Source organism: Erythrobacter aurantius, from assembly GCF_023823125.1.
In the GTDB taxonomy this organism is placed as follows: domain Bacteria; phylum Pseudomonadota; class Alphaproteobacteria; order Sphingomonadales; family Sphingomonadaceae; genus Erythrobacter; species Erythrobacter aurantius.
Genome location: NZ_CP090949.1, coordinates 675,690 through 732,268, shown reverse-complemented (window position 1 = coordinate 732,268; position 56,579 = coordinate 675,690). Strand labels below are relative to the sequence as shown.

Below are 56,579 nucleotides of genomic sequence, written 5' to 3'. Positions count from 1 at the left end.
GTCGGCCCTTGGTTTCCTTCTTAAGGAGACCCTCATGCTGAAGTTTTTGGGCCTCCCATCGCATCGCGTACTGCCAAGTGTAGAACAGGTCTCCAGATTGTCGGAGTTCCTGTTCATGGTGGTCCCAAATATACTTTGCTACATCTGGGACTTGTGCAGCTCCCAAAGATTGAAGTGCCTCAACCACCCACGCTTTGAGATCAGCACGCGTGGCCACTCCCCCCTACTCCGCAGCCTCAACCGACCCAAACATATCCGGGCCACCGTCGGCTTCGCAGTCTTCGTTGACGGCTTTGGCCTTCTGGCGCTTGTCGAAGCTGGACCATACGTCGTTCCAGTTGCCGCGGGTTGCGCCCTTGGAATATTCGGTGGCGCGGGTTTCGAAGAAGTTGGCGTGCTCCACCCCGTTGAGCAGCGGCGCAAGCCACGGCAGCGGGTGTTCTTCCACCATGTAGATCGGCTGCAGGCCAAGCTGGGCAAGGCGCCAGTCGGCGATGTAGCGGATGTACTTCTTGATCTCCTTGGGGCTCATCCCGTTGACCGGGCCCATTTCGAAGGCGAGATCGATGAAGGCGTCTTCGAGCCGGACGGTCTTCTGGCAGATGTCGATGATGTCTTCCTTCACCGATTTCGTCAGGCAGCCGCGTTCCTCGCAGAAGGTGTGGAACAGCTTGATGATGCCTTCGCAGTGGAGCGATTCGTCGCGCACCGACCAGCTGACGATCTGGCCCATGCCCTTCATCTTGTTGAAGCGCGGGAAGTTCATCAGCATGGCAAAGGAGGCGAACAGCTGCAGCCCTTCGGTGAAGCCGCCGAACATGGCGAGCGTGCGGGCGATGTCTTCGTCGGTGTCGACGCCGAACTGGTGCAGGTAATCGTGCTTGTCCTTCATTTCCTCATATTCGAGGAAAGCGGCGTATTCGCTTTCGGGCATGCCGATGGTGTCGAGCAGGTGCGAGTAAGCCGCGATGTGCACCGTCTCCATGTTGGAGAAAGCGGTAAGCATCATTTTCACTTCGGTCGGCTTGAACACGCGGCCGTAGTTTTCGTGGTAGCAATCCTGCACCTCGACATCGGCCTGCGTGAAGAAACGGAAGATCTGTGTGAGCAGGTTGCGCTCGTGATCGGTGATTTTCTGCGCCCAGTCGCGGCAATCCTCGCCCAGAGGCACTTCCTCGGGCATCCAGTGGATCTGCTGCTGACGCTTCCAGAAGTCGTAGGCCCACGGGTATTCAAACGGCTTGTAGGTCTTGCGGGCTTCGAGCAACGACATCTTGTGGTTCCTTCGGTTCGTGTTGGCTTACCTATGTAGGGAAACAAACTACGGAATCGAAGGCAAGCGGGTATGATTCGGCGGGGATAAACCGTGCAAAATCCGAGTCGAACGGAAAGGTTCGAAAACGCATCCGCACCAGCACCCGCACTAACCCCAAATTAAAGGACTGCAGTTAACCGGGTGCGCATGGGCGTGATGCAATCCCTTGTCCCCGATGGCGCGTTCGAAAGCCTGCCTCTGCCCGAGGAAGAAATGGACGTGCCTGCCGGGATCGATTCGGACATGGTCGAGTCGATCGACCAGGAACGCCTGCCCTTGCGCCGCTGGCCCGCCGCGGTTGCCGAACTCTATCGCCAGGAAGTGATCGACCGGCTGTATCGCGAGGAGCATTTCCTGTTCCTGCTCGGCCTGCTGCTGTGCATGGCGACGATTGCGGTCGACCTCATCGTCAATCCCGACATGCTGGAGCAAGGCGCGATCCTGCGCGTGGTGGCGGTGGCGCCGCTGACGCTGGCTGGCCTGATCGCCGGAGCGCGTGGCTGGACACAGGCGCTCGCCTTTTGCGTGGGCGCCGCACCGATCGCCTTCATCGCGGTGATCGTGCACCTCGCCCTGCAATTGCCGCCCGATCTCGCGCCGCGATATCTGCTCGCAACGATCCTTGTGGTGGGCATCGCCAACATGATGCTGCCCTATTCCCTGCGCGGCCTCGTGATTTTCGACGCGTCCGCGATCATCGTCGCAACCGGGGTGATCGCGCTGCACGGAAGCGAATTCCTGATGCTTTATGCCGATACCGTCGTCGTCTTCGCGCTCGCCGCTGCTGGCACATTGCCGGTGGCGGGACGGTTCGAACGGTTGCGGCAGCACAACTTCCTGCTGAACCTGCGCGCCCGCATCTTCAGCCGCGAGTTGCTCAAAGCCAATCACTCGCTCCAGCTGCTGTCGGAAACCGACCCGCTCACCGGAATCGCCAACCGCCGCTGTTTCGAGCGTCAGTTCGAAACCGAGATAGTGGCTCCGGGCGAGCATGGCCGCGCCGACGATCTGATCGCGCTGATGATGATCGACCTCGATCACTTCAAGGCCTTCAACGACACCCACGGCCACCAGTCAGGCGACTATTGCCTGAAACTGGTCGCGAGCGCGCTGCAGGACATTTTCGATGAGGCGGGCGGCATCGTCGCGCGTTACGGTGGCGAGGAATTCGTCGGTGCGGTGCGCAAGCGCGAAGCCGCGAAGATCCGTGCCATCGCCGAAGATGTGCGCCAGACCGTCGCCGCGACCCTGACCCCGGTGTGCGAAAGCGACCGTTCGCTGGTCACCGCATCAGTCGGCGTCGGCGTGGCCCCAGCGGCAATCATGCTGCCGCGCGAAGAGTTGCTCGAAATGGCCGACGCGGCGCTCTACAGCGGCAAGAACGAAGGCCGCAACAAGGTCGTTATCGTCGAAGCCGAAGGGGCATTCATCCCGCCGCGCCCGGCGGATTAATCACCCCTCCCGCCGCACTCGGCGGGTTAATTGTTACGCTTCTTCGATCCGAAGAAGCTGCCCCCGCCCAGCACGGTAATGCCGAGGAAGAACCCGAAATCGTACCAGCCGCCGGTGTTCGGCACCGCATAAACCGCGATGTCATCGGAAAACAGCGAGCCGATCCAGCTCCACGGGAAGATGAAGCCGTGCCACAGCCCCCACCAGAAACCCGGCACATCCGGGCCGGACGAAAGCCCGGCATCAATCTGGCTCGCACAGGCGGACAGCAGCAGCGCAAGCGCCGCCGCTCCCAATATTCTTACTGTTGTCGTCACAGCGACCCCATCATGATCACCATCCACATGATCGGCAGGAAAGTGCCCGCCATCACGATGTGCAGGCGTCCGGCATTGGCGGCATGGCCTTCGGGCCCTTTTGACAGGCGCATCCCGTTGAGAATGAAGAAGAGCGCGAACACCGTGCCCGCTATGCCGATCCAGAGTTGCGGCGTCATATCGTGTACTCCCGTCGATGACGCAGCGATCCACGCCTGCGCCCGTCTCTGATCCCGATCGGGAGACTGGCACAATTTTCAGCGAAGTGCGAGGGGGTTGCGCCCGGCGCGGCGCAGGTCATGCGTGTCAGCAGAAACGCTGCGGCTTGATCTGGCCGATATCATCAAGGCCGACGCCGATATTGCGATCGACAGGGTCGGGGATGTGGCTCGATTGAAATCGGCCGAACTGGCTTTCCGGCAGCGGTACGAGGAAGCCCAGCCCTGCCTCGCCGCCGGCAACCCATTTGACGATCCCCCGGTGCGGCCCGGTGCCCGCAACATATATCTGCAGTGGCGACCCTTGCGTCAGTCGGCGCAAGCCGAGATCGAAACGGCAGCCGCTGGGCGAAAGATCGCGCAGCACGACATCCTGCAATTCGCCCGAACCGGAAATATACCGGCCCGGCAAGTTGATTTTCTTGCGTGAAGACTGGCGTGTTTTCATAGACCTGACGGTTAGGTAGAGCCCCTTAATGCACTTTAAAATCGGGACTAGGGGTCGCTGAAAAAAGATCCCTTCGGGCTATGACTGCCAGGGATCATGCATGATCCCCGCGCGCACGAGACCATAGACCGACAGCTTGGCCGCACCCAGCAGAGCGATCCAACCGCAGGCTATCGACATCAGGCCGAGCGTCGCCCGCCAAGCGATCTTCCATCAGCCATGATGGGACCAACCCGAGTGCACCCACTGCGCAAGCTGGATCAGGTATGACAGCATGAACGGAAGGATCAAAAGCCCTCCGATCAAAAGAAAAGCCCCCACGAACACCTGTTCGCGGGGGCTTTCCTCTATCAGCAGTGACAGCAATCGGGCGATCACTGGCAGCTCAAACATTCCTCGTAATCGGTCTGTTCGCCGGCCTGCGCCATCAGTTCGATCTTGGCCGCGTCCGATGTGTTGTCGGCTTCGACCCCGCCGGCAAAGCCTGCGCGCTGGACCGATTTCGAACGCAGGTAATAGAGCGACTTGATGCCCTTCTCCCATGCCTGGAAGTGCAGCATCATCAGGTCCCACTTGTCCACGTCAGCCGGAATGAACAGGTTCAGCGACTGCGCCTGATCGATATAGGGCGCACGGTCGGCAGCGAATTCGAGCAGCCAGCGCTGGTCGATTTCGAAGCTGGTCTTGAACACGCTCTTTTCCTCGGGCGTGAGGAAATCGAGATGCTGCACCGATCCACCCTTTTCGAGGATCGAGTTCCAGACATTGGTCGAATTCTTCGACTTCTTGTCGAGCAGCTTTTCGAGATACGGGTTCTTGACGATGAACGATCCCGACAGCGTCTTGTGGGTGTAGATATTTGCCGGGATCGGCTCGATGCAGGCGCTGGTCCCGCCGCAAATGATGCTGATCGACGCGGTCGGCGCGATCGCCATCTTGCAGCTGAAACGCTCCATCGCGCCCATTTCGGCAGCATCCGGACACGGCCCGCGCTCCTGTGCGAGCAGCATCGACGCTTCGGATGCCTTGGCCTGGATGTGCTTGAACATCTTGAGGTTCAGCGCCTTGGCCATCGCGCTTTCGAAACCCAGCCCCTTCATCTGGAGGAAGGAGTGGAAGCCCATCACGCCGAGACCGACCGAACGTTCACGCTCGGCGGAATATTTGGCGCGGGCCATCTCGTCCGGCGCGCGGTCGATGTAATCCTGCAGCACGTTGTCGAGGAAGCGCATGACGTCTTCGATGAAGCGCTTGTCGCCGTTCCACTCGTCCCACTTTTCAAGGTTGAGCGAGGACAGGCAGCACACCGCCGTGCGATCATTGCCGAGATGGTCGATCCCGGTCGGCAGGGTGATTTCGCTGCACAGGTTCGACGTTGAAACCTTCAGGCCCAGATCGCGGTGATGCTTGGGCATCATGCGGTTCACCGTGTCGGAGAACACGATGTAGGGTTCACCCGTGGCCAGCCGGGTTTCGACCAGCTTCTGGAACAGCGAACGCGCATCGACCTTGCCACGAGCTTCACCGGTCTTGGGCGACTTCAGCTCGAATTCGGCCCCGTCGCGCACAGCCTGCATGAACTCGTCGGTCAGCAGCACGCCGTGGTGCAGGTTCAACGCCTTGCGGTTGAAATCGCCTGACGGTTTGCGGATCTCGAGGAACTCTTCGATCTCGGGGTGCGAAACGTCGAGATAGCACGCTGCCGAGCCGCGCCGCAGCGAGCCTTGCGAAATCGCCAGCGTCAGGCTGTCCATCACCCGCACGAAGGGGATGATGCCGCTGGTCTTGCCGTTGAGGCCCACCGGTTCGCCAATGCCGCGCACATTGCCCCAATAGGTGCCGATGCCGCCGCCCTTGGATGCGAGCCAGACGTTTTCGTTCCAGGTGCCGACGATGCCGTTGAGGCTGTCCTCTACCGAATTGAGGTAGCAGCTGATCGGCAGGCCGCGGCTGGTGCCGCCGTTGGAAAGAACCGGAGTGGCGGGCATGAACCACAGGTTCGAGATGTAATCATACAGGCGCTGCGCGTGATCCTGATCGTCGGCATAGGCATCGGCGACGCGCGCGAACAGATCCTGATACTTCTCGCCGGGAAGCAGGTAACGATCAGTCAGCGTTTCCTTGCCGAATTCGGTGAGGTTGGCATCGCGCGATTCGTCGGTCTGGATGTCGAACCGGCGATCGTTGATCTTCTTGCTGTCGGGCTGGGCGGCCTCCTTGGCGGCTGCGGCCATCGCGTTGCCGAGCGCTTCCGCACTCTTTGCCGCGATCAGGGCGTCGCTTCCGGTGTCGGGCTTTTCCATCGTAACGGCCTTTGCATTCTTTTCTTCTGTGGCGATTGGCGCGCCTGTCTCTGCGTCGCTCAGCACTTCGTCACTTGCCTTGAATTCCATTTTAGCCCCGTTCGCGTCTTTCGAATCGGTCTGGCGATCCCTTTTAGCGGATAGCGCGCCATGTTCCGATTCTGTTCTGCACCTATTCATCGACAGACTGGCCCCAGATTGCCCCCGGACTTGTCCATCGACCTATCCCCGATCCACAGCGCATCCCCAGACTTGTCAGCGACTCCTCCCCCGGTCGCGCCTTCGCATCAGAAGCTTGGGCGTGAGAGAAATCACTATCTTTGGGGGGTCCATTGCGAACCGAACCACCAGATGATGAATCAGCGCGGGAGTCCGGTCAACGGCAGATTAACCACGATTCGACATGCGAAGGCGGTGTATTATCATGCTGCAACGCCGCGACGCGTGGAGAAAGCCTGAGTCGCGGGTCGCGCAAGCCCCAAATTGAATCTGTGAAGAAAAATTTGGTGATTGAATCTTTCGAATCAACCGTTGAATCTTTCGCCCTGCATGCAGCAACTTTGTTGCGTTGCGCGCGGCCGGGCAAACGGCGGTAGACCGGGCTTTCCCCAGCCTTCCGCCGCTACGGCTTCGACAGTGGAACCCCGGTTCAGTCCAGCGGAGTGGTCGCCCGTGCCGCCTTGGCGTGCAGCGCGATCTCGTTCGCCAGCCGGTCAACCAGCTCGATCGGCAGATCGTGGCCCCAGCCGGGGATCGTCACCAGCCTGGCACCCGGAATGTGCTTTGCCGTGTCCTGCCCCGCTTCCAGCTTGACCAGCGGATCATCCTCGCCATGCAGCACCAGCGTTGGCGTGGTGATGCGCGACAGGCGGGCGCGGCGATCGCCATCGGCGATGATCGCGGCGAGCTGGCGCGGCAGACCCGGCGGGTAGACGCTGCGACGCACCCTGGCGAGCACGCGCTCGCGCTGGCGCTCTGGATCGGGCGGGAAGCCGGGGCTGCCGATGTTCCGGCCGATGTTTATGCCGTGTTCGACAACCACATCCTCGTCCAGCGATTTGAGCGGCGCTGTCAGCGCCTCGATCGCGTGCTTTTCCGCCTGCGGCAGCTTGGGATTGCCGGTGGTCGACATGATCGAGGTGAGCGACAGCAGCTTGTCCGAATGATGAACCGCCATCAGCTGCGCGATCATTCCGCCCATCGAAGCGCCGACGACATGCGCGCGGGCAATGTCGAGCGCATCGAGCAGCCCGGCGGCATCGTCGGCCATGTCGGTCAGCGTATAGGGCACCTTGGCCGGCCAGCCGAGCTTCTGGCGGATCACCTGCCATGGCACCGAAGGAGCGCGCGCGCCTTCCATCTTGTCGGACAGGCCGATGTCGCGATTGTCGAACCGGATCACGCGATAGCTTTTCGCTACCAGCGCCTCGACGAATTCATCCGGCCACAGCGTCAGCTGCGCGCCAAGGCCCATGACCAGCAGGATGGGTTCATGTTCGGGATTTCCGTGATCCTCGTAAAACAAGGAAAGCCCGTTCGCACCGATGTGCGGCATAGTGTTGTTGCTCCTCGATCCGCCCTCTTGCGGGGCGTGGTAATTGCGTAGGAGCTTTCAAAGCGGCTTTGCCGCCGGATGGCAAGCTTTTGCGAACGCCTCGCACGAAAATACCGTCAATACCGAGGGCGGCCGCACTCAGCGCCAGACGGGGCCGCCGATCACGAAACCTTCTTGCTCCAGCAGATCGAGCACGCCGCCCTCCTCCGCCAGCACCCGCAGCGGCACCACGGCAAGCGTCACCCCCGGTTCGCGCGAGGCATCGGTGATCATGCCGACCCACTGGCCGCGGATCTCCTCTCCCAGCTCATCGTCCGCCCACGGCCAGCATCGGCCCAGCGCGACCTCCAGCGGATTGTCCATCACCGCCGGAATGTCGAACTTGCGCCAGTCATCGCCGCGAGCGCGGATGATCTCCTGCCCCGCCTCTGTCGCACCCATCGCCGCTTCGAGGCAGGGGATATGGCTCGCCGGGTCCGCCTCGGCGAGGCTGTCGAGCAGGTCTTCGCCCCGGAACCGTTCGGGCCGCGTGATCGGCACATCGGCGCGGTCCGCCGCCTTGCGCACCACATCGGTGGCGTCATCGGTTGTCTCGTCATCGAAATCGAGCCGGCGGGCGAGCAGATCGAAGCTGGTCATCAGCAGCGAACGGCGATCGTAATCGACATCATATTCCGCCTCCAGCGCCGCCAGCCGCGCGCGCTGATCGGGCGAGAGATAATCCGCCGCCACCGCGCCATCGGGCAATTTGGTAAAGCGCCCGCCGCGAAAGATCAGGCGCAGCACGTCCCCGGGAGAGAATTTCGGCGCCGCCCGCAGGATCACCCGCTGCGATTCCGCCGTCGCTTCCTTGAGCCGATCCGGCAACCACGGGGTCGATTTGGAAACAGCGCGGATTTCACCGACGAGGATGATCGTGCCGCTATCGGTGTCGATCGTCCACATCGGCGCACCGGAACGCTGCGCGGTGACAACGATGGAATTTTGGGATGCGGCTACGTCAGGGGCGGAGTTTTGGGCGAAAGCAGGCGGCGCAAATGCAAGACAGCACAGCATGATCGAGCGAAATGGTGTGAGCATGGCAGAGTGATTATTGCCGCAAGACTGCATGGTTGGTGAACACAGGCCCTTGCCCTGCGCCACCATGACAAGTCGGCCTAGCCAACCACGGTTCCGAACAGTGCCCCGACACCGAAGGTGACCGCCATTGCCAGCGCCCCCCAGAACACGACCCGCGCCACCGGGCGTAATACCGGCGCGCCCCCCGCTCTTGCAGCCAGGACACCCAGAACCGCCAGCGCAAGTAAGGACGAAATCACTACAGCCAAAGTCAGCTGCGCGGTCGGCACCAGCAGTCCAACCAGCAGCGGCAAGCCGGCACCGATCGCAAAGGTAGCCGCTGAGGCAAGCGCCGCCTGCAATGGCCGCGCGCGGGTAAGATCGTTGATTGCCAGTTCGTCGCGGGCGTGCGCCGCAAGCGCGTCATGCGCGGTCAGTTCCTCCGCCACCTGCCGTGCCAGATCGGGCGACAGTCCGCGTGCTTCGTAAATGCCGGCCAGTTCAGCGAGTTCGGCCTCTGGCTGGGTCGCAAGTTCGGTGCGCTCCCGCGCCAGGTCCGCTGCCTCTGTATCGGATTGCGAGCTGACAGAGACATACTCGCCAGCCGCCATCGACAGCGCGCCAGCGGCAAGACCGGCGACTCCAGCCAGCAGCACTTCGGGCTTGCCAGCAGAAGCTCCGGCGACGCCCACCATCAGGCTTGCCGTGGAAACGATCCCGTCATTGGCACCAAGTACAGCGGCTCTCAGCCAGCCAATGCGCTCGATCGCGTGCGTTTCGGTGTGCAGCCGGCTCACGGCACCAGCACCGTATCTCTCGCCTCGTCGGCCATCTCGGGATAATCCATCGTGTAATGCAGCCCCCGGCTTTCGTGCCGGGCGAGCGCGCTTTTCACGATCAGGTCGGCGGCTTCGATCAGGTTGCGCAGCTCGATCAGGTCGGTGGTGACGCGGAACGCGCCGTAATAATCCTCGACCTCGCGCTTCAACAATTCGATCCGGTGCTTGGCCCGCTCAAGCCGCTTGGTGGTACGCACGATGCCGACATAGTTCCACATGAAGCGGCGGATCTCGGTCCAGTTCTGCTTGATCACGACTTCTTCGTCGGAATCGGTCACGCGGCTTTCGTCCCACGGCAGGATCGCGGGCGGAGCCTCCAGCGCATCCCACCGGGCAAGGATATCGTCCGCCGCCGCTTCGCCGAACACGAAACACTCGAGCAAGGAATTGGACGCGAGGCGATTGGCGCCGTGCAGCCCGCTTTCGGTGCATTCGCCCGCCGCCCACAGGCCGGGCAAATCGGTGCGTGCATCCAGCCCGACGACAACCCCGCCGCAGGTGTAATGCTGCGCCGGGACGACCGGGATCGGCCCCTTGGTCATGTCGATGCCTAGGCCCAGCAGCTTTTCGTAGATCGTCGGGAAATGGCCCTTCACGAAGTCTTCGGGCTGGTGGCTGATGTCGAGATGGACGTAATCGAGGCCAAACCGCTTGATCTGATCGTCGATCGCGCGCGCCACCACGTCGCGCGGGGCCAGCTCCATGCGTTCCGGATCGTAATCGGCCATGAAACGGTGGCCGGTTTCCGGGTGATACAGCCGTCCGCCCTCGCCGCGCACGGCTTCGGTGATCAGGAAGTTCTTGACCTCGAGATTGTAGAGGCAGGTGGGGTGGAACTGCATCATCTCCATATTGGAGACACGCGCGCCTGCCCGCCATGCCATCGCGATACCATCGCCCGTCGCGCCGCGCGGGGCGGTGGAGAATTGATAGACGCGCCCGGCACCCCCGGCGGCCAGCACGGTGGCGCGGGCGATGTGGCGTTCGACCCGCCCGGTTTCCTCGTTCAGGGCATAGACGCCCCAGACATGGCCCGCGCCCGAATATTGTTCGCGGTGGCGATCGGTGATGAAGTCGATGCAGGTGCGTCCGCCCAGCATGGTGATATTGGGGTTCGCCTCCGCCGCTTTCAGCAGCGCGGACTGCACCGCCCATCCGGTCGCGTCATCGACATGGACGATGCGGCGATGCGAATGCCCGCCTTCGCGGGTGAGGTGGAGATCACCGCTTTCGCGGTTGAAGGGCACACCCAGTTCGCACAGCCGGTCAATCGAGCGGGGCGCGCGCTCAATCACGAATTCGACCGCGGCCCTGTCATTCAGACCCGCACCCGCGATCATCGTGTCGCGCACATGGTTTTCGAAAGTGTCGCCCGCGTCGAGCACGGCGGCAATCCCGCCTTGCGCCCAGGCGGTCGAACCGCCGGTGAGCGAACCCTTGGCCAGCACCAGCACCTTGAGCCGGGTCGCCAGTTCGAGCGCCGCCGTTAGTCCGGCAGCCCCCGAACCGATGACGAGGACGTCGAAATTTTCGCGCGCTTCGCCGCGCATGTCGCTCTCACTTCCCATGATTGTCGCAATGACGCGGCATGATCGCCTTAGCAAGAGCAAGGCCGCTGCGGCCCTGCGCCGACAAACCGTGCAAGCGATGCCGTGAAACGATTTATAGTTGAAGAACCCTTAGTCATTTCCCTTAGATGACTGGAAGGATCAATGTTAATATCCTCTCAAGGCGAAATGAAGAGCGCGGACATCCGCGAATTTGAACAATTCAATTGTTGTAACCTTTTCATTTAGTCTTGTAATACAACTTTTAGTAAAGGGCGCGCCTTTCATGTCTGTGATTTCCCCTATTGCCTGCCTTATGGGACGACACGAACCGCTGCGCCGCAACGTCGAATGGGACAGGCTGCATTATGTCGGCAATTGCCGCCATTGCGGAAAGGAAATCGTCCGCCTTTCGCACCGCAACTGGCGTGAGAAACTGTCCGAAGCTGGGTGAGGCCTAGCCCGATTTTCAACCCGCGCCCGTCAGCTGGACGAACACGTCTTCCAGATCGGCTTCGCGGGTGGTCACGTCCTCGATGGTCAGGCCCTGTTCCTGAAGGATGGCGAGGACCTGCCCGGCACTCATCTCGTCCTTGTCATAGGTAATCTCGACCCCGCGTTCGCCCTTCACCTCGACCTTGTGGAACGCCGCGTGGGTCGGTGCATAGGACAGGTCATCCGCTACAGTCACCGCCACGATCTTTTCGCGCGCCATGTCCACCAGTTCGCGCGTCGGCTTGTGCGCGATCAGTTCGCCGTGATTGATGATGGCGATTTCGTCGCACAGCTGCTCCGCCTCTTCGAGGTAATGCGTCGTCAGCACCACCGTCACGCCTTCGCGGTTCAGTTCGGTCACAAGCTCCCAAAGCTGGCGACGCAGTTCGACATCGACCCCGGCGGTCGGTTCGTCCAGCACGAGGATGGGCGGGGAATGCACCATCGCCTTTGCCACCAGCAGCCGGCGCTTCATCCCGCCTGACAGCGTGCGGGCATAGGCGTTGCGTTTATCGGCAAGGCGCACCGCCGCGAGCAATTCCTCGCTCCGCCGCAACGCCTTGGGAATTCCGTAAAAGCCGCCCTGGTTCTCCAGCACCTCGAACGGGGTGAAGAACGGGTCGAACACGATTTCCTGCGGGACGATCCCGATGGCGCGGCTGGCGTTGCGGCGCTGCTGATCGATGTCGAAACCCCAGATCTCCGCTGTGCCGCCCGTCTTGTTAACAAGGCCGGCAAGGATGTTGATCAGGGTCGACTTGCCCGCGCCATTGGGGCCGAGCAGGCCGAAGATCGATCCTTCCGGCACGTCGAAGCTCACCCCCTTGAGGGCCAGTTTTCCTTCGGCATCAGCGCCCTTCGCTCCCTTGGGCGCGGCATAGCGCTTGACGAGGTTGTCGATCCGGATCGCGGGTGCAGTCATGCCTGAGGCTCTAATCACGCTGGCCCGCAGCGCAAGGTGTGAATCGCCAATTAACCCTGTCTGGTGGGCATAGCGTCACCTCTCGCGAGTATTGGCGATGGCGTGAAGTCAGGATTCATCTCGAATCGCAGCGCAGGATTGGGTGCGCGCCTGCTGGGAGCCTTGGGGCTCTTCGGCGCGGCGATGTGCGTCCCGTTCGCAGCGCAGGCGCAGTCCGAAAGCTTCAATGTCGATGCGCAGGTCGGGCTGATCGAACCGCTGACCATCACCAAGCTGAGCGATCTTGATTTCGGCGGCTTGGTCGTCACCACCGGCGGCACCGTGGTGCTCACGCCCGCAGCCACCGCCACCTGTGTCTCCACCGGCGGCGTGATCCATAGCGGGGAATGCCAGGCGGCGACCTTTGCCGGCAGCGGCGTCAACGGACAGCGCGTGCGCGTGCGCAGGCCGATCGGCAACGCAATCACGCTCACCGGGCCGGGCACCGACATGACGGTGACCAACATCACCATCCTGACTGACGCGACGCTCAGTCCGACGCAGTCGAACCCGAACTGGGAACGATTCCTGATCGCATCGCTCGACGGCACCTTCTTCTTCCGCGTCGGCGGGACTTTGAACGTCAACCCGAACCAGGCGCCCGGCGTTTACACCGGCACCTTCGATATCCGCCTCGACTATCAGTAAGGCGGCTTCGCGCATTCACGGTGTTGAATTTGCGCGGGCGGGCGATTAACGGCAAAGCCCATGAACATCGCTCCGCCTGAAACCATCCTTGTCGAAACCCGCCGCGTCAGCTGCGACGGCGCCAGCGCCATCCGTGGCGGCGAAGGCTATCGCCCGGCAGCACTTGGCCATCCGCGTATCTTCCTCGAGATTGACGAGCACGGCTATGTCGATTGCGGTTATTGCGATCGCCGGTTTGTCTTGCGCGGTGGCCCGGCTGATGGCGTGGATCAGGCCAGCCTGCCCGACATCTCCGAAGGAGCCGATCCCGGCCATCGGTGATTTCTTGGCGGGAGGCACCGCCGGAAGGCAAAAAACGCCTTTAAAATCAATGTTAACGCCTGCCTGCTAGAACGCTCGTTCCAAAAGGTAATGCGGGGTCGCACCCATGTTTGATTTGTTGCATCGGGCAAGGCTGTGCCTTGCGCTGCTTTTGCTGGCCGCGTGGCCGGGGATGGCGAGCGCGCAGGATTCCGCCGATGATGGCGAAGCGCGGGCATTTCTTGTCACCCCGCTCAGTTTCGTGAAGCAGTTCGATCTCGATTTCGGGCAGATCATCACCACCGGAACCGCGGGTACGGTGATCATGGATTCGACCGGCGCGGTAACGACCACAGGCGGCGTCACCCAGATCAACGGCACGCAGCAGCCCGCCCGGTTCTGGGGCTATGGCACGTTTAACCAGACGGTGCTGATCAATTCGGATTCGAACACCTACATCCTGACGCGCGACGGCGGGACGGAGACGATGCTGCTTGATCGATTGCTGATCGGCAGCCAGCCGCCGATCGTCATAAACCAGAACCCACGCCGGTTCCGGATCGCCAATCCCGACGGCTATTTCTCCTTCACCATCGCCGGCCGTTTGCAGGTCGGCGCAAATCAGGCTCCGGGCGTCTACAAGGGCGAATTCACGATTCAGCTTGAATACGAATAGGGACAGCCCTTGCGGTGAAATTGCTCATCGCAGGTTCAGCGAAACAGTGTATCATGCGGAACACTGGGAGGCCTATCAGCAGGAGCTGCGACATGAAGACAAGCCTTTTGAAAAGCATCACCCCCCTCGCAACCGCTGCGGCGATCGCGCTGGCAGGCGGGTACCCGGCGCTGGCGTCAGATCAGGGCACTGGCGATACGGCAGAGCCCGCGCAAACCGAAATGACCGATGGCGAGAAACGCCTTGCGCGCATGCTCGAAGGGCGGGTCGCGGGCGAGCCCCAGAACTGCATCCGGCAATTGCTCAACGATCGGCTGACGGTGATCGACAAGACCGCCTATGTCTATGGCAGCGGGCGCACGATCTATGTCCAGCGCACCCGCAATCCCGAAGACATCGACCGTGACGACGCGCTGGTTTCGCGCCGGTTCAACGCGAGCGAACTGTGCAAGCAGGATGTCGTGACCACGATTGACCCGGTGCTCGGCTTCTTCACCGGCGCGGTCTTCTTCGACGATTTCATCCCTTATACGCGGGTGGAAAAGGACGAAGGCTGAACCGCAAATGCAATGAGGCCGCCCCGATCAAGGGCGGCCCCATGAAATCCGGAACGCAGTTTAGCCCTTGACCGCGGCCATTGCGTTCATGCGGGCGAGGATTTCTTCGGCCTGCGCCATGATCCCGTCGATCAGTTCCTTGCAGGTCGGAATGTCGTGGATCAGGCCTGCAACCATGCCGCAGCTCCATGCACCTTCGTCCATCGCGCCTTCCATCATGATCTTGGGATAGACCCCGGCGACTTCGGGCAGGATGTCCTGGATGGTGATCGCATCGCCCAGTTCCTTCTCCTTCTGGATCAGGCGTTCGACCGCGGCGTTGTTCATCACCCGCTCGGTGTTGCGCAAGGGGCGCATGACGAGGCGGGTATCAAGCTCCGATGCCTCAACGATGGCGCGCTTCACGTTTTCGTGCACCGGCGCTTCCTTGGTGGCGATGAAGCGGGTGCCCATATTCATACCCTGCGCGCCCATGGCGAGGCTGGCGACAAGGCTGCGCCCGTCGGCCATGCCGCCCGATGACACAAACGGGATTTCCAGCTCGTCCGCGGCGCGCGGCAGCAGGATGAAGTTGGGAATGTCATCCTCGCCCGGATGCCCGCCGCATTCGAAACCGTCGACGCTCACCGCGTCACAGCCGATTTCCTGCGCTTTCAGCGAATGGCGCACGCTGGTGCATTTGTGGATCACCTTGATCCCCGCATCCTTGAGCGGCGGCAACAGTTCGACAGGATTGCGCCCTGCGGTTTCCACCACCTTCACGCCGCCGTCGATCACGGCTTTGACAAGGCCGGGGTAATCGGGCGGGGTGAGCGTGGGCAGAATCGTCAGGTTCACGCCGAACGGCTTGTCGGTCATGTCCTTGCAGCGCGCGATTTCATTGGCGAGCTTTTCGGGCGTGCCCTGCGTAAGGCCGGTGATGATGCCCAGCCCGCCCGCATTGGAAACCGCCGCCGCCATTTCGGCAAAACCGACATAATGCATGCCGCCCTGAATGATGGGGTGCTGGATGCCGAACATTTCGGTGATGGCGGTTTTCATGGTTGTTTCTCCCGTCAGATTGCGATTTGCGCCGGAGACAAGCCGAATATAGGATCGGTTTCAAGCGCGCTTTTGAGGAGATCGGGCGCAAGGCACCTCGGCAGGCCGTGCGCCGTAGCGTCATGGTGGCGCAGGAAAAATGAGCAAGGGAGAGCACACAGTGCAAATCCGTCAGCAAGAAGCCGCACAGACCCAGCCGGGCGTGTCCGAATTGTTCTTCGCCAGCCTTGTCGCAAGCGCATTGGTCTATATCGCCGGTGCATTGGTGTTCAGCGGGATCAGCTTCCTCGGCACCAGGACGGGCGGATTTTTCGCTGTGCTGCAATCGCTCGCGATGTTCGCCAGCGTGGGTCTGATTGCGGCCACCATGCTGGTGTTTCTGGTGGTGGCACCGTTGGGAACGGCCTTGGGCCTTGCCATGCTAAAGGTATCGCCGCCGGGTTGGTGGCAGGGGCCGATTACGGGCGCGCTGGTGGCCTTGACACTCGAAGCGCTGGTCTTGGCCCTGTTCGCGACTGAGCCATTGCAGCCAGAATGGGGCAATGTCGCGACACTGGCGATTCCCGTAGCTCTGGCGATGGTTGCCGGCGCTATCGTGCAGCAAAGGGTGCTGTGCTGGCCTGACGGGAGTTAAGCCTTGTCGCGGTCTGCACCCGTCTTGCAATCCGCGCGCACCGGACAGGCTGCGCATTCGGCGCGGCGCGGACGGCAGAACGTCTGCCCCAGCTTCTTCAGCAGCAGGTGATGTTCGTCTATATCGGCGGCACTCCATTCCTCCGGCAAGATCGGCATAAGCGCGTCATAGGTTTTGGCGGTATCAGCCTTGGACGGGACGATCCCTATGCGCTGCATGATCCGCCGGTGATGGCCGTCGATCACCATCGCTTTGCGTTCGAATGTGCTGGCGTTCATCACCCCTGCGGAATTCTTGCGCGCGACGCCCGGCAATTGCTCCAGCCATGCCATCGCCTCTGCCGTTTCCATATCGGTGAGGTGCAGCAGGTCGACAGCGCCCCGCGCCGCAATGATCGCGTTCAGGCTATCTTTGAGCCGCTGCGCCGCCACTGTGGGGAAGGTCTGCCGTTGCAGCCGCGCTTCGAGATCGGCAACAGGCGCCGCCGCCACCGCTTCCCACGATCCGTATTCGGCGATCAGCCCGTCGGTGGACGCATTGGACGCCGCTGTCTTGGTTTGTGCGCCGATTACGCCGTGAACCAGCACCCAGACCGGATCTCGGCGCTTTTCAGGCGGACGGATGATCCGCCCGAACGCCGCGATCAGCTCCGCCTGCGTGCGCCGCAGCACGTCGCTGCGCGGGTCCGAGCCGAGATCGAGCTGCATCGCGCTTCGATGCGGCGCGATTACCGGGTGAAGACGAGCGAGAAGGTGACCGGCACGACCGGAGTGATCGAGGGAAGCCCGGCGAGTTCCTGCAACTGGGCAAGCCCATCGGTGAGGTTGTAAGTCCCCGCTTCGACGATCACTGGCGCGTCGGACACCGCCAGCACCCGGTCAGGCCCGGCGCGGGTCACGGTGACGGCGGCCTGGAACGGAGCCTCCACGCCCTTCAGCGACAGCGTGCCGTCGAGCGTCGTCTCGACACTTTGGCCAACGCCCAGCGTCTCGAACGCCGCCGGGTCGATCTGCGCGGTGACAGTGGCGCTGGGATTGTCGGCGACCACGAAGAAGATGTCGCGCATCCGTTCGTTGCGGATGTCCACCCCGGTGGAAACGCTGGCAAGGTCGATGGTCACCGCTGCCGCACCATCGGCGGAGACGGTGCCGGTAAGCGTTTCAAAGGTGTTGGTTTCGGCGATCTCGCCCGCCTTGATCGTGACATAGGACAGGTCCGAAGCCGCCCCATCCAAAGTCCATTCCGCGCCGGTAACCGGCGGCGCGTCAGCGGGCGTTTCAGAACAGGCAGCAGCAGCCAGAAGCGGCGCGGCAATGGCGAAGCGAAGAATGGTGTTCACGGGGCAAGCCTCTCTTGCTGGATGGATTGTGTGATCGGGTACCAGAACGATCAACGGGCGCAAAGGTTGCGACGGCGCGCCCGTGTCACTCCCACTCGATCGTGCCCGGCGGCTTTGACGTGAAGTCATAGACCACGCGGTTGATGCCTTTCACTTCGTTGACGATGCGGGTGGCCACTTGCGTCAGGAAATGCGGGTCGAACGGGTAGACATCGGCGGTCATCCCGTCGGTCGAGGTAACGGCGCGCAACCCGCAGACGCTGTCATAGGTGCGCCCGTCGCCCATCACGCCCACTGTCTTCACCGGCAGCAGCACGGCAAACGCCTGCCAGATCGCGTCATAGAGGCCGGCCTTGCGGATCTCCTCGAGATAGATCGCGTCCGCCTTGCGCAGGATATCGCAGCGTTCCTTGGTTACTTCGCCCGGAATGCGGATCGCAAGGCCGGGGCCGGGGAAGGGATGGCGGCCGACGAAGGCTTCGGGCAGGCCCAGTTCGCGGCCCAGTTCGCGCACTTCGTCCTTGAACAATTCGCGCAAGGGCTCGACCAGTTCCATGTTCATGCGTTCGGGCAGGCCGCCGACATTGTGGTGGCTCTTGATCGTTACCGAAGGCCCGCCGGTGAAGCTGACGCTTTCGATCACATCTGGATACAGCGTGCCCTGCGCGAGGAAATCCGCGCCGCCGATCTTCTTCGCTTCGGCTTCGAACAGGTCAATGAAGGCCGCTCCGATGAACTTGCGCTTCTTTTCCGGGTCGGTGACTCCGGCGAGGCCGGCGAGGAAAGTCTCCTCCGCATCCACGGCGATCAGCGGGATGTTGTAATGGTCGCGGAACAGGGTGACGACCTGCTCGGTTTCGTTGAGCCGCATCAAGCCGTGATCGACATAAACGCAGGTCAGCTGGTCGCCGATCGCTTCGTGGATGAGCACCGCGGCAACCGCAGAATCGACCCCGCCTGAAAGTCCGCAGATGACCCGGCCCGAACCGACCTGAGCGCGGATTTCCTCGATCTTGGTCTTGCGGAATTCGGCCATGGTCCAGTCGCCCGCAAGGCCGCAGACGTGACGCACAAAATTGGCAATCAGCTTGCCGCCGTCAGGCGTGTGGACGACTTCGGGATGGAACTGCGTGCCATAAAACTTGCGCTTTTCATCAGCGATTACGGCGAAGGGCGCGCCGTCGGATGTCGCGACGATTTCAAAGCCGGGGGCGAATTGGGTGACCTTGTCCCCGTGGCTCATCCACACCTGATGGCGCTCGCCTTCTTTCCAGAGGCCGTCGAACAACGCGCAATCCTTGGTCACGGTGAGATAGGCGCGGCCAAATTCGCCCCCTTCACCGGTCTCGTGGCCGGGCCGGACTTCGCCGCCGAGTTGGTGGCTCATCACCTGCTGGCCATAACAGATGCCAAGGATCGGGATGCCCGCTTCGAAGAAAGCCTGCGGCGCGCGGGGAGATCCTTCGTCCGGGACGCTGGCGGGCGATCCTGACAGGATGATGCCCTTGGGCTTCATTCGCTCGAACGCGGCCTCGGCCATGCTGAAGGGCGCGATTTCGGAATAGACGCCCGCTTCGCGCACACGGCGTGCGATCAGCTGCGTCACCTGGCTGCCGAAATCGACAATCAGGATCGAGTCGGGGAGATGATTGGCTTCCATCCGGGCGCGTTAAGCCACGGGGAGGCGCACTGTCCAGCATGCCGTAACGTCAGCGCAGCAGCTTTCGACAGCTGCTGCACCGCAACGTCACCGGTTCCCGAAAAAATCGCGATTTTGCGTGAAATTTCGGGAACCCGTGTGGCGTATTTCGCATTTGCACAATCACTGTGTGCGTTGCACCGTTTCAAAAAGCAACTGAAGGCCGGTCAACGGCCCATCCCAATTCGAACACCCTCTCTTGAATACATGGAGTAGAAAATGCGTCTCATCCTCTCTGCCGTGGCTCTTGCTGCTGCTGTCGCAACCCCCGCAATCGCTGCTGGTGACGAAACCGTGACCGTTCGCGTCACCTATGCCGACATCGATCTTGCCAGCGCTGAAGGCCGTGCCGCCATCGAAGCACGCGTCAACGCCAAGCTGCGCGAAGCCTGCACCGTCGCGACCAACTCGCGCTACAGCTATGGCCGTGACATCGTCGATGAAAAGTGCGTCGCCGAAGCCCGCACCGCCGCGCTGGCCGAAGTCGAGCGTCTGGCCGCAGCCGAGCGCCGCGCCGGCGGACAGGTCGCCGCCAACTGATCGCAATTCCCGCGCAACAGCGGATTTTGCAAACGGCCGTCGGAGTGATCCGGCGGTCGTTTTGCATTGAAAACAGAGGTCTGCATCTGACCGCGACACCTTTGTTGCGTTTTGCGCCAGTTAATTGCGCATTTTATCATTTGAGTTTCACGCAATCGAACATCATTTGGCGCTTGCAACGCGATCAGGCTCCTCTCTCTCCACCTGACGCGATGTATTGGCAGCGGCGACATCCGAAAACGGAAAGCTCTGCCCGCCTGCTTGCCGACAGCAGGCAGCCCAAGCGAGCCGGGAATGGCATGGTGACTTCCAGCACCGCAGCCATCCGCAAATCGGCCGCTGATCCGGCGCACTCCCCCCCCCGCGCCGGGGCTGTCCTGAAAACGGTTGCCGGCGAAGTTCGATGCGCCTCCCCCTAGGCGTTGGGATCGGGACTTTGCCCATGCGACCAATTGCCTGTCACCGGCACGGCAGCGAGCGAGACGCGGCCACCCACTTCCTCCCCCCCCGAATGGTGGCCGCGTCTCCACACTCCTTCATTCTCGACACTTTGCGCGATCGCGCGCTGACAGCCCGGTTATCCCGAAAATCGATCAGATTGTGCGAAAATTTCATTACGCGGCGTAGTAACATTATTGCCCCGTCGTTCGTATATATTAGCCGCAGCCGGGATATCCCTCTCCCAACTCCCGAACCCCCGGCTCAGGAGCAATCGCCATGAACACCATCATGGAAAAGGCGGTTTCGCTGTTCATCGCCGTCGCCATCAGCGGCACGGCATTCAACACGCTGATCGCCTGACAAACCGGGCCGGGCCGCCTGTCCCCTGGGCGGCCCGGAGCCGGAAGTTTTCAGGCCAGTTGCCCCGCCAGATCGCGCAGTTCGGTCTTGAGCAGCTTGCCGATGTGGCTGCGTGGCATTTCATCGATGGCATGAAGCGCAGACAGGCGCTGAGTCTTGCCCAGCCGCGCGTTGACTGCGGCCATGATTGCCTCGCAATCGCGCGCACCATCAGCCACCACGACAAAGCCGACAGGCGTCTCCCCCCATTGGCGCGATTCGACGCCGACAACGGCGGCCTCGATCACATCGTCCTCGCGCATCAATTCGGCTTCGAGATCGCTCGGGTAGATGTTGAAGCCGCCCGAGATGATCATGTCCTTGGCGCGCCCCACCAGTTCGACAAAGCCGTCTGCATCGACACGGCCGATATCGCCCATTCGCATCCACACACCGCCGTCCGGATCGGTCCATTGCGCTTCGGCGGTCTTGTCCGGGCGGTTCTTGTAACCCGACATCATCGTCTGTGATCGTCCGACAAGATTACCCGGCGTGCCCGGCGGCACTTCCTTGTCTTCATCGTCGAGCACTTTCATCTCGCTGCCCGGCGCGGGGCGACCGACCGTGTGCAGCTTGTCCGGGAATTCATGCGCGGCGAGCAGACAGACGACACCGCCTTCGGTCATCGAATAGATCTCGACCAGCCCGCCGGGCATCCGTGCCAGCACTTGTCGCTTCAACTCGGCAGAAAAGGGCGCGGAGGTGCAGTACTTCATCGCCAGCGATGACAGGTCGAAATCGTCAAAACCCTCGAAATCCATCAGCCGCTGATATTGCACCGGCACCAGCATGGTCACCGTGGCCCGATCGGCCTGAGCGTGCGCCAGCCAGCGGGCGCAATCGAACTTGCCCATGATGCGGATCGTGCCCCCCGCCAGCAGCGGCGCGAGAAAAGCGACCATGGTGGTGTTCGAATACAGCGGTGTCGACGCGAGCGAGCGCACCTCCAGCCCGGCACCGAGATAGGACAGCGCGGTCGCCGCGAATTGCCGCCAGCGCATCTGGTGCGAATGGACGATGCCCTTGGGGATGCCGGTGGTGCCCGACGAATAGATGATGTTGAACGGATCGCCCGGCGCCGGATCGAATTCGGGCGCGTGTGCACCGGGAGGAGCCATCCACTGCGCAATTTCCTCCAGCGGTACGCGGATCATTTCCGCCATGAAGTCCGGCCCCAGTTCGGCGGCCTTGCCCGCGTCGATGAACAGGTGGATCGCGCCCGAATCCTTCGCCATTCCGGCTAGCTGTTCAGGGCTGGCACTGGTGGTGAGCGGCGCGGCCACCCCGCCTGCGCGAACCGTGGCCAGAAACACCAGTGCATATTCGACGCAGGACGTGCCGAGGATCGCGACCGATTGCCCGCGCTGCAGCCCTGTCTCCACCAGCCGCGCAGCGAGCCTTTCGATCAGGCCGACCAGTTCAGCCCAGTAAACCTCGCTCTGTTCATCCACCAGCACCAGCGCGTCGGGTTGCGCCTTTGCCCAGTCTACAAGGATCGCGGGGAAGGAGCCGAATGGCTGCGCCAGCCGGTCGGACATGATAGCGGTGATGTCATTCTCTTTCATGGCGCGCGACCTTAACGCCGGGCCAGCGGCAATCAATCGCTCAAATGCATGGCGGGGCAGGGGCGATTTCTTTACGCTTGGCACCGATGATACGGGCAAAGACAAAGCCACAGACGGGGTATTGAAGGCATGAGAAATGGGCTTGGAGCGCGCTCAGCTGTATCGAAGTTGGCGATGGTGGCGCTGGCAGCAGCGACTGCGGCAGCGACCGGGGCAAGCGCGCAGCCGACACCGCCGCCCCTGCCGGATCAACCTCTGCCAGATGCGGACGTGCAGCTTGCCCGGCCTGCACAGCCGCTGCCATCGATCCTTGCGATCCTTGCCCATCCCGATGACGAGATCACCATTGCCCCCGTCCTGGCCCGAGCCGCGCGCGAAGGTAGCGAGGTAACGCTGGTGTTCGCGACCAGTGGCGATGCCGGTCCGGGCGTGAGCGGGATGGAACCGGGTGAGGAGCTCGCCGCGCTGCGCGAGGACGAGGCGCGCTGCTCCGCTTTCGCGCTGGGCGTGGTCGAGCCGATTTTCTGGCAATTGGGCGATGGCCAATTGTCGACAATGGCACGCGCGCCTGACAGCCCTGCACGCGATCTGGCGGAACGCATCGCTTCGATCATCGCGATCCAGCAACCCGGAGTGATCATGACCTGGGGCCCGGACGGCGGCTATGGTCATGCCGATCACCGCATGGTGAGCAATGCGGTAACGCAAGTGGTTCAGGCCATGGGTCACGATCGGCCCGACCTGCTCTATGCCGCGCTGCCTTCGGGCGAGGAAACCACCATCCCTGGCTTCGAGAACTGGGCAACGGTCGATCCCTCGCTTGTCACTGACCGGCTGCAGTACGAAATGGCCGATCTCGACGCCGCTCGCGCCGCGATTGATTGCCATGCCAGCCAGTTTCCCGAAACCGCCCGCACGATGCTGCCCGACCTGCTGCACCGGAATATCTGGCGCGGATCAGTGTTTTTCAGGCTCGCGCTGCCCCGATTTGAGCTGGCACATTAGACAGGCCTGATTGGGGTCGTGGAAAAGCGCCGTCATATCTGCCCCAAGAGTTGGGATTCGCCCCCCGCGCGCCTATATAATGCGCATGGAAACCAACAACTCTGACAATCAGGAAAACCCACCCGCCAAGGCCAAGACGGGCGGGGAATATGGCGCGGATTCGATCAAGGTTCTCAAAGGCCTGGATGCCGTGCGCAAGCGCCCCGGCATGTATATCGGCGACACCGATGACGGATCGGGCCTGCACCACATGGTGTTCGAGGTTTCCGACAACGCCATTGACGAGGCGCTGGCCGGGCATTGTGATCTTGTCCTGATCGAATTGAACTCCGACGGGTCGGTTTCCGTGGAGGATAACGGCCGCGGCATTCCGGTGGGCATGCACAAGGAAGAAGGCGTATCCGCCGCCGAAGTGATCATGACCCAGCTGCACGCAGGCGGAAAGTTCGAGAACACATCGGACGACAACGCCTACAAGGTTTCTGGCGGTCTGCACGGCGTGGGCGTTTCGGTGGTCAACGCGCTGTCTGAATGGCTCGAGCTGACGATCTGGCGCGAAGGCAAGGAACACTGGATGCGGTTCGAGCATGGCGATGCCGTCGCCCCGCTCGAAGTGAAAGGCGATGCACCCAAGGTCGATCAGAACCCTGACGACAACGGCTTCAAGAAGGGAACTCGGGTCACCTTCAAGGCCTCGCACGACACTTTCAAGAACGTTACCGAATTCGATTTCGACAAACTTGAGCACCGCTATCGCGAGCTCGCCTTCCTCAATTCCGGCGTGCGCATCCTCCTGCGCGACAAGCGGCACGAGGAAGTGCTGGAGCACGACCTGTATTACGAGGGCGGGATCGCGGCCTTCGTGAAATGGCTTGATCGCAACAAGGATGCCCTGATCGGCGATCCGATTTCGGTGTCGGCGGAAAAGGACGGCATCGGAATCGACGTCGCGCTGGAATGGAACGACAGCTATTACGAAAACGTCCTGTGCTTCACCAACAACATCCCGCAGCGTGACGGCGGCACACATCTGGCCGCATTCCGCGCTGCGCTGACCCGTACGCTCAACAATTACGCCGATCGTTCGGGCATGCTCGGCAAGGCCAAGGTCTCGCTTTCGGGCGAGGACATGCGCGAAGGGCTGACCGCGATCGTCAGCGTCAAGCTGCCCGATCCGAAATTCTCCTCGCAGACCAAGGACAAGCTGGTTTCGTCCGAGGTTCGCCAGCCGCTCGAAAGCCTGATGGGCGAAAAGATGAACGAATGGCTGGAGGAAAATCCCAATGAAGCCAAGGCGATCATCCAGAAGATCATAGACGCCGCCGCCGCGCGTGAAGCCGCCCGGCGCGCGCGCGAAATGAGCCGCAAGGGCGCGATGAGCGTTGCCTCGCTGCCCGGCAAGCTGGCCGATTGCCGCGAACGCGATGCGACCAAGGCCGAAATCTTCCTGGTCGAGGGTGATTCCGCAGGCGGATCGGCCAAGGGCGGGCGTGACAGCCAGTACCAGGCGATCCTGCCGCTGAAGGGCAAGATCCTGAATGTCGAACGCGCCCGGTTTGACCGGATCATTTCGTCCAAGGAAGTCGGCACGCTGATCCAGGCGATGGGCACCGGCATCCGCGACGAATTCGACCTCGAAAAGCTGCGCTATCACAAGATCGTGATCATGACCGACGCAGACGTCGACGGGGCGCATATCCGCACGCTGCTGCTCACCTTCTTCCACCGCCAGATGCCCGAAATCGTCAAGGCGGGGCACCTCTTCATCGCCCAGCCGCCACTGTTCAAGGTCGCCAAGGGCCGGAGCGAGGTTTATCTCAAGGATCAGGGCGCGCTGGATCGCTATCTGGTCGATGCCGGATTGCAAGGTCGGGTGCTGGAAACCGCGGGCGGCGCGCGCTCGGATGCTGACCTGCGCGAAATCGTCGATCAGGCGCTGCGGCTGAAGAACATGATGGGCTTTGTCCCGCGCCGCTATGACACGGGAATCATCGAACAGATGGCGCTTTGCGGTGCGCTCGATCCCAAGCTTGGCGATGGCGAAAGGCTCGCTGTGCTCGAAGCAGCCGCTGCAAAGCTGCAGGCGGGCGATGCCGATGCGACATGGAGCGTGCGCGTGCTTGAAAGCGGCACGGTGCAATTCTCGCGGCTATGGCGCGGCGTCACTGACGTCCACGAAATCGAAGGCCGCTTCCTCACCAGCACCGAAGCGCACAAGCTGCATTCGATCGCCGGGCCGCAAGCCGAGACCTATGAAAGCGCGGTGCGTCTGGTGAAGGCCGGCGATGTGCAGGATGACGAGCCCGAAGCCGACGAGGCGGAAGGCGAGACCGAAGACACCGGCACCGCTATCTCCGAGGACGCGATCACCCGCCCGAGCCAGTTGCTCGACGCGGTGCTCGCCGCCGGGCGCAAGGGTCTATCGATCAGCCGCTACAAAGGGCTGGGGGAAATGAACCCCGAACAGCTGTGGGAGACCACGCTCGATCCGGAAAACCGGGTGCTGTTGCAGGTCAAGGTCGAGGATGCCGACGTCACCGATGAAATCTTCACCCGCCTGATGGGCGACGTTGTCGAACCCCGGCGCGAATTCATCCAGAACAACGCTCTCAACGTCGCGAACCTCGACGTGTGAACGCGCTGGCCGCCCTCGCGGTGGTCTTGCTTGGCGCAGCATGGCTGGTCTTCGTCGCGGCGGTGTGTGCCATGCGGCCGGATGCGGCGCGCGACGGGCTTGCGCAGATGGGCGCGAACTGGCGGATGCAATTGGGTGAGCATGTGCCTCGCGCCGTGGTGGGAGCCGCGCTGATCCTGCGTGCCGCACACTCGAAGGCGCCAATGCTGTTCGAAGTCGGCGGCTGGTTCATTCTGGCCAGCTCGATCCTGATCCTTCTGTTGCCGATGCGCTGGCACCACGCCTATGCCGTGTGGTGGGCCGATCGGATTCCCTTGTCCGTCTACCGGCTGTTCGCGCTGCCGACTGCGGCGGCTGGCGCGATGCTGGCTTATGCCGCCCTCTAGGGACTTGATGTTTCGCTGCTAAAGCCCGACATCATCGGAAATGTCAGAAGCCGAACCCAACGACACATCCGCGCTCGAACACTGGAGCTTCCTGCTGCTGCTGGCGGCGGTGTCTTTCCTTTTAATGTGGGTAGCGTGGCCGTTTGCAGCACCGATCATGTGGTCGGCGCTCGCCGCGATCATGTTCCAGCCGTTGTACCGATGGTCGCTCAGGAAAACGCGGGGCAAACGCAACCTCGCGGCTTCACTCGCCCTGACGATCATCTTTATCGCGGTGCTTCTGCCTGCCTTGTTGATCGGATCACTGGTGATCAACGAAGCCTTGGCACTGGTGAACAACTTCCGAGAAAACCCGATCGATATCGTCGCATGGTACGAAAGCATTTATGCCTTGCTGCCGGCCACGCTTCAGCAATTGATCGAGGATAACGGCTGGACCGACGTCTCTTTCCTGCAGGAGCGGTTGCAGGGCATTCTCGGTGACAGCGCCGGTATGCTGGCCAGTCAGGCGGTGTCCATCGGCAGCGGCGCATTCGGCTTTTTCCTCAGCTTCGGCCTCGGCCTTTACGTCCTGTTTTTCCTGCTGCGCGATGGCGGGCGGATTGGCGAGACGATCCTGCATTCCGCGCCGATCGAGCGGGAGATTGCCGATCTTCTGGCCGAACGTTTCCTCGGCATCGTGCGCGCCGTGATCAAGGGGTCGGGCGTAGTCGGTCTTATCCAGGGCGCGCTGGGCGGCATCATGCTGGCGATTGCGGGCGTGCCCTCGCCGCTGTTGCTGGGCGTGCTGATGGCGATCCTCGCCTTGATCCCGGCAGTCGGCACGGCGTTGGTCTGGGCTCCCGCGGGCATATGGCTGATCGTGGTCGGTGAAGTGTGGCAGGGCGTTTTCGTGCTGGGAGCGGGTTTCCTCATCATCAGCAGCGTCGACAATGTCCTGCGCCCGATTCTGGTCGGGCGGGACACCGGGATTCCCGACTGGATCATCCTGATCACGACGCTGGGAGGAATTTCGCTCGCAGGGTTTTCAGGGATAGTGCTCGGGCCGCTGGTGGCAGGGCTGTTCCTTGCCAGCTGGGGCATTTTGCAGGAACAGCGCGCCGAAGACGAAGAGGCGAGGGCAAAATATCGCGCCCGCGTCGATGTCGACGGCAGGGCGCTCCCCCCGGAGGACGACAACGCCGCCGACAATCAACCCCAAGCCGCGATGCGGGAAGGCTGAACCGGTGCAGTCGATGGTGGAGCCGGGCAGTCAGGCGGAGCAGGTCGGCCGCCTGATCCTTGCCGGTTTCATCGTGATCGCGCTGCCCTCGCTGCCGCTCGGCACCTATCTGATCTATCCCTTCGCGATCCTGACAACGTGGTTTCACGAGATGGGCCACGGGCTCAGCGCGCTGATCATGGGCCAGCGGTTTGATCAGCTGATGATTTTCGCCGACGGTTCGGGGGTTGCGCAAAGCGCGGTGGCGCATGACGCATCGCCATTCGTCCATGCCGCGATTGCCGCGGGCGGACCGCTCGCGCCGAGCCTGTTCGGCGCCGCTCTGATCCTCGCGAGCGCGCATCAGCGGCTGTGGCGGCCAACCTTGTGGGTGAGCGCGATCCTGATCTTCGCCTCGGTCATCATCTATGTCCGCTCGGCCGTGGGCTATGCCGTGCTGCCGCTGATCGCGGCGGGGCTGGCGGTGATCGCGTGGAAGGCTCCGGACGGGGTGGCGCGCTTCACGCTGCAATTCCTCGGTATCCTTGGCGCGATGAGCATGCTGCGCGACTGGAACTACCTGTTTTCGGAAAGCGCCATGATCGACGGGCGCGAGATGCTGTCCGACACCGGCCAGATCGAAGCCTCGCTTTTTCTGCCGCACTGGTTGTGGGCGATCCTGCTGATCGCCGTGTCTGCCGTGCTGGTGGGGGCCAGCCTCAAATACGCGCTGGCGGAAAAACGGCGGATCAGGCTTCAGCCAAAGCCGCCTGCCAATGTCCTGCAATTCCGGCGCACACCACGCGACAAATAGCGCGGCGGCCCCGGCGGTTCAGGACGCGACCCGGATCGTGTTGAGCCCGCGCGCCTGTGTTCCGGTTTCGCCGGAAAGCCCGATGAAGATCGTGTCGATGATCCGCGCCAGCTTCTCTTCGGACAGTTTGGGCGCGATGTAGATCAGCGAATCCGGCAGCGTGTAGGGCGACACCATCTGGTTGATCAGCGACAGCGCCTCGTCGATTTCCAGCCCGGCGAAATACCCGTCCGCCTGCGCCTGCACGATGATTTCGCACAGATAATGATCGGCCAGATCGACATAGCTGCGCACCCGTTCGAAATTAGCCGCGCCCATTTCGCACAGCATCCGGAAATTCTCGGGGTCTTCGCGAAAACGATCGCGCGAGATGACGAAGCGCCTGCGGAAGAATTCGTACATCTTGCGATTGGGCGGAAGATCGGTGTCGAGCACCTCTTCCATCACCTTCATGTGCGGGGCGAGCCAGATCGCGGCGACCGCATCGAACAGGTCGTCATAATCCCCGAACACCCATTCGAACCGGCTGCGCGACAGCCCGCTTTCGCTCTGGGCGACCGAATAGGAAATCTCCGTCCCCCGCGCCTTGACGAGATCGAGCACCATGCTCGCAATGCGCTTGCGCTCCTGCTTGCGGGTCTCTTCGCTCAAGGGCATGGGGCGGGGATCCTCCTGATTTCGGCCCTAGATAGGGGAAGGGGCCGTCATCTTAAAGGCATAGCACAGAATTTTGTGCGACGCAGCATCCCGCCGCGCAGCTTGGCGATTTCAGATGTCGTTGCGCCCCGCAATGATATCGCGCGCCTGTTGTTCCAGCACCATGAACCGCTCGTAATCGGGCAGTTTGGAGCGGAACCATTCGGCCAGCTTGAGCAGGTCTTCGCCGTAATTGCCCGTCGGGATCATGGGTTCGCCGAAACTGATGATCATCTTTTCATTGTCGGCGCATGCCGGGACGATCGGCACACCCGCCGCGCGGGCGATGTTGTAGAACCCCGATTTCCACTTCCCGTCCGAAGACCGCGTTCCTTCGGTGGCGATCACCAGCGCCAATTCGTTGCGGCGCTCGAATTCGGCCTGCATCTGCTCGACGACATTGGCGCGCTTCGTCCGGTCCACCGCGATGCCGCCCATGTCGAGCATGAAGTTCTTCATGATCCCCTGAAACAGCGTGTGCTTGCCCATGAAATTGGGCTGCACCTGTTCATGCTTGGTCGCGCCCGCAAAGAACACGAAATCCCAGTTGGACGTATGCGGCGCGCCGGCGATGACGTATTTCTTGAGGTTCTTGGGCAGGTGCCCTTCGATCTTCCAGCCCTTCCACTTGTACAGGAACAGGATGATCCGGTTCACGATCCGCGAAAGCAGCGTGACGTTACGGGTTTCGTTGTGTTTCAAGCGTGGTCCCTCTCTCGCTTTTACGTCTGACCTTATTCGGGGGAGTTACGCAAGGGAAAGCGTGGGGGGATTTAGGGTCGCACCGATTCGTTTAGCCAATCTGGTCCGGATTTCGCTCGCATTCGCGCCTCAGCGTATGAAAGAACCAATCCGCGATCATTCTCAACAGCAAGCGACGGAAGATCGGGAAGCGCCAAAAGCGCGGCGTTGCCAATCGCAGGCGGCCCGTAGGTTACGGAAAGCATCCAGCGCGGCTCGCCGATTATCGCCCGAATTCGTGTTCTCACCTCTTCCTCGAAGAAGGCCCAAGTGTGCCCTTTCCGAACTTCCTCGATGTTGAGGATTATCCGGTCTCCGAAGAATCGAATGTAATGACATTCCTGATCGCCCTCTGCCGCTCCACCCTGAGCCAGGAAGGCATTGAGGATATCATCGCGCGGAAGTTCAAGCGGGCTGAACAGAAAAAAGTCCGAGGACATCCATTACATCCGGAACACACCAAACGCAGGTCGTTCCGCAATCGGCGCCTCAAGACACGCCGCGAACGCCAGACCCAGCACGTCGCGGGTCTGTACCGGGTCGATCACCCCGTCGTCCCACAGCCGCGCGGTGGCGTAGTAGGGGTTGCCTTCGTCTTCGTATTTCTGGCGGATCGGGGCCTTGAACGCCTCGGCCTCTTCGGGTGTCCATTTGTCCGCGTCGCGGTGGACGGTAGCGAGGACGCTGGCCGCCTGCTCCCCACCCATCACCGAAATGCGCGCATTGGGCCAAGTGAACAGGAAACGGGGCGAGTAGGCGCGCCCGCACATGCCGTAATTGCCCGCGCCGAAGCTGCCGCCGATCACCACGGTGACTTTCGGCACGGTCGCGGTGGCGACGGCGGTGACGAGCTTCGCGCCATGCTTGGCGATGCCTTCCGCCTCATACTTCCCGCCGACCATGAAGCCGCTGATGTTCTGGAGAAAGAGGAGCGGAATGCGCCGCTGGCAGGCGAGTTCGATAAAATGCGCGCCCTTTTGCGCGCTCTCGCTGAACAGCACGCCGTTATTGGCGAGGATCGCCACCGGCATTCCCCAGATATGGGCAAAGCCGCAGACCAGCGTCGATCCGTAATGCGCCTTGAACTCGTGGAATTCGCTGCCGTCCACCAGCCGCGCGATCACTTCCTTTACGTCATAGGGTGCGCGCACATCCTCGGGGATGAGGGCGTAGAGGTCTTCCGCGTCGAATTTCGGCGGGCGCGGGTCTTTCAGCGCCACATCTTTCGCCGCAGCCGTGTTCGCGCCCAGCTGGCTGACGATATCGCGCACGATGGTGAGCGCATGCTCGTCATTCTCGGCAAGGTGATCGACCACGCCCGATTTCTTCGCGTGCAAATCACCGCCGCCCAAGTCTTCGGCGCTGATCTCCTCGCCCGTCGCGGCCTTCACCAACGGCGGGCCTGCGAGGAAGATCGTCCCCTGATTGCGCACGATCACTGTCTCGTCGGACATGGCGGGCACATAGGCGCCCCCGGCGGTGCAGCTGCCCATCACGCAGGCGATCTGCGGGATGCCGAGTGCGGACATGTTCGCCTGATTGAAGAAAATGCGCCCGAAATGCTCGCGATCGGGGAAGACCTCCGCCTGATAGGGCAGGTTCGCGCCGCCGCTGTCGACAAGATAGATGCACGGCAGGCGGTTTTCCTGCGCGATCTCCTGCGCGCGCAGGTGCTTCTTGACCGTCATCGGGTAATACGATCCGCCTTTGACGGTCGGATCGTTGCAGACGATCATCACCTGACGGCCCGAAACGCGCCCGATCCCGCAGATCATCGACGCGCCGGAAACATCGCCTTCATACATGCCGTTTGCGGCAAGCTGTCCCACTTCGAGGAAGGGCGAGCCCGGATCGAGCAGCCGCTCGACCCGCTCACGGGGGAGCAGTTTCCCGCGTGAGACATGCCGCTCGCGATGCTTTTCCGGCCCGCCCAGCGCGGCTTCGGCAACAGCGGCGCGAAGATCGCTCGCAAGCGCGTGGTTGTGCGCAAACCGCGCCTTGGCTGCCGGGTCTTCGCGGTCGAGCTTGGTGGTGAGAACGGGTGCGGTCATGGAGGATCGACTAGCCGCACTTCGTTTGATTGCCAACTCGTTGTGTTGAGGGGGGCGTTAAGCATTGTGCTTGCGACAAAGCTAACCAATTCGCGGCATGCGATCGCAAGGCCCACAGAAAGGAACCATCATGAAAAAACGTTTCCTTACTATGCTTGCCCTGCTTTCAGTCCCAAGCGTCGCCCAGGCGGATGTACGCGCAACATATTCCGACGGTTCGGTGATCGAGATCAACGACGAGGGAGCGATGCGCGGAAACCTCGTCAGCGAAGGGAAATGGCTGCTCCATGTCGAGGGCGCTGATTATCTGCTCGTTAATGACGGCGGGGCAATCCGGGTACTGGACCCTGTCATCGTCGAACAGGTTGCCAACACCTACACCCCGGAACTGTTTACGATGATCCTTGGTGAAGTACCGCCGCTTGCCGCCCATCCCGTCGGCGATGTCATGATCGATGGCCGCCCGGCAACCGGGTATCGCATCGACGATGAACGCAATGTCTCATTCGCGATCAGCAACGACCCCTCCCTCAGCGGGATCGGTGAGGCCATCACTCACCAGTTCCGCATATGGACTTTCATGCAAGGACCGCTCGGAAGTCTGGCGGCTCCACTTGCCGACATGCTTGCCAGTGGCACCGCCGTGCGCGTCGGAAATGTTGATCTGGTGAGTGTAGAGGAAGTCGAAATCGATGAGACCAATTTCGCTGTTCCGGGAGAGCCGCTTGACTGGTTTGCGACCGAAGAAGTGATGCTGCGGTTAGGACTGATAAAGGTCGGCTAGCGTTTCTTTACGAATTCGGCACGCAGGACGAGGCCTTTGATGCCGGGATATTTGCAATCGATCTCCTGGCTGTGACCTGTCAGCCGGATCGACTTGATCAGCGTGCCCTGCTTGAGCGTTTGTCCCGCGCCCTTCACCTCAAGATCCTTGATGAGCGTCACGGCATCGCCGTCAGCCAGCAGATTGCCCACCGCGTCGCGCACTTCGACGATGTCTTCTGCTGCCTGACGCGTGGCGAATTCGCTGGCTGGCATCCATTCGCCCGATGCTTCGTCATAGACGTAATCTTCGTCGCTCATCGCGCAGCTCCGGTCAGCCTGGCATTGGGCTCTTTCAAAAGAACGGGTGCGGTCATTGTTTCTCTTGCCTCTCCTTGCCCCGCCAATGCTCCCATGCGGCGAAAAACACAAACGCGGCAAAGACGCTTTGCAGGGCAAGGCTGAAATAGAATTCCTCATAGCCTGCGATGAAGGCGGTAAAGCCGTTCACCAGCACATTGGACGCCATGATGGCGACACCCAGCCACACGCCAATCCCCTCGACCTTCGGCACCCGCACCCAGATCAGCACGGCGGCGAGCGGATCGAGGAACGTCAGGCTGGTCCAGTAGAGGTTCCACGGCAGCGGGCGGAAATCATAGGGCAGCCAGCCGCCGTGATAGAGATCGAGCGAATGGGTGATCGTCCCGATCAGAAACCCGACAGTCCAGATGATCCGGGCGATGGTGGGCATCTCAGAAAACTTCCGGCCATTCGAGATTGTTGCTGTCAGTCCAAGCGAGACTGGCGGGCGCGGCCACGGGGCAATTCAGGAATTCGGCTATTGCCCGCACGGCCTCTTCACCGCTGACGAGGCTGCTGGCCGGGACGGTCGCTTCTGCATCGCTTTCCAGCCAGCCCTCCGCATGCTCCTTGCCTTGCGAGTACCACATGGAATTCGCCATTGGCTGCTGCTGGCTGTAAATATCATAGGCCAGCGAAAAGCCGTGCCCGCCGATGGCCTCAATCATCAGCGTGCGGCGCTCACCACCATCTTCTGCAAATTGGAGCGTGCCATAGTCGCCCGGCTGCAATTCTTGGCACGACCCGGTGTCAATCGCCTCACGAAGTGCGACTGCATCGATCGGCCTGCCGCCGAGCAGCAAGGTCGAGTGGAAACCGCTCAACCCGCAGCCCCGATCAGCTCACGTCCGATCAGCATCCGGCGGATTTCGTTCGTGCCTGCACCGATGTCGAGCAGCTTCGCGTCGCGCATGTAGCGTTCCACCGGCCAGTCGGTGGTATAGCCCGCCCCGCCCAGCGCTGCTTCGGCAACAGCGGCGCGAAGATCGCTCGCATGCGCCTTGTTATGCGCAAACCGCGCCTTGGCTGCCGGGTCTTCGCGGTCAAGCTTGGTGGTCAGATCGGGTGCGGTCAAAACACCTCTCCAGCGAGAATCAAAAGTCCGATTAGAGACAGCAGAAAGCCGCCTGGATGCTTGGCCTTCATCATGGCCAGATTTGTAAGTCCAAGCACAAGCCACAAGCCACCTGTTGCCCATACTAGCAATTCTGGCGTTTCCGGCAGAACGAGGATGAGTGCGGTCAGCAAAAAGAACCCGCTGGAGGAGTGCCAGCCAAACCGAGTGATCCCTTGGGTCATCGGGTCCCTGATAAACGGATCATCAACCGCAAGGGTTGGCTCGATCAGCTTCTTCTCGCCCAACAAAGAATGGAAGATTGTCGCAACGACGATCAAGCCGGCTGCGATTATGTGAAGCCAGCTCACCCCGCAGCCCCGATCAATTCGCGCCCGATCAGCATACGCCTGATCTCGTTCGTCCCAGCGCCAATGTCGAGCAGCTTCGCGTCGCGCATGTAGCGTTCGACCGGCCAATCGGTGGTATAGCCCGCACCGCCCAGCGCCTGAACGCTCTCGGCGGCGACGCGGAAGGCGTTCTCGCTCGCGAGCAGGATTACCCCTGCCGCATCAAATCGCGTCGTCTGCCCGGCGTCGCAGGCCTTCGCCACCGCATAGGTGTAGGCGCGGGCCGATTGCAGGGCGACGTACATGTCGGCGACCTTGGCCTGCATGAGCTGGAAGCTGCCAATCGGCTTCCCGAACTGCTTCCTCTCGCGCAGGTAGGGGATCACCGTGTCGAGGCACGCTTGCATGATGCCAAGCTGCAATCCGGCGAGCACCACGCGTTCATAATCCAGCCCGCTCATCAGCACGCCGACGCCGCCGTTCAGCGGGCCCATGATGCGTTCCTCAGGGATGAAGCAGTCGTTGAACACCAGCTCGGCTGTGGGCGAGCCCTTCATGCCGACCTTGGAAATCTTCTGGCCGATGGAAAAACCCTCGTCGCCTTTCTCGATCAGGAAGGCGGTAATGCCGCGCGATCCGGCGTGGCCGTCGGTCTTGGCATAGACCACCAGCGTATCGGCTTCGGGTGCGTTGGTGATCCAGAACTTGGTGCCGTTGAGAACGTATCCGCCCTGCACTTCGTCGGCCTTCAACTTCATCGAGACCACGTCGCTACCCGCTCCGGCTTCGGACATGGCGAGGCTGCCGACATGTTCGCCGCTGATCAGCTTGGGCAGATACTTGGCCTTCTGCTCGTCATTCCCCCAGCGGCGGATCTGGTTGAGGCACAGGTTCGAATGCGCGCCATAGGACAGGCCGAGCGAAGCCGAGGCGCGGCTGACTTCCTCCACCGCGATCACGTGTTCGAGATAGCCGAGGCCGAGCCCGCCGTCTTCTTCCTCGACGGTGATGCCGTGCAGGCCCAACTCGCCCATCGCCTGCCAAAGCTCCGCGCGGGGAAAGTAATCGTCACGGTCGATCCGTTCCGCCAGCGGCGCGATCTGTTCATCGGCGAACCGCGCGGTGGTGTCGCGGATCATCTCGGCCGCTTCGCCAAGCTGGAAGTCGAAATCGGGGGTGGCGCGCATGATATGTTCTCTGACAGGCAATGATTGTTCGGTATCTAGCGCGCATAGCAACACCCCGATCAAACGCCAATGCCCGCGCAACACCGTTTGACGGCAATCGCGCGTGCTGTATGTCCACATGCGGGATACCTCTGGAGCGCCATGCAAGGAGCGAACCGCTGAACTTTTCCGAACCACGGCCATGGCCCACGGGCACCCCTCCGGCAAAAGATTTCTGCAAGGAGGACGAACGGCTCGTCATCCTCTCCGGCTTTCATGCCGATGATCTGTCCGGCGATGAGGAACTGGCCCGCATCACCCGCTTTGCCGCGCGCCTGTGCAACGCGCCCAGTGCGGCTGTCAGCCTGGTCGAGGCGCACCGCCAGCGTTTCGTCACGGGTGAAGGGATAGGCGTATCGGAAACACCGCGCTCCACCAGCTTCTGCGCGCATACCATGCTGGGCCATGATCTGCTCGAAGTGCTGGACGCGACGCAGGACCCGCGCTTCGCCGAATTCGCGATGGTGCGCGGCGATGCACATCTGCGCTACTATGCCGGGGCGCCGCTGATTTCGGCGGAGGGGGCGCCGCTTGGCGCGCTGTGCGTGACCGACACTGTCCCTCGCAGCGAACCTCTGTCCGACTTCCAGCGCGAAGGGCTGGCGGTGTTGGCCGAGGCGGTGATGCGACGCCTGCATGCACACCGTCAGGCCAACATGGCCGATAGCGAGCTGAAGGAGAGCGCCGACCGGCTGCAATTCATGCTCGACAGCGTGCCCGATATCGCATGGTCAGCAGCGCCCGGCCCGCATTTCGATTACTTCAACGCGCGCTTCAGCGAAGTCACCGGGCGGGCCCCGCTGCAAGACGTGGAGGACTGGCGCACGATCATCCATCCCGACGATTTCGAAGCCACCGCGATCAAGTTCCAGCACGCTCTGGATACGGCCACCTTCTTCGAGGACGAATGGCGGCTGCGCCTTGCCGACGGCAGCTTTCGCTGGGTCATCTCGCGCGCCGTCCCGTCAACCGCCGATCCGGCCACCGCGCGCTGGTTCGGCACGCTCACCGATATCCATGATCGCTTCAGCATCTCGCAGGAGCGCGAATTGCTGGCGGGAGAGCTGGCGCACCGGATCAAGAACATCTTTTCGGTGATCACCGGTCTGATCTCGCTCAACGCACGCGGCGACAAGGCGCTGTCCGAATTCGCCGCCAGCATCACCGACAATATCCGCGCGCTTTCGCGGGCGCAGGACTTCGCTCTCAACATCGATCCCGAACCCGAAGACAACCTCAAGGAACTGCTCGGCGTCTTGATGTCGCCTTATGGGGTGGGGGATTCCAGCGCGGTGATCATTACCGGCGACAATGTCATCACCGGCGCACGTGCGACGACACCGCTGGCGCTCGTGTTCCACGAACTGGCAACCAATTCCGCCAAGTATGGCGCGCTGAGCGTTGCCGAGGGTGCGGTTTCGATCACCATCGAACAAGCCGATGCCGACGTGCGGATCGAATGGCGCGAAACCGGCGGGCCGCCAACGCAGCCGCCGCAGGACAAGGGCTTCGGATCGCGGCTCGTCACGATGGCGATCGAGCATCAATTGGGAGGCAAGATCGCACAGGATTGGCAACCGGACGGCCTGATCACGCACATCTCGATACCGGCTGCACGGCTGCGCCAATGAGACCTGCGCTGCCGGCGCGAACGCGGAACTTGGCGGATTGCCATTTCGCTTATAGGCTTGTGCGGCAATGCGCCTGAACTCACCGACGATCCTGCCGCTGCTGGCCACCGTCTTTGCCGTATCCGCCTGCGCGGCCGGGGACGAAGACAACTCCGCCCCTGCCGAAACACAAGCCCCTGCGCCAGACGACAAAGCCGAACGGCGAGGCCGCGACATTTCCTTTTCCGAAACCGCCTGGCTGACGGTGGGTGTGGACGGCGCGGTGCAGACAACCTTCTTTGATGCCGACGGACGCTATCGCGATCTGCGCAACGGCACTCTGGCAGCCCAGGGCGGCTGGGAACGCCGCGGCGATGGGATGCTGTGCTTTGAGCCGGACACCGGGAGCGGGGCGTGCTGGGATACCGGGCCGGTTGACGACAAGGGCGAGGCAATCGCCACCGACACCGCCGGAAAGCGCATCGCCATCAAACGCGTTTCCTATATCGCTCCTGCCGCCTCCGATGCTGCGGAAGCAGGCGACTGAAGGGGCATCCCATCAGCGACACCGTCCAATCCGGCAGCGTCCCTGACGCGATCCTGACTTTCGATCAGGTTGAACGCCACTATGGCGACGTGGTGGCGGTGGGCGGCGTCAGTTGCTCTGTGACGAAGGGCAGCTTTGTTGCTCTGGTCGGATCGTCGGGCTCGGGCAAATCGACCTTGCTCAAGATGGTCAACACGCTGGTGACACCCACCGGTGGTCGGGTGCGGTTCGGCGGTGAGGACGTGACCGCGATGAAGCAATCGCAATTGCGCCGCCGGGTCGGTTACGTCTTTCAGGGCATCGGCCTGTTCCCGCATTTCAGTGTTGGCGAGAATATCGCTATCGGCCCGCGGCTCGCCGGTGAGAAACTTGCCGCTGACCGTATCGCGGAACTGCTGACGCTGGTCGAACTGGAACCGGAGATGGCAAGCCGGATGCCGGATGAACTCTCTGGCGGGCAGCGCCAGCGGGTTGGCGTCGCGCGGGCGCTGGCGGGCGATCCGGAACTGCTGATCATGGACGAACCCTTCGGCGCGCTTGACCCGATCACGCGTGCCGCGCTGGGCCAGAAGGTGCGCGAGCTGCACGACACGCTCGGCCTGACGACGATCATGGTCACGCATGACATGGCCGAAGCCCTGCTGCTGGCGGACCGGGTGATGGTGATGAGCCAGGGTGAACTGGTCGCTGACGAAACCCCGCGCGCCCTGCTCGGCGGTGCCGGAGGCGAGATCGCGCAAGGGCTGGTCGCCGTCCCGCGCGAACAGGCGGAACGGCTCGCGGCGATGGAGCGGCGCGCACCGTGATCGAGATTTTCGAAACCCTGCTCGGCCTTGGCGACAAGCTGGCGGCCCATGTCGTGCTCGCCGCGAGCGCTATCGGGCTCGGCATTCTGGTGGCACTGCCGCTCGCGGTCTGGGCCAGCCGTTCGCCTGCCGTCTCGCGCATCGCGCTGGGCTTTGCCAGCCTTGTCCAGACCATTCCGGCGCTGGCGCTGCTGGCGCTGTTCTTCCCGATCCTGCTCAGTCTGCGCGCAGTCTTCGGCGAAGACCTGCCCACGCTCGGCTTCCTGCCTGCCCTGCTCGCGCTGGCGCTCTATGCGCTGCTGCCGATCCTGCGCAACGCGGTGACGGCGCAGGCCAATCTCGATCCCGGCGTGCTTGAAGCGGCGGACGGCGTCGGCATGACAGGCTGGCAGAAGCTCACCCTAGTCGAAGCGCCGCTGTCCGCGCCCTTCATCATGGCCGGCATCCGCACCGCGAGCGTGTGGACCATCGGCGCGGCCACGCTTTCGACCACGATCGGCCAGCCGAGCCTTGGCGATCCGATCTTTGCCGGGCTCCAGACCCAGAACTGGGCGCTTGTCGTGGCAGGTTGCCTTGCGAGCGCTGGCCTTGCGCTGGTTGCCGACTGGCTGCTGTGGTGGATCGAACGCGGCATTGACGAACGCAAGCGGTGGAAGTGGCTGGGCGCGCTGATCGCCGTGGTGGCCGGAGTGACAGCGGCGCTGGCCTACCAGTCGGGCGGTGATGACGAAGACACCATCGTGATCGCGTCCAAGCAATTTTCCGAGCAATACATCCTCGCCAAGCTGATCGGTTCGCAGCTTGAGGCGGCGGGCTACACCGTCGAATATCGCGACGGACTGGGATCGGCGGTGGTGCACAGCGCTGTCGCTTCCTCCAGCATCGACATCTCGGTCGATTACACCGGCACGATCTGGACCAACGAGCTGCGCCGCAACGACAATCCCGGGCGTGAGGCGATGTATGCAACCATCGTCGAATGGGAACGCGCGAACACCGGCATCCGGGTGCTGGGGCGGCTCGGGTTTGAAAACGCCTATGCCTTCGCCATGCGCGAGGATCGCGCCGCCGAACTGGGCGTGACCTCGCTTGAGGAACTTGTGCCCTATGCGCCGCAGCTGACCGTCGGCGGCGATCCCGAATTCTTCGAGCGGCCCGAATGGATTTCGGTGCGCGATGCCTATGGGATGCGCTTTGGCGAAACCCGCAATTTCTCGCCCACCTTCATGTACAACGCGCTGAAATCGGGCGAGGCCGACGTGATCAGCGCCTACACCTCCGACGGGCGGATCGCGGCGGACCGGCTGGTGGTGCTGAGCGACCCGCGCGAGGCGCTGCCCAGCTATGACGCGATGCTGATGCTGTCACCGCGTATCGCCGAAGACGAAGGCATCGCCCGCGCGCTTGAGCCGCTGGTGGGCGCGATTTCGGTGGAGGCCATGCGCGAGGCCAATTTCGCCGTGGACCGCGAAGGTGAAGGCAAATTGAACCCGACCGAGGCCGCCCGCGAACTGGCGCGCAAGATCGGGCTGTAACCCCCCGCAGCCTTCATTGCTGCACCTGCGAGGGAAATTGACAAAGCCGACACAGTGTCAGCCGCCTATGTCCGGATCAAACTGTTGGTTTGAAAGGGCAAATGGGGCTTCAATCGAAATTGACACATATCCTATTTTAAAAAAATTCCCCGGCCCTCAAAGCCCGCCGAGAACCAACAAATTGAAAGAGCCGGTATGACCGTAACCGAACCGGCGAGAGTAGGAAAATGATCTAGGGTCAGGACCCTAACGCGCCCGGCGCCAGGTCTGCGCCTGACAGAACGGCCCGATGCAGCCGCGCACCTCGATCGTGTCAGGGCCGGTGCGGCGGATCACGGAACGATAGCTGCGCCCCGACTTGGGATCGTAGATGCGCCCGCGCCACAAATCCGATTCCTGGCGAAACTCGGTCAGGATCGGCAGCCCGAGCAGCTTTCGGCTGCGCAGCCGGGTTTCGGGATTGTTGATGTCGCGCTGATCCGCGCCATCGGGCGGTGGAACCAGAAACCGCGAAATCGTGCCGCAGGTGGTGTTGCCGCAGGGCTTGATCTCGACAATCGCGTCGCGCTCTGCAGTCACCCAGCGGCCCGAAATCGGCTCTGCCGCGACGGCATTGGTGACGGTGATCATCATCGCGGCAATCGCCGTCAGCAACCCCATCAACATGCGTGCCATCATTGCCGGATCTCCTGAGCGTGCGGACAGAATACGCCGGGAAACGGGCGCAGGTTACATTCTAATCGAAACCGACCCCGATGGGCCAGCGCCTTCCGCAAATGCCCAGCACTTTGAACAGCGCACCCATCTGGCCGTCATCCACCAGCCGACCGAACTGGCGTTTCAGCTTGGCCTCTTCTTCCGGGTTCTTGCGCACCAGCGCCTCGTGCCGGATTTCGATCCCCATGTTGCGCAGCCAGTCGCCCTGCATCGTCAGGCCCATGACATCCGCGCCATTGGCTTCGGCGACATGTTTGAGGAGTTCGAAATCGACATGGGTGGTCAGGTCGGCTTCGCCCGGATGCTTGAGCGGATCGACCTTTACATGCGCGCGCAGCGCCTGCAGCGTCGATCCCGCGCGCAGTTCGAACGGGCCATAGTCGATGATCAGCGCGGCCCCGCCCTGCTCCTTCAGCCGCTGGGCGATTTCGGCCATCACCGCGCTGGCGGCGGCGCTGGTTTCGATCATCGTCCCTTGCGGCGCGCTTTTCCAGCTGGGCGGCACGATCGCGTCCATCGGCTTGTCCCCGGCGACGAACACCAGATCATCGCCGTCCAGCCCGATCATGCGTTCGTGCCAGCCCTGTGCCGAGCGCACCAGCTGGTGCACCGGCAGCGCGTCGAAGAATTCGTTTGCGATGATCAGCAGCGGCGCATCGTCGGGCAGGGTCGACAGATCATGGTGGTGGGTCGCGTTCGGGAAGGCTTCAAGCTGGAGCTTGCGCAATTCGGGTGAGGTTTCGACGAAGTGGATCTGTGGGTCGAATTCATAGCGCGCGGCGGTGCGCAGCGCGTCCTTGGTCAGCGTGCCGCGTCCCGGGCCCAGTTCGACATAATGGATCCGCTTGCGCGATCCCATGCGCACCCACAGATCGGCAAACCACAGGCCGATCAGCTCGCCGAACATCTGGCTGACTTCTGGCGCGGTGATGAAGTCGCCTTCTTCGCCCAGCGGATCGCGGGTGGTGTAATAGTGCGCGTTGCTCTCCGCCATGAAGTGCGCGAGGCTGATCGGGCCGGTTTCGCGGATCAGGCGGCGGAAGGTCTGACCAAGATCTTTCGGCTTGGCGGGCGCATCCTGCTTCGGCTCTGACGGCCTGGCCTTCTTGGCGGATTGGGTCTTCTTGGCGGATGGAGCCTTCTTCTCCGCCTGGGCTTTCTTCGCAGCCTCGGCTTCGGCCTCCTCCATCGCCTTGGCTTCGGCTTCAGCCTTGGCTGCCGCCGCTGCTTCGGCTTTCTTCTTCTTTTCAGCTTCTGCCTCTGCCTTGGCCTTGGCTTCTGCTTCTTTTCGGGCTTTCTCTTCCGCAGCCTGTTTTGCCTTGGCTTCGGCTTTCGCTTTTTCTTCCGCCTCTTTCCGGGCCTTGGCCTCTTCGGCGGCTTTGGCATTTGCCTCGGCTTCCTTCTTCGCCTTTTCTTCGGCTTCGCGGCGAGCCTTCTCTTCCGCTTCCCGCTTGGCCTTCTCTTCCGCTTCCCGCTTGGCCTTCTCTTCCGCTTCCCGCTTGGCCTTTTCCTCGGCCTCCTTCTTCGCCTTGGCGGCGGCTTCGGCTTTCGCCTTCTCTTCTGCTTCGCGCTTGGCTTTCGCTTCTGCCTCCGCTTTCGCCTTGGCTTCAGCTTCCGCCTTGGCTTTTGCCTCCGCCTCGCGCTTGGCTTTCGCTTCAGCTTCCGCCTTGGCCTTTGCCTCAGCCGCAGCCTTTGCCTCGGCTTCCTTGCGCGCCTTTTCTTCGGCCTCTTTCTTCGCCTTCGCTTCGGCGGCGGCCTTGGCCTGCCGCTCGAGTTCGAGCCGGGTCTTCTCGCGCAGCTCGGCCTCGATCCGTTCCATTTCCTCCGCTTCGGCCTTGGCGCGGGCTTCGGCTTCCGCCTTTGCCTTGGCCCGGGCTTCTGCCTCCGCCTTGCGACGGGCCTCTTCCTCGGCGGCTTTGGCGGCCTTTTCGGCTTCTTCCCTGGCCTTCTTCTCGGCGGCTATGCGCGCTTGCTCCCTGGCAAGCTCTTCGGCTTCTGCCTTTGCGCGTTCCTCGGCCTCGCGCCGTTCGCGCTCTTCCGCCTCGCGGCGCGCCTGTTCCTCGGCCGCCTTTCGCGCTTCCTCGGCTGCGGCCTGCGCGCGCGCTTCGGCTTCCGGATCATAGTCCGGTTCGATGGGAACAAGCGTTTCAGTGCCGTCGGGTTCGATCAGGCGCAGACTGCTGCGCCACGATCCGAAAAGGGCGATGCTGCCTAGGCCGCGGCCGGCGCCGAGCTCCCCGTTCCAACGGGTTTCCTGGTCACGGCGAAGATCGTGACAATCAATCCAATCAGTATCAGCGGTATTGTCAGCCATTGGCCCATCGATAGTCCGGTTCGCACCGCGAAGTCAGCCAGTTGTGCATCCGGCTCGCGGAAAAATTCGTTAACAAAGCGGGCAATCCCCATGCCCAGCGTGAACACACCCACCAGCAGACCGGGGCGATAGCGCGCGTTCGTCTTCCAGAACAGCAGCAGCAGGATCACCAGCAGAGCCAGCCCTTCGAGGCCGGCCTGATACAGCTGGCTGGGGTGACGCACGATTTCCCCCGCGCGCGGATCGGGGAACACCATGCCCCACGACACATCGGTGGCACGGCCCCACAATTCGCCATTGTTGAAATTGGCAAGGCGTCCCAGCAGCATCCCCATCGGGACGCCGGGGGCGACGTAATCGCAGATCCGCAGGAAGTTCAATTTGTTGCGGTAGGTGACAAACAGGATCGCCAGCACCACGCCGATCAGGCCGCCGTGGAAGCTCATTCCGCCATCCCACAGCCGCAGCAGCTTCCAGCTGATGAACCCGTCACCCGAAAAATCGGTGAATGCGCTGGGAATGCCGGTGTCGCCACCGGTGTAGAATGCCGCGTATCCCAGCCTGCCGCCCAGAATCACGCCCAGCGTGCAATAAAAGAACAGATCGTCCGCATGGCGCTGCGCCATCGGCGCGCCGGGTGTCTTCAGCGCCTTCGACGTGTGCCAGTAGGCAAAGATCACCCCGATCAGATAGGCCAGCGAATAATAGCGCAGCTGGAACGATCCGAGTTCGAACAGATAGGGCCGCATGCCGAGGTCCGACCAGTAAATCGGGTCTGCAGCGCCGCCGCTTGCAGCAAGTAGTGACAGCACGGATGGAACCTCTTAATGGTAATGATACGCCGTATCGCGTAACCGCGTTGATACGGCGTTTTGGCACAGCATGGGGCCGGGGGAAAGACCCCTGGCAAATCCCGACAGGCGCGCCGCATCAGTTTTGCCTGCCGTACCCCACACGGCAGTTCGAGAGGACAACCCCGCCCGGTTCGTGGCGAGACGAAGGAGAGAGACCCGCATGCCCACCCAGCTGGACAATGCACTTGAAAAGATCATCACCGCGCTGACCCAGGAGGGGCAGCCGTTTCACACAAGCCCGTTCGAACGCGACGGCGTGACGATGCCCGCTTTCACCGTCGCCCCGCCGACGCTGGCGCATTACTTCGCGCATTTCTGCAACGAGCATAAGGACGTGCCGTTTCTGGTCGATGGCAATCTGCGCCTGACCTTTGGCGAAACCTATGCCGCGGCGATGTGCGTCGCCGAAGGTCTGGTGAAGCATCATGGCGTCGAAAAGGGCGACCGGATCGGTATCGCGGCGCGCAATTCGGCCAACTGGATGATCGCGTACATGGGCATCGCGATGGCTGGCGGCTGCGCGACGCTGCTCAACGGGTTCTGGGGCGGGGAAGAGCTCGCCTATGGCATCCGCCTGGCCCAGTGCAAGCTGGTGCTGGCCGATGCAGGACGTGCCGCGCGGCTCGAAGGTACCGAGCATGACGCGGAACTGGTGATGATCGATCACACCGCTCCGTCAGAAGGCCTTGCCAATGTCTGGGCCGCGCCTGCCGACATGGCCGGATCGGTGGCGATGCAGATGCTGGGCCAGCTGGGGCCGGACGATCTGGCGACCATCCTCTACACCTCGGGATCGACCGGACAGTCGAAGGGTGCATACTCCGATCATCGTGGCGTTGTTTCCGGGGTTATGAACTATGTCGCCCAGAGCGCGATGGCCAAGTTCCATCTCGAAAGCCAGGGCGAAGACGTAAGCGCACAACCCTGCGCGCTGGTGGCCGTGCCGTTGTTCCACGTCACCGGCGAAGTGCCGCTGTTCCTGCAAAGCTACGCGATCGCGCGCAAGCTGGTGCTGATGCCGAAATGGGACGCCGAAGAGGCGCTGCGCCTGATGGATGCGGAAAAGGTCACCTATTTCGTCGGCGTGCCGCTGATGAGCTATGAGATCGCCACCCATCCCAACCGCGCGCAACATGACCTGTCGGCGTGCAAGAGCTTTGCTGCCGGCGGTGCGCCGCGCCCGGTTGAACACGTCACCCGGATCAAAGACGCCTTCCCCGGCGGTTTCCCGATCCTCGGCTATGGCCTCACCGAAACCAATGCGGTGGGCTGCGGCAACTTCAACGAAAACTACCTCGCCAAACCCGGATCGACCGGCAAGGCATCGCGCCCGTTGGTGGAACTGGCGATTCTCGATGATGACGGCAATCATCTCGAAAAGGGCAAGGTCGGCGAAGTCTGCATCCGCAGCGTCGCCAATTTCCGCGGCTATTGGGACAATGAGGAAGCGACCGCCAAGGCCTTCACCAAGGACCAGTTCTTCCGCACCGGCGATCTCGGCTACCTTGATGAAGACGACTACCTCTTCATCGTCGATCGCAAGAAGGACATCATCATCCGCGGCGGTGAAAACATCACCTGCATCGAAGTGGAAGATGCGATCTACGCTCACAGCGACATCGCCGAATGTTCGGTGTTCGGCCTGCCGGATGATCGCATGGGCGAAGTGCCCGCCGCGATCTTCCGCGTGAAGGAAGGCCGCACCCCGATGACGGCGGCTCAACTGCGCGAATTCCTGCTGGCCCGCATTGCGCCCTTCAAGGTTCCGCTGGAAGAGCATATCTGGGTAACCGATGAAGCTCTCCCTCGCCTTGGCACGCAGAAGATCGACAAGAAGTCGCTGCGCGAAACCTACACCAAGCAGCTGGCGGCGGCCTGATCCGCTGCCCGTTTTGCCGGTGATACAACTGGGGGGAACGCGATGACCGACTGGAGCCTGCCCAGTCGGCGTGTTCCCCGCCAGCGCGCGATCATCAATCGCCGCGAATTGACGGGCAAGATCGCCAGCCTCGTCGAACAGCACGGCAAGAACGCGCGCAAATCCGTTCTGGCCGCCTTGCAGAGCGCGCTTGATGACGGGCGGCGGGAGCTTGAATCCCGCCTCGCTGAAAAGCCTTCGGCTGGACACGAAATCACGCTCGGCTACGCGTTCCTGACCGATCAGATCGTGCGCGTGATCCACGATTACGTGACCGAAATGGTCTATCCGCCGGGCAATCGCACCACCGCCGAACGGCTCGCCGTATTGGCGGTGGGCGGATATGGCCGCGCGGAAATGGCGCCACAGTCGGATGTCGATATCGCCTTTGTCACACCGATGAAGCGATCACCCTGGTGCGAACAGGTGATCGAGGCGATGCTGTACATGCTGTGGGATCTCGGTCTGAAAGTCGGCCATTCCAGCCGCACCATCTCCGACACCATGCGCATGGCAAAGGACGACCTGACGATCCGCACCGCCCTTCTCGAAGGGCGGCTGATCTGGGGCGACCAGGGTGTCTACGAGGAACTGCGCCAGCGTTTCTGGAACGAAGTGGCCAAGGGCGGCGAGCAGCAGTTCCTTTCGCAAAAGCTCGAGGAGCGCAACCAGCGGCACAAGCGCATGGGCGACAGCCGCTATGTCGTCGAACCCAATGTGAAGGAAGGCAAGGGCGGCCTGCGCGATCTGCAAACGCTGTACTGGATCGGCAAGTACAAGCACCGCGTCGAAAGCGCCGCGGACCTTGTCAGTGTCGGGCTGTTCACGGAAAGCGAGTATCGTGGGTTCCGCCGCGCCGAAGGGTTCCTGCTGGCAGTGCGGTGCCACATGCACGTCATCACCGGGCGGGCAGAGGACCGGCTGACCTTCGATCTGCAACGGCAGGTGGCAGAACGGATGAACTTTGCCGATCGACCGGGCAAAAGCGCGGTCGAACGCTTCATGCAGTATTACTTCCTGCAGGCAAAACGGGTCGGCAATCTGACGGGCGTGTTCCTCGCCCACCTTGACGAACAATACGCCAAGAAACGCGCACGCAGCGGCTTCTTCGCCGGATGGTCGGCCAAGCCGCGCGTGCACCGGGGTTATGTGATCGACAGCGGGCGGATCAAGGCGCAAAGCGACGACTGGTTCGCAAAGGACCCGGTGCGGCTGATCGAAGTGTTCCAGATTGCCGAAGCCGAAGGGCTCGAAGTCCACCCCCAGACGATGCGGCAGGCGGACCGCGACAGCAGGCTGATCGACGCCTCGGTGCGCAAGGACCCGCGCGCCAATGCGCTGTTCCTCGATCTGCTGGGCGGGCGCAAAGACCCGGAAACCGCGCTGCGCTGGATGAACGAGGCAGGGGTGTTCGGCCGCTTCGTGCCCGATTTCGGGCGGGTCAATGCGCAGATGCAGTTCGACATGTACCACCACTACACCGTCGACGAACACACGATCCGCGCGATCGGCCTGCTGTCTCAGATCGAGCGCGGCCTGCTCGAAGCCGATCATCCGCGCGCGACCCGGCAGATCCACAAGGTCGCCTCGCGCCGGGCGCTGTTCGTCGCGGTGCTGCTGCACGATATCGCCAAGGGACGCGGCGGCGATCATTCGGTGCTGGGCGCAGAGGTGGCGCACGAGTTGTGCCCGCGTTTCGGGCTCGACGAAAAAGAGACCGAGCTGGTCGCGTGGCTGGTGCTCCACCATCTGCTGATGAGCTCCACCGCGCAAAAACGCGACCTGACCGATCCCAAGACGATCGAGGATTTTGTCGCGCAGGTACAATCGCTCGAACGGCTGCGCAATCTCGCGATCCTTACCGCGGTCGACATTCGCGCCGTGGGGCCGGGAACGTGGAACAGCTGGAAAGGGCAGCTGCTCGGCGAGCTATACGATGCGGCGCAGGAACGGCTGCGGCTGGGCCACAAACGCACCGGCCGCGCCCAGCGTGTTGCTGCGCGCAAGGCTGCGACCGGCGAGCTGCTGGGCAAGAAAGCCTATCTGGTCGAGGAAGTGGGCGAGCTGATGGCAGACGCCTATTGGGTCGCCGAACCCGAAGACATCATCGCCAAGAACCTTGTGCAGTATGAAGAAGCACGGCGGATCAAGGACCATCTCTCGATCCACTGCGAGGTGGACGAGGATCGCGGCGCGACGCTCGTCAGCGTGATCGCACCCGACCACCCCGGCCTGTTCTATCGCATGGCGGGCGGGATGCATCTGGCCGGTGCGAACATCATCGATGCGCGCATTCACACCGCGATGAACGGCTATGCCTTCGACAACTTCCTTGTGCAGGATCAGCACGGCGGCCCGTTCCGCGAGGAAACCCAGATCGCCCGGCTGAAGAAAGGCGTGCGCGATGCGCTGCAGGCCAATGTCGAACTGGTGCCCAAGCTCGCTGCACGCCCGCTGGCCCATTCGCGCGCAACGGCCTTTGCCGTCGCCCCGCGTGTCGGTTTCGACAATTCGGCGTCCAACCACTTCACCGTGATCGAGGTAACCGCGCGCGATCGTCCGGCGCTGCTCAACCGCCTGGCGCATGCCTTGTTCAAGGCGAACCTGATCGTCCAGTCAGCGCATATCACCGCCTATGGCGAAGCGGTGGCGGATACTTTCTATGTCACCGATCTCACCGGCAGCAAGGTGACCGCACCCGATCGTCTCGCCGAAATCGAAGCGGCCCTGCTTTCAGCCGCCAGTGACGAACGCCAGCGCGAACACGAAAAGGCCTGATTTTTCGGGCCTGCCAGACCAACAACACGAGCCGTTCGACCAGCGACCGACGGAATAGGTTGCGCTGGCGCTACTGATTTTCTAGAGGCAACCTCCCCTACGTCAGGAGAGGTTATTACATGAATATCCGTACCCCGGCGCGGACCCTTACCGCGCTTCTTCTTTGCTCGTGTGCTGCAACCCCCTTTGCCGCACTGGCTCAGACCACCCAGGACGAAACCGTCGCAGACGATGCCCAGTCGCAGGAGCGCGCCAGCGCGCTCGACACCATCGGCAACATTGTCGTCACCGGCACCAAGACCCGCGATCCCGAAGATGTTCAGGATGTCGCGCTGGCCGTGACCGCGTTCAACGAAGACACGCTGGAAGCCTTCAAGATCCGCGATGTGCAGGGCCTTTCGTTCCAGGCTCCCAACGTCAGCCTCGACCAGATCGGCACCAGCCGCGGCACCGCGAACTTCTCGATCCGCGGCCTTGGCATCAACTCGTCGATTCCGTCGATCGATCCGACCGTCGGCGTGTTCGTCGATGGCGTGTACCTCGGCATCAACGGCGGCGTGGTGTTCGACATCTTCGACCTTGAAAGCGTCGAAATCCTGCGCGGTCCGCAGGGCGTCCTGTTCGGTCGCAACGTGACCGGCGGCGCTGTGCTGATCAACACGACCAGCCCGACCGAAGATTTCCGCGGCAAGGTCCGCGCGGCGGTTGACGGCCCGGTTGACGGCGGCCGTGGCGGCGAAAACTACACCGCCAGCGCAGTGCTTTCCGGCCCGATCGTCGAAGACACGCTGCTGTTCAAGGTTGCAGGCTACTACAACAACGATCGCGGCTATTTCGAAAACAGCTTCGACGGATCGAACTTCGGCCAGGCCGAAACCTACATCCTGCGCGGCGCACTCGAAGCGCGGCTGGGCGACCTGACCCTTACCGGCAAGGTCGACTATTTCGATTCGAAGGGCGACGGCCCGGCAGGCCAGAACCGTGGCATCTTTGACCGTGACAGCTTCGATTTCGCAATCGACAACGCCGGCTTCTACGACACCGAAATCCTCACCACCTCGCTGACTGCGGAGTGGGATATCGGCCCGGGTACGCTGACCAACATCTTCGGCTATCGCGACTACAGCGCGCTGACCGACGCCGACATCGACGCGACCACGCTTTTCCTGTTCCACTCGAACACTGAAACCGCGCAGGACCAGATTTCGAACGAGCTGCGCTATGCTATCTCGACCGACAATTTCGACCTGACCGTCGGCGGCTTCTATTTCGACCAGACGCTCGCCTACACCGAAGTGCGCCAGATCCCGGTTTCGACCCCGCTTACCTTCTTCGGTGGCGGCCGTCAGGATCACGAAGTGCTGGGCGCTTTCGTCAACGGCCAGTTCTATCTGACCAGCGATCTGTCGATCATCGCCGGCATCCGCTGGAGCCAGGAAACCAAGGACGCCGATGTTACCTATGTGCGTCCGCGTCCGGCCTGTTCGGTGGTCGACAGCACCTGCCCGACGACCGGCACCAACCCGTTCATCCCGACGGAAAACAACGGCTTCTCCGATCGGGTGCGGTTCCGCAACCTTTCGCCCAAGCTCGGCCTGCAGTACGAATTCAACGACAGCCAGGTCTATGGCCACTGGACCCGCGGTTTCCGTTCGGGCGGCTACAACTTCCGCATCACCAACGCCAACGCATTCGAAGCGATCGTTGCCCGTCCGGGCGGCACGTTCTCGTTTGACGAAGAACAGGTCGACAATTTCGAAATCGGCGGCAAGTTCCAGTCGGCTGATGGTGCCTTCACGATCAACGTGGCGGCCTACATCACCAAGATCGAGAACATGCAGCGCGAAGTGAACCAGTCGGACCCGGTTTCGGGTGTGGCCCAGTCGATCTTCAACACCGCCGATGCCACCATCACCGGTGTCGAAGCCGAAGCCCGCATGCGCGTGTCGGATTCGCTGCTGTTCACTGCCAACATCGGCATCATCGATGACGAATATGACGAAATCCTGTTCGACATTTCGGGTGACGGCTTGATCAACGATGCAGACCTCAACCTGCGTCTGCCGCGCGTTCCGGAAATCACCTGGGGCGTGGGCCTTGTCCACGAACTGTTCCTCGGTGACAGCGAAATCCTCACCCGCGTGAACTACCAGTATCGCGACGAATTCGCCTACACCGATGACAACCGCGGTTTCGTGCAGGACATCAGCAATCTCGAAGCGAACATCACCTGGGTCACCCCGGTCGATGGCCTGTCGCTGTCGGTTTACGGCCGCAACCTGTTCGATCAGGTGCAGGTCGGTGGCGACACCCAGATCCCGTTTGGTGGCCCGCTGTCGAACGGCATCAACCGTCCGTTCGATCCGCTGCCCGGTGCCGGCACCTTCTCGCCGCTCCAGCGCGGCCGGAACGTCGGGATCGAGGCCCTGTTCGAGTTCTGATCAGATACTCCGCTAACAAAGAGAAAGGCGCTCCGGAAACGGGGCGCCTTTTTCATTGCGCGGCGAGCAGCAACAACGCGATCCGGTCCCTGTCCCAGCCGACGAAACCCCATTCGACGGCATGGCCCGCAATCGGGTTCCACAATCCGTCGTACCGGTTGGAGACGATCGTGCGGCTTGCGGAATCAAACAGTGCCAGAAAATCACCAGTACACCGGCGCGCTTCCTCTTCGGGCAGCCACGGCCGGTTGGGATTGGCGAGGTCGCCCGACATTGCGAGCGTCAATTCACCCGTTGCGGAGCGCGGCGCGGATGCGTCGCCTGACGGATCAAGCAATTCCCAATTGTAGCCGATGCGCTTGAGGCCGAGCGAGCCGACGAACCCGTCAGCCACCGCCGAATGGATGAAAGCCGCCGGATCGGGCGCGCCATGTTCAAACCGCACCCATGCCCCGTCCGACAGGCGCTGCACCCAGCGCGCTGCAAACGCTTCGGGCGTCATGCGCCCCGCGCGCCGAACAACGCCGTACCCACCCGGACATGCGTCGCGCCCAGCATCACCGCCGTCTCGTAATCGCCGCTCATCCCCATGGAGAGGCCGTCCAGCCCGTTGTCTTTGGCCAGCTTGGCCAGCAGCGCGAAGAACGGCGCGGGTTCGATATCTGCGGGCGGAATGCACATCAGCCCGGCGACCGGAATGCCGGAGGCGTGCACCTGTTCGAGAAACGCTGGCAGATCGGCAATCGCGCAGCCGCCCTTCTGCTCCTCGTCACCGATGTTGACCTGCACGAAGCACGGCACCCGCCTGCCTGCCTTGTCCATCGCCGCTGCCAGCGCCTTCAGCAGGCTGGGCCGGTCGAGCGAATGGATCACGTCGAACAGCGCCACCGCATCATCCGCCTTGTTCGATTGCAATTGCCCGATCAGGTGCAGTTCCACATCCGGATAGGCATCGCGCAGCGCGGGCCATTTGCCTTGCGCCTCCTGAACCCGGTTTTCGCCAAAGACGCGGTGCCCGGCCTCCAGCAGCGGCTCGATCCGCTCGGCCGGATGCGTCTTGCTGACCGCGATCAGGGTCACATCCGCGGCTTCGCGCCGGGCGGGTTTGCACACGCGCGCGATACTGGCGCGAACTTCTTCAAGGCGGGTTGCTGCACTTTCCATAGGGCGCGCTATAGAGCGAGCGTGAAACGTTTAAAGCCCCTCCCGCATCTGTGGCTCATCTCCGATGCACGCAATGACGCAGGTCTTGAGGATGCGCTGCGCCACCTGCCGCGCGGAAGCGGGTTCATCTATCGCCACTATCACCTCGACGGGCCTGAACGTTTGCAGCGGTTTCTGAGGCTGCGGCGCATCGCGCGCGGTCGCGGCCATGTGATTGTGCTTGCCGACAGCGCCCTCACCGCGACCGAATGGGGCGCGGACGGGATTTACGGCGCGCCGCGTTCGCTCTGGCCGAGGCGGGCGGGGCTGCTGCATCTGGCGACGGCGCATGATCTTGGCGAGATCGGGCTGGCCAGCCGGCTGGGAGCGGATGCCGTGCTGCTGTCACCGGTGTTCACGACACGCTCGCATCCCGGCGGGCAAGTGCTCGGCCCGGTAAGGTTTCGATTGCTCGCGCAGCATGCGCAGGTGCCCGTTATCGCGCTCGGCGGCATGGATGCAGACCGCGCACGCGTGCTCGGCTGGCCGCGTTGGGCGGCGATTGACGGGCTCAGCCGAACGCTTGTTCCTTGACCCGGACTCGCCAAGGATTCATGATGTGTTCCGATACAGGAGCCCCCAATGGCGACCCGCGCAATGAACACCCGCAAGCAACCCACCGCTGACTGGCGCATCGGCCTGCGCCGCAGCATCCGCCGCGCCGTGCAGATGACCGGCGCGGGCGTGCTGCTGATGGCGATGGTCTTCCTCGCCCTGTCGCTTGCCAGCTATACGCAGACCGATCCCAGCCCATCGACCGCCGCCGCGCCGGATCAGGTCGCGAACTGGATGGGAAGCTGGGGCGCATGGATTTCCGACCGGGTGCTATTCGCCTTTGGCCTGCCGGGCGTATTGCTGTTGCCGCTGCTCTATATTTCGGCCCGCAAGCTGTGGCGCGCCGTCGAACTGGACGGGGCCGATGACGACGGCGAAGGCACCCGCTGGTGGCTGCCCACCGGCCTCTTGCTGATCGCGATGATGCTGTTCGGCACGGTGCTGTCGCTCGCGTTCGAACGCACCGGCGGAACCTTGCCCGCGCAGCTTGGCGGAATATCGGGCCTGCTCGGCGCGACGGGGATCGAAGCTGTTGCAGCCCGTTTTGGCGAAGGCGCCGCAGGATGGATCACTCTGGGTGCGGCCTTCGTTTGCCTCGCCGGGGGAACCGCGCTGGTGACGCGCATCTTCGCGATCGACTGGCGCAAGCTGATGACCCTGCCCAATTTCCTTGGCGGCGGCGCGCTGACAGGCGGCCTCTTATCAAGGCTGCCGTTTGTCGGGCGTGATACAGCGCTCGATTTCGCCGATGACGACCCGCTCGAAGCCCCGGCCAGCAAGGCCCGACGGGCCAAGGGACGGCCCGAGCGCGCTGCCGAGCCTGCGCCCCGGCGATCGCCAGAAATTACCGACCCTTCGGCCCCGCCCAAGCGCGCCGAACCGGCCCGCAAGAACCAGCGCGACATGTTCGCCACCTATGAATTGCCGAGCCTCGACCTGCTTGCCGATCCGCCCGCCGACAGCGGGCCCAAGCTCGACAAGCTGGCGCTGGAACGCAACGCCCGCCTGCTCGAAAACGTGCTCGATGATTTCAATGTGAAGGGCGAAATCACCGCGGTGCGCACCGGCCCGGTGGTGACAATGTACGAACTGGAGCCCGCGCCCGGGATCAAGGCGAGCCGCGTCGTAGGCCTTGCCGAAGACATCGCCCGCAACATGAGCGCGATTTCCGCGCGCGTCTCTCCCATTCCGGGCAAGACGGTGATGGGAATCGAATTGCCCAATGCCGATCGTCAGGTGGTGATGCTGAAAGAACTCGCCGCCTCGGCCGATTTCGCCGAGTCCAAGGGCAATCTTCCGATCATTCTGGGCAAGGATATCGCGGGCGAACCGATCATCGCCGATCTTGCCGCCATGCCGCACTTGCTGGTCGCCGGGACAACCGGTTCGGGCAAGTCGGTGGGCCTAAACTGCATCCTGCTGTCGCTGCTGTATCACTTCACACCCGAGGAATGCCGGTTGATCCTGATCGACCCCAAGGTGCTGGAGCTGAAGAGTTACGACGATATCCCGCACCTGCTCTCCCCCGTTGTCACCGAACCGCACAAGAGCGTGCGCGCGCTGAAATGGGCGGTGGAGGAGATGGAGCGGCGCTATCGCATGATGAGCAGCATCAATTCGCGCAACATCAACTCCTTCAACGAGAAAGTGCGCGCCGCCGCCGCCAAGGGCAAGCCGCTGGGCCGCCGGGTGCAGACCGGGTTCGATCCCGATACCGGCGAGCAGTTGTACGAGGAGGAACAGCTCGATTACCAGCCGCTGCCGCAAATCGTTCTGATCGTCGACGAACTGGCCGACCTCATGGTGACGGTGGGCAAGGAAATCGAAGTGCTGATCCAGCGCCTGTCGCAGAAATCGCGCGCGGCGGGCATCCACCTGATCATGGCGACGCAGCGCCCCTCGGTCGACGTGATCACCGGCGTGATCAAGGCCAACCTGCCGACCCGCATCAGCTTCAAGGTGACAAGCCGGATCGACAGCCGCACCATCCTTGGCGAACAGGGGGCAGAGCAACTGCTGGGCCGGGGCGACATGCTCTACAAGCCCAACACCGGCGCGACGATCCGCGTCCATGGCCCCTTCGTTTCGGACGAGGAAGTCGAAGCGGTGGCAGATTTCTGGCGCGCGCAAGGAGCGCCCGAATATGTCGATGCCGTCACCGAGGAACCCGAGGAAGGCGGCTTTGCCTTCGAGGACGAATTCACCGCCAGCGACAATCCCGAAGAGCGCAAGTACCGTCAGGCCTGCCAGATCGTGATCGAGAACCAGAAGGCTTCCGGTTCGTGGCTGCAACGCCAGATGGGCGTGGGCTACAACACCGCCGCCAAATGGATCGAGCGGATGGAAAGCGAAGGGCTGGTCGGCCCGGCCAACCACGTCGGGCGGCGCGAAATCTTCCGCGATCAGGACGGAAATCCGATCTGATGCGCGGCCTTGTCGGTCCGCTGCTGGGCGCCCTGCTCGCATTCGCGTCCACCGCCGCAAGCGCCGACTCGGTTCCCGCCCAGCACATCACCCTGCTGTTCACCAATGATGTCGAAAGCGCCTATGACCCGATCGAGGCATATTGGCTCGACGATATGGAGCAGATCGGCGGCGTCCCGCAGCTGGCCACGCTGATCAATTCGATCCGCGCCGAACGGCCCACCACCTTCCTGTTCGATTCGGGCGATATCTTCACCGGTGCACTCGCCAAGCGGACCCAGGGTCAGCTCGCCTTCGAACTGATGAACACCATGCGTTACGACGCGATGGCGATCGGCAATCACGAATTCGAATATGGCGAAGCGGTGCTGAGCTGGGAGAAGAACCGCGCCAATTTTCCCGTGCTCGCGGCGAACCTGCTGTGGAAGGACACGCAGCATCCATTCGCGCAAGCGCACACGATCATCGAACGCGGCGGGGTGCGGATCGGCGTTATCGGGATCATGGGGCAAGACGCGGCGACCGCGATCATCCCCTCCTTCATCGACGAGCTTGACGTGATCGACCCGGTCATCGCGGTGCGCCGCTCGGTCGAGGAATTGCGCGATGATGTCGACCTGATCGTGCTGCTCACTCACATGGGCAAGACTGCACCGATGCAGACCGATGCGGAAAGCGACCCACGCCTCGCACGCGGGGTCGAGGCCGACATGGCGCTCGCCGGGGCGGTCGAGGGGATCGACGTGCTGCTGGGCGGCCATGCCGATGCCGGGACGGAGCAGGCGCTGATCCACCCAGTGACGGGCACGCTGGTGATGCAAACCTATGGTCAGGGCACGCACTTGGGGATGCTCGAATTGTGGTTCGATCCCAGCACCGGCACGATCGTCGAGCACAATGGCAGGCTGATTCCGGTCAACTCCACCGTCCTAACTCCGGACTGGAAGGTCGAAGGCACGATTGAGACCTATCGCGCGCGCTTTCCCGAATTGTTCGAACGGGTCGGGCGGAGCGAAGGCGTGATGTTCCGCCGCTACATCGAGGAATCGACCATCGGCAATCTGTTCGCCGATGTCTTTGTCGAAGCCTCAGGCGCGGATATCGGTCTCGTCCACGGCGGCAGCCTGCGCAAGGACCTGCCACGCGGAGCAATTCACCGCGTCGACCTGCTCGACGCCTATCCCTTTGTCGATCCGATCATCGAGATGGAGATGACAGGCGCGCAATTGCGCGAAGTGCTCGAAC

The 56,579-nt window shown here is 62.4% G+C and carries 55 protein-coding genes (1 of these 55 only partly in view); 24 read left to right on the top strand and 31 right to left on the bottom strand.

The genetic code is table 11. The features are described 5' to 3' along the window. Positions 1–223 precede the first annotated feature (223 nt). The gene (locus L1K66_RS03645) at positions 224–1,273 is read right to left on the bottom strand and encodes a ribonucleotide-diphosphate reductase subunit beta (RefSeq protein ID WP_034956177.1); all 1,050 of its coding nucleotides are present in this window, start codon (positions 1,271–1,273) and stop codon (positions 224–226) included. Positions 1,274–1,462: 189 nt separating this feature from the next. On the opposite strand from L1K66_RS03645, the gene L1K66_RS03640 reads away from it, so the two are divergent. Further along, a complete protein-coding gene (locus tag L1K66_RS03640; protein WP_252259666.1) occupies positions 1,463–2,767 on the top strand; it encodes a GGDEF domain-containing protein in 1,305 nt (434 codons plus the stop codon). 26 nt (positions 2,768–2,793) lie between these two features. Here the strand turns inward: L1K66_RS03640 and L1K66_RS03635 are convergent, their stop codons facing one another. The 9 genes from L1K66_RS03635 to nadB all read right to left on the bottom strand — a co-directional run bounded on the left by L1K66_RS03635 (position 2,794) and on the right by nadB (position 11,074). Continuing rightward, positions 2,794–3,084, bottom strand: a complete 291-nt coding sequence (locus tag L1K66_RS03635) for an LPXTG cell wall anchor domain-containing protein (protein WP_252259665.1) — start codon at positions 3,082–3,084, stop codon at positions 2,794–2,796. Beyond that, positions 3,081–3,263 carry a hypothetical protein gene (locus L1K66_RS03630; protein ID WP_252259664.1) on the bottom strand — a complete coding sequence of 61 codons (183 nt, stop codon included), beginning with the start codon at positions 3,261–3,263 and terminating at the stop codon, positions 3,081–3,083. The genes L1K66_RS03635 and L1K66_RS03630 overlap by 4 nt, the downstream gene beginning before the upstream one ends. A gap of 127 nt (positions 3,264–3,390) precedes the next feature. After that, positions 3,391–3,750 carry a PilZ domain-containing protein gene (locus L1K66_RS03625; RefSeq protein WP_256471483.1) on the bottom strand — a complete coding sequence of 120 codons (360 nt, stop codon included), beginning with the start codon at positions 3,748–3,750 and terminating at the stop codon, positions 3,391–3,393. 213 nt (positions 3,751–3,963) lie between these two features. Beyond that, positions 3,964–4,143 carry a hypothetical protein gene (locus tag L1K66_RS03620; RefSeq protein ID WP_252259662.1) on the bottom strand — a complete coding sequence of 60 codons (180 nt, stop codon included), beginning with the start codon at positions 4,141–4,143 and terminating at the stop codon, positions 3,964–3,966. Then, positions 4,125–6,143 (bottom strand): ribonucleoside-diphosphate reductase subunit alpha, encoded by a 2,019-nt coding sequence (locus L1K66_RS03615; RefSeq protein WP_252259661.1) that lies wholly within the window; start codon positions 6,141–6,143, stop codon positions 4,125–4,127. The genes L1K66_RS03620 and L1K66_RS03615 overlap by 19 nt, the downstream gene beginning before the upstream one ends. A gap of 559 nt (positions 6,144–6,702) precedes the next feature. Next, entirely contained in the window at positions 6,703–7,608 is a 906-nt protein-coding gene (locus L1K66_RS03610) for an alpha/beta fold hydrolase (RefSeq protein ID WP_252259660.1), read from the bottom strand. A gap of 138 nt (positions 7,609–7,746) precedes the next feature. Then, the gene (locus L1K66_RS03605) at positions 7,747–8,688 is read right to left on the bottom strand and encodes a TraB/GumN family protein (RefSeq protein WP_252259659.1); all 942 of its coding nucleotides are present in this window, start codon (positions 8,686–8,688) and stop codon (positions 7,747–7,749) included. Between the two features lie 77 nt (positions 8,689–8,765). After that, positions 8,766–9,464, bottom strand: a complete 699-nt coding sequence (locus L1K66_RS03600; RefSeq protein WP_252259658.1) for a VIT1/CCC1 transporter family protein — start codon at positions 9,462–9,464, stop codon at positions 8,766–8,768. Continuing rightward, entirely contained in the window at positions 9,461–11,074 is a 1,614-nt protein-coding gene (gene nadB / locus L1K66_RS03595) for an L-aspartate oxidase (RefSeq protein ID WP_252259657.1), read from the bottom strand. The genes L1K66_RS03600 and nadB overlap by 4 nt, the downstream gene beginning before the upstream one ends. 295 nt (positions 11,075–11,369) lie before the next feature. On the opposite strand from nadB, the gene L1K66_RS03590 reads away from it, so the two are divergent. After that, the gene (locus tag L1K66_RS03590; protein ID WP_252259656.1) at positions 11,370–11,507 is read left to right on the top strand and encodes a hypothetical protein; all 138 of its coding nucleotides are present in this window, start codon (positions 11,370–11,372) and stop codon (positions 11,505–11,507) included. A 15-nt stretch (positions 11,508–11,522) separates the two neighbouring features. Here L1K66_RS03590 and L1K66_RS03585 read toward each other — a convergent pair whose 3' ends face one another. Further along, on the bottom strand, positions 11,523–12,470 hold the full coding sequence (locus tag L1K66_RS03585; protein WP_252259655.1) for an ABC transporter ATP-binding protein: 948 nt from the start codon (positions 12,468–12,470) through the stop codon (positions 11,523–11,525). Positions 12,471–12,572: 102 nt separating this feature from the next. On the opposite strand from L1K66_RS03585, the gene L1K66_RS03580 reads away from it, so the two are divergent. From L1K66_RS03580 to L1K66_RS03565, 4 genes are all read left to right on the top strand, one after another. Next, complete coding sequence (locus tag L1K66_RS03580; RefSeq protein ID WP_252259654.1) at positions 12,573–13,157, top strand: DUF4402 domain-containing protein; 585 nt, start codon at positions 12,573–12,575, stop codon at positions 13,155–13,157. 60 nt (positions 13,158–13,217) lie between these two features. Next, entirely contained in the window at positions 13,218–13,478 is a 261-nt protein-coding gene (locus L1K66_RS03575) for a zinc-finger domain-containing protein (RefSeq protein WP_252259653.1), read from the top strand. A gap of 106 nt (positions 13,479–13,584) precedes the next feature. Then, positions 13,585–14,133: a DUF4402 domain-containing protein gene (locus tag L1K66_RS03570; protein WP_252259652.1), complete on the top strand. Its 549-nt coding sequence runs from the start codon at positions 13,585–13,587 to the stop codon at positions 14,131–14,133. A gap of 92 nt (positions 14,134–14,225) precedes the next feature. Continuing rightward, positions 14,226–14,690 carry a hypothetical protein gene (locus L1K66_RS03565; protein ID WP_252259651.1) on the top strand — a complete coding sequence of 155 codons (465 nt, stop codon included), beginning with the start codon at positions 14,226–14,228 and terminating at the stop codon, positions 14,688–14,690. Positions 14,691–14,750: 60 nt separating this feature from the next. On the opposite strand, the gene L1K66_RS03560 is transcribed toward L1K66_RS03565, so the two are convergent. Then, positions 14,751–15,779, bottom strand: coding sequence for an NAD(P)H-dependent flavin oxidoreductase (locus L1K66_RS03560; RefSeq protein WP_256471509.1), 1,029 nt, complete (start codon positions 15,777–15,779; stop codon positions 14,751–14,753). 112 nt (positions 15,780–15,891) lie between these two features. Between L1K66_RS03560 and L1K66_RS03555 the strand changes: the two genes are divergently transcribed. Beyond that, a complete protein-coding gene (locus tag L1K66_RS03555; RefSeq protein WP_252259649.1) occupies positions 15,892–16,365 on the top strand; it encodes a hypothetical protein in 474 nt (157 codons plus the stop codon). On the opposite strand, the gene L1K66_RS03550 is transcribed toward L1K66_RS03555, so the two are convergent. The 3 genes from L1K66_RS03550 to guaA form a co-directional block, all read right to left on the bottom strand. Then, positions 16,362–17,072, bottom strand: coding sequence for an endonuclease III domain-containing protein (locus tag L1K66_RS03550; RefSeq protein ID WP_252259648.1), 711 nt, complete (start codon positions 17,070–17,072; stop codon positions 16,362–16,364). The genes L1K66_RS03555 and L1K66_RS03550 overlap by 4 nt on opposite strands. Before the next feature lie 20 nt (positions 17,073–17,092). Further along, on the bottom strand, positions 17,093–17,704 hold the full coding sequence (locus tag L1K66_RS03545; protein ID WP_252259647.1) for a YceI family protein: 612 nt from the start codon (positions 17,702–17,704) through the stop codon (positions 17,093–17,095). 85 nt (positions 17,705–17,789) lie between these two features. After that, entirely contained in the window at positions 17,790–19,364 is a 1,575-nt protein-coding gene (gene guaA / locus L1K66_RS03540) for a glutamine-hydrolyzing GMP synthase (RefSeq protein ID WP_252259646.1), read from the bottom strand. Between the two features lie 258 nt (positions 19,365–19,622). Between guaA and L1K66_RS03535 the strand changes: the two genes are divergently transcribed. Further along, positions 19,623–19,943 carry a UrcA family protein gene (locus L1K66_RS03535; protein WP_252259645.1) on the top strand — a complete coding sequence of 107 codons (321 nt, stop codon included), beginning with the start codon at positions 19,623–19,625 and terminating at the stop codon, positions 19,941–19,943. 656 nt (positions 19,944–20,599) lie between these two features. On the opposite strand, the gene L1K66_RS16430 is transcribed toward L1K66_RS03535, so the two are convergent. Next, the gene (locus tag L1K66_RS16430) at positions 20,600–20,731 is read right to left on the bottom strand and encodes a hypothetical protein (RefSeq protein ID WP_256471480.1); all 132 of its coding nucleotides are present in this window, start codon (positions 20,729–20,731) and stop codon (positions 20,600–20,602) included. Positions 20,732–20,794: 63 nt separating this feature from the next. After that, positions 20,795–22,348 carry a class I adenylate-forming enzyme family protein gene (locus tag L1K66_RS03530; protein ID WP_252259644.1) on the bottom strand — a complete coding sequence of 518 codons (1,554 nt, stop codon included), beginning with the start codon at positions 22,346–22,348 and terminating at the stop codon, positions 20,795–20,797. Between the two features lie 129 nt (positions 22,349–22,477). Between L1K66_RS03530 and L1K66_RS03525 the strand changes: the two genes are divergently transcribed. From L1K66_RS03525 to L1K66_RS03505, 5 genes are all read left to right on the top strand, one after another. Then, positions 22,478–23,353 (top strand): PIG-L deacetylase family protein, encoded by an 876-nt coding sequence (locus L1K66_RS03525; protein WP_252259643.1) that lies wholly within the window; start codon positions 22,478–22,480, stop codon positions 23,351–23,353. Between the two features lie 85 nt (positions 23,354–23,438). After that, a complete protein-coding gene (gene gyrB, locus L1K66_RS03520; protein ID WP_252259642.1) occupies positions 23,439–25,988 on the top strand; it encodes a DNA topoisomerase (ATP-hydrolyzing) subunit B in 2,550 nt (849 codons plus the stop codon). Next, positions 25,985–26,374, top strand: a complete 390-nt coding sequence (locus tag L1K66_RS03515) for a hypothetical protein (protein WP_252259641.1) — start codon at positions 25,985–25,987, stop codon at positions 26,372–26,374. The genes gyrB and L1K66_RS03515 overlap by 4 nt, the downstream gene beginning before the upstream one ends. A 40-nt stretch (positions 26,375–26,414) precedes the next feature. Continuing rightward, positions 26,415–27,596 carry an AI-2E family transporter gene (locus tag L1K66_RS03510; protein WP_252259640.1) on the top strand — a complete coding sequence of 394 codons (1,182 nt, stop codon included), beginning with the start codon at positions 26,415–26,417 and terminating at the stop codon, positions 27,594–27,596. 13 nt (positions 27,597–27,609) lie between these two features. Further along, complete coding sequence (locus L1K66_RS03505; protein WP_252260582.1) at positions 27,610–28,389, top strand: M50 family metallopeptidase; 780 nt, start codon at positions 27,610–27,612, stop codon at positions 28,387–28,389. A gap of 18 nt (positions 28,390–28,407) precedes the next feature. Here the strand turns inward: L1K66_RS03505 and L1K66_RS03500 are convergent, their stop codons facing one another. From L1K66_RS03500 to L1K66_RS03490, 3 genes are all read right to left on the bottom strand, one after another. Then, positions 28,408–29,046, bottom strand: coding sequence for a hypothetical protein (locus L1K66_RS03500; RefSeq protein ID WP_252259639.1), 639 nt, complete (start codon positions 29,044–29,046; stop codon positions 28,408–28,410). A 111-nt stretch (positions 29,047–29,157) separates the two neighbouring features. Next, positions 29,158–29,787, bottom strand: a complete 630-nt coding sequence (locus L1K66_RS03495; protein WP_252259638.1) for a lysophospholipid acyltransferase family protein — start codon at positions 29,785–29,787, stop codon at positions 29,158–29,160. Between the two features lie 482 nt (positions 29,788–30,269). Then, positions 30,270–31,877, bottom strand: coding sequence for a carboxyl transferase domain-containing protein (locus L1K66_RS03490; protein ID WP_252259637.1), 1,608 nt, complete (start codon positions 31,875–31,877; stop codon positions 30,270–30,272). A 130-nt stretch (positions 31,878–32,007) separates the two neighbouring features. Here L1K66_RS03490 and L1K66_RS03485 point away from each other — a divergent pair, with 130 nt between their 5' ends. After that, the gene (locus L1K66_RS03485) at positions 32,008–32,661 is read left to right on the top strand and encodes a hypothetical protein (protein WP_252259636.1); all 654 of its coding nucleotides are present in this window, start codon (positions 32,008–32,010) and stop codon (positions 32,659–32,661) included. On the opposite strand, the gene L1K66_RS03480 is transcribed toward L1K66_RS03485, so the two are convergent. The 6 genes from L1K66_RS03480 to L1K66_RS03455 are packed head-to-tail and all read right to left on the bottom strand — an operon-like array spanning position 32,658 to position 35,593. After that, entirely contained in the window at positions 32,658–32,960 is a 303-nt protein-coding gene (locus L1K66_RS03480; protein WP_252259635.1) for an alkylphosphonate utilization protein, read from the bottom strand. The genes L1K66_RS03485 and L1K66_RS03480 overlap by 4 nt on opposite strands. A gap of 52 nt (positions 32,961–33,012) precedes the next feature. Further along, on the bottom strand, positions 33,013–33,393 hold the full coding sequence (locus L1K66_RS03475; protein WP_252259634.1) for a hypothetical protein: 381 nt from the start codon (positions 33,391–33,393) through the stop codon (positions 33,013–33,015). 1 nt (position 33,394) lies between these two features. Next, positions 33,395–33,826: a hypothetical protein gene (locus L1K66_RS03470; protein WP_252259633.1), complete on the bottom strand. Its 432-nt coding sequence runs from the start codon at positions 33,824–33,826 to the stop codon at positions 33,395–33,397. Next, a complete protein-coding gene (locus tag L1K66_RS03465) occupies positions 33,823–34,182 on the bottom strand; it encodes an acyl-CoA dehydrogenase family protein (RefSeq protein WP_252260581.1) in 360 nt (119 codons plus the stop codon). The genes L1K66_RS03470 and L1K66_RS03465 overlap by 4 nt, the downstream gene beginning before the upstream one ends. After that, complete coding sequence (locus L1K66_RS03460; protein ID WP_252260598.1) at positions 34,074–34,427, bottom strand: hypothetical protein; 354 nt, start codon at positions 34,425–34,427, stop codon at positions 34,074–34,076. The genes L1K66_RS03465 and L1K66_RS03460 overlap by 109 nt, the downstream gene beginning before the upstream one ends. Next, positions 34,424–35,593 (bottom strand): isovaleryl-CoA dehydrogenase, encoded by a 1,170-nt coding sequence (locus tag L1K66_RS03455; RefSeq protein WP_252259632.1) that lies wholly within the window; start codon positions 35,591–35,593, stop codon positions 34,424–34,426. The genes L1K66_RS03460 and L1K66_RS03455 overlap by 4 nt, the downstream gene beginning before the upstream one ends. 110 nt (positions 35,594–35,703) lie before the next feature. Between L1K66_RS03455 and L1K66_RS03450 the strand changes: the two genes are divergently transcribed. From L1K66_RS03450 to L1K66_RS03435, 4 genes are all read left to right on the top strand, one after another. Next, complete coding sequence (locus tag L1K66_RS03450) at positions 35,704–37,263, top strand: sensor histidine kinase (RefSeq protein ID WP_252259631.1); 1,560 nt, start codon at positions 35,704–35,706, stop codon at positions 37,261–37,263. A gap of 67 nt (positions 37,264–37,330) precedes the next feature. Then, positions 37,331–37,789: a hypothetical protein gene (locus L1K66_RS03445; RefSeq protein ID WP_252259630.1), complete on the top strand. Its 459-nt coding sequence runs from the start codon at positions 37,331–37,333 to the stop codon at positions 37,787–37,789. A gap of 53 nt (positions 37,790–37,842) precedes the next feature. Then, on the top strand, positions 37,843–38,595 hold the full coding sequence (locus tag L1K66_RS03440) for an ATP-binding cassette domain-containing protein (protein ID WP_407931997.1): 753 nt from the start codon (positions 37,843–37,845) through the stop codon (positions 38,593–38,595). Continuing rightward, positions 38,592–40,130: an ABC transporter permease/substrate-binding protein gene (locus tag L1K66_RS03435; protein WP_252259629.1), complete on the top strand. Its 1,539-nt coding sequence runs from the start codon at positions 38,592–38,594 to the stop codon at positions 40,128–40,130. The genes L1K66_RS03440 and L1K66_RS03435 overlap by 4 nt, the downstream gene beginning before the upstream one ends. A gap of 246 nt (positions 40,131–40,376) precedes the next feature. On the opposite strand, the gene L1K66_RS03430 is transcribed toward L1K66_RS03435, so the two are convergent. From L1K66_RS03430 to lgt, 3 genes are read right to left on the bottom strand one after another with little or no spacing between them, the layout of a single operon-like run. Next, complete coding sequence (locus L1K66_RS03430) at positions 40,377–40,808, bottom strand: DUF2147 domain-containing protein (protein WP_252259628.1); 432 nt, start codon at positions 40,806–40,808, stop codon at positions 40,377–40,379. A 58-nt stretch (positions 40,809–40,866) separates the two neighbouring features. Beyond that, positions 40,867–43,161, bottom strand: a complete 2,295-nt coding sequence (locus L1K66_RS16480; RefSeq protein WP_330221250.1) for a class I SAM-dependent methyltransferase — start codon at positions 43,159–43,161, stop codon at positions 40,867–40,869. Next, complete coding sequence (lgt, locus tag L1K66_RS03420) at positions 43,059–43,973, bottom strand: prolipoprotein diacylglyceryl transferase (RefSeq protein WP_034956212.1); 915 nt, start codon at positions 43,971–43,973, stop codon at positions 43,059–43,061. Before lgt ends, L1K66_RS16480 begins: the two co-directional genes overlap by 103 nt. 202 nt (positions 43,974–44,175) lie before the next feature. Here lgt and L1K66_RS03415 point away from each other — a divergent pair, with 202 nt between their 5' ends. The 3 genes from L1K66_RS03415 to L1K66_RS03405 all read left to right on the top strand — a co-directional run bounded on the left by L1K66_RS03415 (position 44,176) and on the right by L1K66_RS03405 (position 51,152). After that, positions 44,176–45,894, top strand: coding sequence for a class I adenylate-forming enzyme family protein (locus L1K66_RS03415; protein WP_252259627.1), 1,719 nt, complete (start codon positions 44,176–44,178; stop codon positions 45,892–45,894). Between the two features lie 42 nt (positions 45,895–45,936). Further along, positions 45,937–48,711: a [protein-PII] uridylyltransferase gene (locus L1K66_RS03410; protein WP_252259626.1), complete on the top strand. Its 2,775-nt coding sequence runs from the start codon at positions 45,937–45,939 to the stop codon at positions 48,709–48,711. 119 nt (positions 48,712–48,830) lie between these two features. Next, positions 48,831–51,152, top strand: coding sequence for a TonB-dependent receptor (locus L1K66_RS03405; RefSeq protein WP_252259625.1), 2,322 nt, complete (start codon positions 48,831–48,833; stop codon positions 51,150–51,152). Positions 51,153–51,204: 52 nt separating this feature from the next. Here the strand turns inward: L1K66_RS03405 and L1K66_RS03400 are convergent, their stop codons facing one another. Next, on the bottom strand, positions 51,205–51,654 hold the full coding sequence (locus L1K66_RS03400; protein WP_252259624.1) for a hypothetical protein: 450 nt from the start codon (positions 51,652–51,654) through the stop codon (positions 51,205–51,207). Continuing rightward, positions 51,651–52,316: a YggS family pyridoxal phosphate-dependent enzyme gene (locus L1K66_RS03395; RefSeq protein WP_252259623.1), complete on the bottom strand. Its 666-nt coding sequence runs from the start codon at positions 52,314–52,316 to the stop codon at positions 51,651–51,653. Before L1K66_RS03395 ends, L1K66_RS03400 begins: the two co-directional genes overlap by 4 nt. A gap of 21 nt (positions 52,317–52,337) precedes the next feature. Here L1K66_RS03395 and L1K66_RS03390 point away from each other — a divergent pair, with 21 nt between their 5' ends. The 3 genes in view from L1K66_RS03390 to L1K66_RS03380 are tightly spaced (at most 48 nt apart) and all read left to right on the top strand, a layout consistent with a single transcriptional unit that may run on beyond the window. Then, complete coding sequence (locus L1K66_RS03390; protein ID WP_252259622.1) at positions 52,338–52,889, top strand: thiamine phosphate synthase; 552 nt, start codon at positions 52,338–52,340, stop codon at positions 52,887–52,889. A gap of 48 nt (positions 52,890–52,937) precedes the next feature. Then, positions 52,938–55,334, top strand: a complete 2,397-nt coding sequence (locus L1K66_RS03385) for an FtsK/SpoIIIE family DNA translocase (protein ID WP_252259621.1) — start codon at positions 52,938–52,940, stop codon at positions 55,332–55,334. Beyond that, a protein-coding gene (locus L1K66_RS03380; protein WP_252259620.1) for a bifunctional metallophosphatase/5'-nucleotidase crosses the window boundary here: on the top strand, positions 55,334–56,579 show its 5' portion. It continues 305 nt past the right edge of the window; the window shows 1,246 of its 1,551 coding nt (coding positions 1–1,246); the start codon lies at positions 55,334–55,336; the stop codon falls past the right edge of the window. The genes L1K66_RS03385 and L1K66_RS03380 overlap by 1 nt, the downstream gene beginning before the upstream one ends.

Coding starts and splice junctions, on each gene's coding strand:
- L1K66_RS03645 (WP_034956177.1), bottom strand. CDS start 1,273: ATGTCGTTGCTCGAAGCCCGCAAGACCTACAAGCCGTTTGAATACCCG.
- L1K66_RS03640 (WP_252259666.1), top strand. CDS start 1,463: ATGGGCGTGATGCAATCCCTTGTCCCCGATGGCGCGTTCGAAAGCCTG.
- L1K66_RS03630 (WP_252259664.1), bottom strand. CDS start 3,263: ATGACGCCGCAACTCTGGATCGGCATAGCGGGCACGGTGTTCGCGCTC.
- L1K66_RS03625 (WP_256471483.1), bottom strand. CDS start 3,750: ATGAAAACACGCCAGTCTTCACGCAAGAAAATCAACTTGCCGGGCCGG.
- L1K66_RS03620 (WP_252259662.1), bottom strand. CDS start 4,143: ATGTTTGAGCTGCCAGTGATCGCCCGATTGCTGTCACTGCTGATAGAG.
- L1K66_RS03615 (WP_252259661.1), bottom strand. CDS start 6,143: ATGGAATTCAAGGCAAGTGACGAAGTGCTGAGCGACGCAGAGACAGGC.
- L1K66_RS03610 (WP_252259660.1), bottom strand. CDS start 7,608: ATGCCGCACATCGGTGCGAACGGGCTTTCCTTGTTTTACGAGGATCAC.
- L1K66_RS03605 (WP_252259659.1), bottom strand. CDS start 8,688: ATGCTCACACCATTTCGCTCGATCATGCTGTGCTGTCTTGCATTTGCG.
- nadB (WP_252259657.1), bottom strand. CDS start 11,074: ATGGGAAGTGAGAGCGACATGCGCGGCGAAGCGCGCGAAAATTTCGAC.
- L1K66_RS03590 (WP_252259656.1), top strand. CDS start 11,370: ATGGGACGACACGAACCGCTGCGCCGCAACGTCGAATGGGACAGGCTG.
- L1K66_RS03585 (WP_252259655.1), bottom strand. CDS start 12,470: ATGACTGCACCCGCGATCCGGATCGACAACCTCGTCAAGCGCTATGCC.
- L1K66_RS03575 (WP_252259653.1), top strand. CDS start 13,218: ATGAACATCGCTCCGCCTGAAACCATCCTTGTCGAAACCCGCCGCGTC.
- L1K66_RS03570 (WP_252259652.1), top strand. CDS start 13,585: ATGTTTGATTTGTTGCATCGGGCAAGGCTGTGCCTTGCGCTGCTTTTG.
- L1K66_RS03565 (WP_252259651.1), top strand. CDS start 14,226: ATGAAGACAAGCCTTTTGAAAAGCATCACCCCCCTCGCAACCGCTGCG.
- L1K66_RS03550 (WP_252259648.1), bottom strand. CDS start 17,072: ATGCAGCTCGATCTCGGCTCGGACCCGCGCAGCGACGTGCTGCGGCGC.
- guaA (WP_252259646.1), bottom strand. CDS start 19,364: ATGGAAGCCAATCATCTCCCCGACTCGATCCTGATTGTCGATTTCGGC.
- L1K66_RS03535 (WP_252259645.1), top strand. CDS start 19,623: ATGCGTCTCATCCTCTCTGCCGTGGCTCTTGCTGCTGCTGTCGCAACC.
- L1K66_RS03530 (WP_252259644.1), bottom strand. CDS start 22,348: ATGAAAGAGAATGACATCACCGCTATCATGTCCGACCGGCTGGCGCAG.
- L1K66_RS03525 (WP_252259643.1), top strand. CDS start 22,478: ATGAGAAATGGGCTTGGAGCGCGCTCAGCTGTATCGAAGTTGGCGATG.
- gyrB (WP_252259642.1), top strand. CDS start 23,439: ATGGAAACCAACAACTCTGACAATCAGGAAAACCCACCCGCCAAGGCC.
- L1K66_RS03510 (WP_252259640.1), top strand. CDS start 26,415: ATGTCAGAAGCCGAACCCAACGACACATCCGCGCTCGAACACTGGAGC.
- L1K66_RS03505 (WP_252260582.1), top strand. CDS start 27,610: ATGGTGGAGCCGGGCAGTCAGGCGGAGCAGGTCGGCCGCCTGATCCTT.
- L1K66_RS03500 (WP_252259639.1), bottom strand. CDS start 29,046: ATGCCCTTGAGCGAAGAGACCCGCAAGCAGGAGCGCAAGCGCATTGCG.
- L1K66_RS03490 (WP_252259637.1), bottom strand. CDS start 31,877: ATGACCGCACCCGTTCTCACCACCAAGCTCGACCGCGAAGACCCGGCA.
- L1K66_RS03485 (WP_252259636.1), top strand. CDS start 32,008: ATGAAAAAACGTTTCCTTACTATGCTTGCCCTGCTTTCAGTCCCAAGC.
- L1K66_RS03480 (WP_252259635.1), bottom strand. CDS start 32,960: ATGAGCGACGAAGATTACGTCTATGACGAAGCATCGGGCGAATGGATG.
- L1K66_RS03475 (WP_252259634.1), bottom strand. CDS start 33,393: ATGCCCACCATCGCCCGGATCATCTGGACTGTCGGGTTTCTGATCGGG.
- L1K66_RS03455 (WP_252259632.1), bottom strand. CDS start 35,593: ATGCGCGCCACCCCCGATTTCGACTTCCAGCTTGGCGAAGCGGCCGAG.
- L1K66_RS03450 (WP_252259631.1), top strand. CDS start 35,704: ATGTCCACATGCGGGATACCTCTGGAGCGCCATGCAAGGAGCGAACCG.
- L1K66_RS03445 (WP_252259630.1), top strand. CDS start 37,331: ATGCGCCTGAACTCACCGACGATCCTGCCGCTGCTGGCCACCGTCTTT.
- L1K66_RS03430 (WP_252259628.1), bottom strand. CDS start 40,808: ATGATGGCACGCATGTTGATGGGGTTGCTGACGGCGATTGCCGCGATG.
- L1K66_RS16480 (WP_330221250.1), bottom strand. CDS start 43,161: ATGGCTGACAATACCGCTGATACTGATTGGATTGATTGTCACGATCTT.
- L1K66_RS03415 (WP_252259627.1), top strand. CDS start 44,176: ATGCCCACCCAGCTGGACAATGCACTTGAAAAGATCATCACCGCGCTG.
- L1K66_RS03410 (WP_252259626.1), top strand. CDS start 45,937: ATGACCGACTGGAGCCTGCCCAGTCGGCGTGTTCCCCGCCAGCGCGCG.
- L1K66_RS03405 (WP_252259625.1), top strand. CDS start 48,831: ATGAATATCCGTACCCCGGCGCGGACCCTTACCGCGCTTCTTCTTTGC.
- L1K66_RS03400 (WP_252259624.1), bottom strand. CDS start 51,654: ATGACGCCCGAAGCGTTTGCAGCGCGCTGGGTGCAGCGCCTGTCGGAC.
- L1K66_RS03395 (WP_252259623.1), bottom strand. CDS start 52,316: ATGGAAAGTGCAGCAACCCGCCTTGAAGAAGTTCGCGCCAGTATCGCG.
- L1K66_RS03385 (WP_252259621.1), top strand. CDS start 52,938: ATGGCGACCCGCGCAATGAACACCCGCAAGCAACCCACCGCTGACTGG.